Source organism: Dyella kyungheensis, assembly GCF_016905005.1.
In the GTDB taxonomy this organism is placed as follows: Bacteria; Pseudomonadota; Gammaproteobacteria; order Xanthomonadales; family Rhodanobacteraceae; genus Dyella; species Dyella kyungheensis.
In genome coordinates, this window is the sequence record NZ_JADIKC010000003.1 from 972,580 (window position 1) to 1,029,912 (window position 57,333).

Below are 57,333 nucleotides of genomic sequence, written 5' to 3' on the forward strand. Positions count from 1 at the left end.
ATTGCGCGAAACCTGGCTGGCGTTCGCCGTGGTGTTCGTGTGGGGCGGACTGTTCGTCGGCATCTACACCGTGATGCTGGCGATGGTGGGCAGTCGTTTCCAGGGCAACGATCTGGTCGGCGTCTACGCAGTGATGGGGTTGGCCTGGGGCCTGGGCGCGCTGGTGGGGCCGACACTCGCGGGCGTGGCGATGGGCGTGAATGCGCTGTTCGGCTTGCCGGGGATCATTGCGCTGGGCTGCGCTGTATTCGCGGTGTTCCTTGCCAGGTCGCGCAGCGAAACTTGAGCGGCGCTGCGTCCGCAGGTGGTTCGAACGATGGAGTCGTCACATGGTGCAGTTGGGTTTGCTTCTGTTGGGCAGCGATTTCATCCGGCGGCGCTGGCTGATTCTGGCCATTGGTGGCATTGCCTGGGCGGCGTTGGGCGTGGCGATCTTCATCGACGCGCTGGACAACGTGCTGTATTTCCCGGTGCATGTGTTCGGCTATCTGCTGGTGGTGGAGGCGGTGGTGACGCTGGCGGTGTCGTCGCCCAGGCCTGGCACCTCGGCGGCGTTGCGCAAGGCGCGTGGCGTGGTGTTCCTGATTCTCGGCCTGTTGATCGTCGACCCGCATCATGCGGCGAGCGTGATCCTGGCGATGGCGTTTGGCCTCGCGTTTCTGGTCGACGGCATCTTTCGCATCGCGGCGGCGCTGGTGGTGCGCTTTCGCGGTTGGCGACTGTCGTTACTCACCGGTCTGCTCGAGGTGGGCTTTGCCGTTTTCATGGTCGAGCCCTATCCCACCTTCTACGCGGGCACGGTGCCGTATTGCATCGGCATGGGCCTGTTCCTCTCCGGTTGTGGCATGTTCCGGCAGGCCTGGCGACTGAAGAAACTGCCCGATCACGCCGTGCTTTCCTGGCTATTGATGCGCGACGTATCGGTCGCCGACGCAGGCTTCACGCCCGAACCGTTGGACGATGTCGCGGGCGATCTGGTGGTTTACGTATGGACGCCCACTGGCTCCGTCGAAGACGCCGTGCCGCAGCCGCTGGTAGATCGCTATATCGCGGCAGTGGATGCGAAGGGCGTGATCTCTACGGGGCACGCGGCGTTGGGATGTCCGCCCGGGGTGTATGTCAGTCATTATCCGGCGGTCGAAATCGATCGCTCCAGCGGCGACTTCACCCGCATGCTGCGCGCCACGGCCATCAACGACGTGCCCGGAAAATTCCAGCCCAGTTACGCGGAGGAATCGGCAGGTTGGTGCGAATCGAACGCCGAAGTGCGTTTCGACCGCTACGACCGCCAGCGCCTGCTGGCGTTTTGGAAGCGCTACCGCGAAGACACCACCTACAACCTCACCAATCGCAATTGCAGCAGCACCGTGGCGCATTGCCTGGAGGCTGCATTGGAAGGGGCGTCGGCAAAACGCGGCTTCCTGCGCACCATGATCAATCCGGAACTATGGGTGGCGGCGCAATTGCGCAAACGCGCCGAGGCGATGGCGTGGACGCCCGGATTTGTGCTCGATTACGCGCGCGCCCTCAAGGCTGCCATCCATCCCACGCCGCTGGGCTGGTACACGCTGGTCGCCTCGATCAAGCGCTTCTGGCGCTACGCGCGGATGATCCGTCGCGGCGAGCCGATGAGTGACTCGTCGTTGGGAGACAAGGCGAACACCCGCGCTGCGCGCAAGCGTTCGATTGAGTGAAACGAGGGGCCGTGCATCGGAAGAGCGCGCCACGGATTGCTCCGATGGTATGACTCATGCTCTTATGCCGCGAGCCTTCACACCACAGGATGTGATTCCATGTCGCTTGCCCGCTTGTTCTTGCCCGCAATTTTTTGCGTGAGCGCAGCTGGTTTGTCTGTTTCCGAGTCCGCGCATGCAGGCGAAGTAGTTGCACCGCAGGCCTGCGCCAAGACGAGTGCGGTGCGCGATATCAAGGATGCGGCGAAACGCATCGAATGTTTGGGTGCCTCGCGACGACTTTGGATCGTTGGCGAGATACACGGCACGCGCGAGACTCCACAGCTGGTGGAGGCGCTGGTCGATCAACAATCCGCAAAAGGGAACGTAACGCTGGCGTTGGAAATTCCAACGTTCGAACAGCCTGCACTCGATGCCTACCTGGTCTCCGCCGGTTCCGCGGCAGACAGAAACAAATGGCTCGAGACGACCTTTTGGAGCCGCATGCATGATGGTCGGAGCAGCCAGGCCATGCTGCAGCTCGTCGATCGCGTCAAAAGCTGGCGCGACCAGGGGCGTCATATCGAGATCGTTGCAGCAGGAGAGCCGGATTACGATGAGGCGGCGATCCAGAGGGCAGGTGGCGTGGCGCCGTACAAAGACAGCGGCATGGCATCGGAGATCAGGCAAGCCCTCGACCGGGGCGCGCCCGTCATTGCGCTGATGGGGAATTTCCACGCCGACTATAAGGACTTGAGCCCACTACCTCGTCCAACGGATACAGGACCGTCCGTGGTCGAGCGGCTGTCCGCTGCGTCACCGCTGCTCATCTGGGTCACTGCGGCGCAAGGGCAAGCCTGGGATTGCCAAGGAAATAACGACTGCGGCGCGAAGGGCTTCCGTGATGGCGGCGCCGCTATCGCACACCCTGAGGTAGATGCTGCGCCGCAGTCATCGGCGCAAGTGGCGGTCGTCAAGCTGAGACTTCCCGCATTTACTCCATCCGAGCCTGCGGTGAAGGCTCCAGAGTCGAACTGACGGACTCAAGCCGTGAACTGCAACCTCGCCAGCTCCGCATAGAGACCGCCTTCGGCCAGCAGGCTTTGATGCGTGCCCTGGGCCACGATGCGGCCGCCGTCCATCACCACGATGCGATCCGCGCGCTGCACGGTGGCCAGGCGGTGGGCGATGACAATGGTGGTGCGTCCTTTTTCGAGACGCTCCAGCGCCTGCTGGATGGCGGCTTCGGATTGGGCATCGAGCGCGGACGTCGCTTCGTCCAACAGCAGTAGCGGCGCATCGCGCAGAATGGCGCGGGCGATGGCGATGCGCTGGCGTTGGCCGCCGGACAGACGCACGCCGCGCTCGCCGAGTTCCTCGCCGTAGCCTTTGCTCATCGCCATGATGAAGTCGTTCGCTTCGGCGGCGCGGGCGGCATCGCGCACTTCCTCCTCGTCGGCATCCTGGCGGCCGAAGCGGATGTTGTCGGCCGCGCTGCCGCCGAAGATCACCGTTTCCTGCGGTACCAGCGCGATGGCGCCGCGCAACTCGGGCAGGGCGAGTGCGCGCAGGTCGATGCCGTCGAGCGTGATACGTCCCGTCTGCGGATCGTAGAAGCGCAGCAGCAAGGCGAACACGGTGCTCTTGCCCGCGCCCGAGGGCCCGACCAGCGCCACGGTTTCGCCGGGGCGAATGCTCAGGTCGAAGTCGTGCAGCGCGGGCGCGTAAGGTCGGGACGGGTAATGGAACTGGATGTGTTCGAAGCGCAACGCGCCTTCCATCGGGCGGGGCAGGTGCGTGGGCTGCGCCGGGCTGGTGATCTCGGCGCGCTCCTCGAACAGTTCGCCGATGCGCTCCATGGCACCGGCCGCACGCAGCACGTCGCCCCATACTTCGGAAAGGCCGGCGAGCGAGCCGGCCGCCAGGAAAGCGTAGATCACGAACTGGGTGAGCACGCCGACGTCGAGCGTGCCGGCCAGCACATCGCGTGCGCCCGCCCACAGCACCAGCGCAATGGCGCCGAAGAACAGCACGATCACGGTGGCGGTGAGGATCGAGCGCATGCCGATGCGGCTGCGTGCGGTGGCCAGCGCGCGTGCGATGGCGCCGCCGTAACGCGCGCTTTCGATGTCTTCGCGCGCATAGGCTTTCACTGCCGGCGCGGCGTTGAGCGTTTCGTTGGCGATGGCGGCGGCATCGGCAAGACGATCCTGGCTGGCGCGCGAAAGCTTCTGCACGCGGCGGCCGAACACCAGGATCGGCAGCATCACCGCGGGAATCACCAAGGCGGTCAGGCCGGCCAGGCGCGGACTGGTGAACACCATCATGGCGGTGGCGCCCAGCAGCATCACGGCACTGCGCAGTGCCACCGAAATGCCCGAACCGATCAAGGCCTGGATCACTTCGGTATCGGTACCCAGGCGTGAAATGAGTTCGCCCACGCGGCTGCGTTCGAAGAAGCCCACGTCGAGCCGGATCACATGCGCATAAAGATCCGAGCGCAGCGAAGCCAGCGAGCGCTCGCCCAGCAGCGCGATGCAGTAGTAGCGGGCGGCAGTGGCGAAGGCCAGCACCAGGGCCACGCCGAACAGGCCCAGGAAGGTGGCGTTGATGGTGGCCAGGCTGGAATTGCCAAAGCCCTGGTCGATCATGTGGCGTACGGCGATGGGCAGCACCAGGGTGGCGCTCGAGGAGATCGCCAGGAAGACCAGCCAGCCCACGGCGAGTTTGCGATGCGGTCGCACGAAAGGCCACAGCCGCAGCAGGCTGCCAAGGCGGCGCGAGGGGCGCTGGGTGTCGGCGGTATCGCTCATGGGTTCTCGTCGTCGGCATCCGCGCCGGTTGGCGCATGGGGTCTAAGGTGGGGCGGTTCGTGCCCGATTCAATCGAGGCGGCGTGCGCTGTAGCGACCGCGGCTGATATCGGTGATGCGAGCCTGCGCCTCTTCCACGCGCAGGGCGGGCAATTGGATGTCCAGCTCGACGCCATCGGCGCCAAACGTCTCCTGCATCAGCTCGGCGTCGAATTCGCGCAGCCTCGCCTTGAGCAGCGCCAGTTCCGCGAAATCGCAGTGCACTCCCAGGCGGGCCATGGCCACGATGGGAAGCCGCTCGGCACGGCGCAGGCATTCCGCCGCGGTGCCGCCGTAGGCGCGCACCAATCCGCCCGCGCCCAGCTTGATGCCGCCGTACCAGCGTGTCACCACCACCACGGCGCGATCGATGGCCTGGCCTTCGATGGCCTGCAGGATGGGACGCCCCGCGGTGCCGCCGGGCTCGCCGTCGTCGTTGAAGCGGTAGTCCTGGCCGATGCGATAGGCCCAGCAATTGTGCGTGGCCGCCGGGTCGCCTACCTGGCGCACGAAGGCCAGCGCTTGCCCGGCGGTCTGTACCGGTGCGGCCTGGGCGAGGAAGCGGCTTTTCTTGATGTCCTCGCTGTGCTGGCAGGCGCCGGCGAGGGTGTGCAGCGTTTCACTCATGATCGGGCAGCTGCGCTCGCAGGTCGTCGGGCAACGGCACGTCCGGGTGCGCCTGCTGGAATGCGCGCAGTCGCTGCCGTGCTTCGTCGTGCCGTTGCAGCGCGAAGAGCAGGCGGATTTTCGCGAGTTCTTGCGCGGGCGTGTCCGAGGGACGGGCGGCGGTGTCGCCCAGCGCAGGCATGGGCGCGGGCACCGCCATGGTTTTCATGGCCGCCATCGGGCGCTGCTCCACGTTGCCGGCGATGGTCGCAGGCGGCGCGGCGGGTGCGCGAGCGTAAGCCGCTTCGGTGCTTTCTGCGATGGGAGCGGGCGGCGCAGGCGGCGCCGGGGCCGCCGCTGACATGTCTGCCGCGCGGTTCTCCTGCAGGGCGACCATCGGCGCGGGTTCCGTCGCGGCAGCTGGCGGCTGTTCGGTTGCCACGGTAGGGGCCACCAGTTTCGGCTTCATGGCGGAGCGAATGCTTTCCTGCTTCGGTCGAACCGTCGCCGTCATGCGCGCCGCGGGTGCAGCGGTAACGGGGGCGGCGACCGGGCTGTCGGCTACGACGGTGCTTGGTGCCGACGCCGGCGCGGCCGGTTCGTTCGACGGGGCGCGGCTCATCACCACGGCCCCCGGTGAGGGTATCTGCGGCACGCTCGAAGGCTGCTGCATCATCCGCCAGCCCAGTCCGGCCGCGACCACGATCACGGCGCAGCTCGCCACGGCCACCGGCCAGCGCATGATCTTCCGCTGGCGTTGCGCACGCACGGCATCGGCCGCCGTGCGCTTGATGGCGGCGTCCAGTGCGGGCGACGGCTCCTTGCGCGGCAGGCTGCGATAGAGCGCCTTGAGCTCGTCGTCGCCGGGCAGGTCGTCGTGGTCGGGGTCGTGCGTATTCATTCGGCCAACTGTTCGCGCAAGCGGTTCATGGCATAGCGCAGTCGCGATTTTGCGGTTTCGCGTCCTACGCCGGTGACTTCGGCGATTTCCTCCACGCTCAGGTCGTTCTCCAGCCGCAGCAGCACGGCGGTGCGTTGCTCGTCCGGCAATTGCTCGATGGCCAACTGCAGGCGGCGCCGGCGTTCGAACTCGGACAACACGTGCTCGGGCTGTTCGTGCTCCGGCGAGGCCGTCAGTTCGAACGCACGCTCCGCTTCCTCGCCGGTAGCCATCGGACGTTTGCGCCGGTAGCTGTCGATCAGCAGGTTATGCGCGATCTGCAGTAGCCAGGTGGTGAATTTGGCCTGCGGCGCATAACGGGCACGGGAGGCAATGACGCGGCTCCAGGTTTCCTGGAACAGTTCCTCGGCCACTTGCGGGTCGCGCGCGGCGCGCAGCAGGAAGCGATACAGCACGCCGCGGTGGCGCGCATAGAGGGCGTCGAACGCCGCCGCCTCGCCTCGTGCATAGGCAAGCATCAGCGTCGCATCATCGTCCACAAGGGCGTCCATGGGCGGCGAGGTTAAGGCAAACCGGCGTTGCGGGTAAGCGTGTGCGTCAGGGTGGCACGTCCATGGCGGCGTCCGGTTCAGGCTGAGAGGCGGCATACCGGTGTAACGCGTGGCGCCGGCATTCGGGGTTGCCGGTGGGCGGCATGCTTCAGGGAATCACATCGCCGGGCACGGGATGCCCGAAGTCCTCCGGCGCGAGCTTCTGCGTGAGGCGGAACACGCCCTCGTGCACATGGCGCGGCAGCACCACGTCGAGCACGGTGGTCTGGTGCGGGGCGACGATCAGGAACAGATCGTCCCTGGCCGCCGTGGTGGCGATGGCGTGATGCACCAGTCCCGCCAGGTCGTTGGGTTCGATGCTGGCGCTGTAGGGACGATGGCTGTCCATGGCGGCGCGCAGCGTGCGGCGACTGTTGTCCGGGTCGGCCACGCGGGGCGTGCCGGCCAGCAGCGCATGGTTGAGGAAGAACGTGATCACGTTGCCCTGATGGCTGTTCGCCTGCCGGTCGAGCATGAAGCCCTGTGGCATCCAGTCGGGATTCGGCGGCGTGCCCGCCTTGAGCAGCATGCGCGCACCGAGCAGCGGTTCGCCGCCTTCGTCGGTGAGGCGAACCACCAGCATGCTGCGCGGATCGTGGATATGCACACGGACGGGAAAGGGGCCGACCGATTCCATTTCCACGCGGTTGGCATCGCGTTGCGCATTCTCCGCGTCGAACGCATCGCACAGTTGGTGATAGCTGGCGACATCGCGCACATGCAGGCAGCGCAGCAGGGCATCGACGGTGGCGGGCGGCGCCGAGGCCATCACGCCCTGCTCGTCGCCGGAATGCGAGGCACCTGGAATCAGCTTGAATGCCGTGCGCGGCGCGGTGACGACATTGAGCGACAGGATGTCGCCGGTGCTGCTGCTTTCACCGGCGAGCACGGCATGGCGTGCGTTGAGATTGGCTGCGGCGATACGTACCACGCCATCGGAGCCATCCTCGCCGGTGTAGCTGTTGATGTGGTCGTAGAGCGATCGATCGGGACGGTCGCCGGTCAGCACGAACAGGAACTGGCCTTGCCCGGCGGGGTCGCCGCCATGGATATGGTCGAGATTGAGCGACAGCGATTCGCTGCTGCCCAGTTCCAGCCAGTCGAGAATGCGCTGTCCCGGTTCCACGCCGCCGGCCCACGCTTTCAGCCGCCCCAGCACGCTCTTGCCGAGCTGGGCCAGCGCGGAGCCGAAATTCGCCGGCGCCAGCATCATCAGGTGGGTCAGGCGGATGGTGCTGAACGCACGTGGCCGTTCGCGCTGGGCGCGCAGCCATTCGCGTACCACCGGACCACCGGTGGAGTGGGTGATGCAGGCGAAGCTCGCATCCTGCAGATGCAGGTCGCGCAGCGCATGATCGAACGCGCGCACCACGTCGGGCATGGTCACCACGTCGTCGAAGCTCACGTACTCGGACAACCAGATATCGGCCACCGCGAGCGCGATGCCTGCCGTCGCTGCCTGCGCCTGCAGGCGCTGCGGCAGGAGGCCATAGGTGGAGGTGTTGGTCACGCTCCAGCCGTGCACGAAAACGAGTGTGGTCATGGTCCGCTCCCCGCGGTGCGCCTTTGTTCGCTCGCTAACCGTTTAAATGTCCATCAGATGACAGAGCGGCGGGTTGTGCGCTATCGCCGCAAAGCATCGTAAGGCCCTAAGATGCCATGCCTTTCCATGGAGCGGGGAAACCGCATGCTGGCCGTCCTGTTCGTGCTGCTGTTGTTGATTGTGTGGTTCTATCGCCGGCGCTGGCGCAAGACGGCACATACGCTGTTGATCGTGGGCCTGCTGGTGTTTTTCGGCATCGGTTGCGGTGCACTGCCACGCCTGCTGTCGGACAACCTGCAATCGGGTTACGAGGTGGATCCGGCCATCAGCTGGGCGCCGCGCAATGCCATCGTGGTGCTGGGCGCGGGTACCGCGGTGGAGGAAGGGCATGCCCTGCAACCATCGTACTTCGTCAATGGACGCATCCTGCGCGCTGCCCAGCTTTACCACGCATGCAAGTCGGCCGGGAAGGAATGCCGTCTGGTGGTCAGCGGTGGCGATTCGCAGAGTCATGGCGAAGCGGAGGCCACGGTCTATGGCCGTGCGTTCACCGCGCTGGGCATTCCCGCCGCGGACCTGTCGATCGAATCACGCAGCATGAGCACCTGGCAGAACGCCCAGTTCAGCCGTCCGATCCTTGCCGAGTACGCGCCGCAGCACATCGTGCTGGTGACCTCGGGCATTCATCTGCGCCGCTCGCTGCAGTATTTCGCGCACTTCGGCATCGTGCCGCAGCCGGTGGCCGGCGACTGGGTCAATGCACGCAGGGAAGTGGCGCCCGATACCTGGAACTTCATGCTGATGGATGCCTCGCTGCACGAGTACCTCGGCATCCTGCGTTACCGGGTCTACAACCTGCTGGGCTGGAACGCGCCAAAGGCTGCGCCGCTAGCAGCCTGAGGCGCCGATTCGCCGTTCATTTTCCAGCCAGCTACGGAGCGCATATCCGCGTAACCTTGTGCGGCTAACCCTACACCGGTCGCTCCGATGCCCTCCGAATTATCTACCGATCCGCACTCGCGTGCGGCGCTTCCGCTTGCCCCATCGTTGGACCCCACGCTAGCCGCGGCGCATATGCCGCGTCATTTCCGGCCGCTGGAGCGGCGGGTGCTGTGGATCTGTCTGCTGGCCATGCTGCTCGGTTCGGCGGTAGCGCTGGTCGCGCGATTGCTGACGGCGCTGATTGGCCTAGTTACCAACCTCGCGTTTTACGGCCGCATCAGCACCGAATTCAGCAGTCCGGCGGGCAACCATCTCGGCCTGTGGGTGATCGCGGTGCCGGTGATCGGCGGCCTGATCGTCGGTGCCATGGCACGTTGGGGTTCGCGCGCGATCCGCGGTCACGGCATTCCCGAGGCGATGGAACAGGTGCTGCTCAACGAGAGCCGCATCCCGCCGCGCATCACCTGGTTGAAGCCGGTGTCGTCGGCGATCGCCATCGGCACCGGCGGTCCGTTTGGCGCGGAAGGTCCGATCATTGCGACGGGTGGTGCGCTGGGTTCGTTGATCGGCCAGCTGTTGCGCGTCACTGCGGACGAGCGCAAGACGCTGCTCGCTGCCGGCGCCGCCGCAGGCATGGCGGCGGTGTTTTCCGCACCGATCTCCTCGGTGTTGCTGGCGATCGAACTGCTGTTGTTCGAACGCCGCGCGCGTTCGCTGATTCCGGTGGCGCTGGCCGCGGTGATGGGCACGGCGGTCCGCTATCTGCTGGAAGGCAACGAGCCGATGTTCGCGATGCCGGCCATTGCCACCCCGGCACTCAGCGCGGTGGTGGCCTATATCGTGATGGGCATCGCCACCGGCGTGGTCAGCGTGGGCATCACCAAGCTCACCTATGCGATCGAGGACGGTTTCGAGAAGCTGCCGATTCACTGGATGTGGTGGCCGGCCATCGGCGGCGTGGTGGTGGGTGTGGTGGGTTACTTCATGCCGGCCACGCTTGGCGTGGGCTACACCAATATCGCCTCGCTGCTGGCCGGGCAGATCGGTTTCGCCGGCATGCTCGCGCTGTGCCTGATGAAGCTGCTGTCCTGGTCGGTGGCGCTGGGCAGCGGTACTTCCGGTGGCACGCTGGCGCCGCTGTTCACCATCGGCAGCGCGATGGGCGGTGTGTTCGGATTGCTGTGCGTGAGCTGGTTGCCGTGGCTGCAGGTGGACTCGCGCGTCGCCGCGCTGGTGTGCATGGCGGCGATCTTTGCCGGCGCGTCGCGCGCGTTCCTCACGTCGGTGGTCTTCGCCTTCGAAACCACTCAGCAACCGCATGGCCTGTTGCCGCTGCTGGGCGCGTGTGCCGCGGCTTATCTGGTCTCAGGCCTGATGATGCGCAACACCATCATGACCGAGAAGATCGTCCGCCGCGGTGTGCGTGTGCCGGCCGAGTACACCGCCGATTACCTGGAGCGCATTGCCGTGGGCGAGGCATGCAGCCGCGATGTGGTGAGCCTGCGCGCGAACGAGACGCTGGCCGATGTGCAGGCATGGCTGTCGACCGAACATGCGCCGGCCAAGCACCAGGGCTTTCCAGTGGTGGATGAGCAAGGCCAGCTGCTCGGCGTGGTGACGCGCCGCGATCTGCTGCGCGCCGGCTCGGCGCCGGATGCGGAAGTGCGTTCGCTGCTGCACCGCCCGCCCATCGTGGTGCGTGAAGATCACACGCTGCGCGAAGCGGCCGATCACATGGTGGAAGCCGACGTGGGCCGCCTGGTGGTGATGGCGCGCAACGGGCGCCAGATGGTGGGCATCGTCACCCGCGGCGACCTGCTCAAGGCACATGCGCAGCGTTTGCGTGAGGCGCGCGAATCGAGCCGCCATCTCGGCGGCAAAACAAAACCGGCCGTGTAAGGGCCGGTTTTGTGGAGCACCGGAGCCGCTTGTGCGGCCCGGGTCAGTTCATCAAGCCGACTTCAGCGAAGCCATGTCGATCACGAAGCGATAGCGCACGTCGCTGGTGATCACACGCTCGTAGGCGGCATTGATGTTCTTCATGTCGATCACTTCGATGTCGCTGACGATGTTGTGCTCGGCGCAGAAGTCCAGCATTTCCTGCGTTTCGGCGATGCCGCCGATGGCCGAGCCCGAGATCGAGCGGCGACCCAGCAGCACCTGCGCAGCGTTCACCGGCGGATCGAGCGGCTGCAGCTGGCCGACCAGGCAGATCACGCCATTGACGGCGAGCGTGGCCAGGTACGGGTTGAGGTCGTGCGGGTTGGGCACCGTGTCGAGGATGAACTCGAACTGGCGCGACACCGCCGCCATCTGCTTCTCGTCGGTGGACAGCACCACATGATCGGCACCCAGGCGGCGCGCTTCCTGTTCCTTGCCCGGCGAGCGGGTGAACAGGGTGACGTCGGCGCCCATCGCCTTGGCGAACTTCAGGCCCATGTGGCCCAGGCCGCCCAGGCCGATCACGGCGATCTTGCTGCCCTTGCCGATATTCCAGTGGCGCAGCGGCGACCAGGTGGTGATGCCGGCGCACAGCAGCGGCGCGGCAGCCTTCAGGTCGAGCTTGTCGGAGATCGACACCACGAACTTGTCGGACACCACGATGCGCTCGGAGTAGCCGCCGAAGGTCGGCATCTTGTCATGGCGGTCGATGCCGTTATAGGTCCAGGTGGCGCCTTCCACGCAGTACTGCTCCAGACCGGCGCTGCACGAAGCGCAGTGCTGGCAGGAGTCGACCATGCAGCCTACGCCCACGGTGTCGCCCACCTTGAACTTGCTGACCTCGGGACCGACCGCGCTGACGCGGCCCACGATCTCGTGGCCCGGCACCATCGGATAGAGGCTGCCGCCCCATTCGTCGCGCGCCTGGTGGATGTCCGAGTGGCAGACGCCGCAATAGAGAATGTCGATCACCACGTCGTTCGCGCGCGCATCGCGTCGTTCGAACTGGTGCGCGGCCAGCGGTGTGGTGGGGGACTGAGCGGCATAACCGCGGATGGACATCGTCATGGCATGACTCCTGTGGGGAGGGAACAGCGAGGTGGCGAAGTATGGGCGCCCGGCGCCGGTGCCGGGTAGCCGATTCCTGCGAGATGATTGCCTGATCCTGCAATGTGGCCGGTGAAGGGCTCGCCACGGGACAGAGGAACAGGCAAGCTCTCGCTCTAGAAATCGGCCCTAAGTCCATGAATGAAAAACTTTCCCCGTCCCAGGGTTCGGCGCGACTTTCGCAAGATCGCGAGGAATTGACAGCGCGCGTTGAACGATTGGCGTCGTCGCAGGGTTTGCATGCCACGGCGTGGTCGTCGCTCACCTTGTTCCGTGCCGACTCCGTGGGCGCCCCGACCTGCGCCATGTACGGCCCGGGCCTGGGGCTGGCCCTGCAGGGCGCCAAGCAGATTCTGCTCGGCCAGCAGTCGTTCCTGCATGAGCCGGCCTCCTACATGGTCAATGCGGTGGACGTGCCGGTGTCCTCGCAGGTGGTGCGGGCCTCGGCCGAAGCGCCTTGTCTGTGCCTGACCTTCCGCCTGGACCTGCAATGCATCCGTGAACTGTTGCCTGGGGTGCAGTTGCGGCGCAGCGCTGCCGTGTCGGCGTCGGGTCTGTCGATCAGCCCGCTCGATGGCAGCCTGCTCGATCCGTTGCTGCGACTGGTGCGCCTGCTCGATGCGCCGCGCGATCTGGAGGTGCTGGGCCCGCTGCTCGAACGGGAACTGCTGTACCGGTTGTTGACGGGCGAGCAGGGCGCCTTGCTGGCGCAGATCGCCACGTCCGGCAGCCAGGGCCATCAGGTATCGCGCGCGATCGACTGGTTGCGCCAGCACTACGATGAGCCGCTGCGCATCGACGAGCTGGCGGCACGCGTCAACATGAGTGCGTCGTCGCTGCATCATCATTTTCGCGCGATTACGGCGATGAGTCCGTTGCAGTACCAGAAGCAGTTGCGTCTGTACGAGGCGCGGCGCTTGCTGTTGGCCGATCAGTGCGATGTGGCGACGGCGGCGCATCGCGTGGGGTACGAGAGTCCTTCGCAATTCAGTCGCGAGTACAGCCGGGCGTTTGGGGCGCCGCCATTGCGGGATGTGGCGAGGTTGCGGTTGGCGGATGCTGGCTCTGCGGCTTAGAGGTGATGTGCATCGTGGATCGAGCGGGCATTGACGCGCATCCGCCACGGTGCCGCGCCGTTCGCTGCGCAACGGGTCCAATCGCCGAGGACTTAAAGCGTGGCCTCGCTTCGCATTGGCTTTGGCGCACCACTGCGTCCGGTGCGGCGATTGTCTGTAGGAGCGCACCCTGTGCGCGACTGCAGCGCTGGGATGTATCGCTTCGTAGGTTTGTCGCGCACAAGGTGCGCTCCCACAGTAGAGCTTCACTCCACTTCGCCCTCTTCCCTCCGGGGTGAGGGGCGGGTGCTTGCGGGAACGTGTGTGCTTTTCTGTGGGAGCGCACTTGTGCGCGACAGCCACGCCGGGATGTATCGCTCCGTCGGCTTGTCGCGCACAAGTGCGCTCCCACAGATTCACGGCCAAGCATAGTGTCAAGCGGCGATTTGAGATTTGCGCGGCTGGTCTTGTCAGAACGACTCCCAACGCTTTCTTTCTCTCTTGACGTGCATTGTGGATATGCAGAGCATGCGCGGCGCGCAGTGACATCTGCGGGAAACGTTTCGGCCAGGGAATGCTATGAATCTTGCTTTATTCGATTTCGACGGCACCATCACCACGCGGGAGATGTTTCGTCCCTTTATCGAGTTTGCCGTGTCGGCGCGTCGTCGCAGGTTGGGTGGGGCCGTGCTCGCGCCCATGGTGGCCGGTTACAAGCTGGGCTGGGTGTCGCCCAACCTGATGCGCGGAAGCGCGGTCCATGTTGGTTTTCGTGGCGTGCCTGAGGCGGAGGCGTTTGCGCGGGGCGCGGACTTTGCGCGCGAGGTGCTGCCCGGAGTGCTGCGCGATGAGGCGCTCGAGCGCATTGCCTGGCACAAGGCCCAGGGCGACCGGGTCGCGGTGGTCTCCGGCGGGTTGGACGTCTATCTGTCCCACTGGTGCCGCACGCACGAGCTGGAGTTGCTCTGTTCGCGGCTGGAATCGCGCGATGGCCGCCTCACCGGTCGTTATCGCGGCGAGCAATGCGTGAATGCCGAAAAGGCGCGCCGCGTGCGTGCAGCCTATGAGCTGGCGGATTATCCGGTGGTCTATGCGTACGGCGACACGCCGGAGGATCGCGAGCTGCTCGGCGTGGCTCATCGCCGCTACTTTCAATGGCAGGAAGTGAGCTGATCGACGGCTGACTCGAGTCCTTCACGTGGCGTGAATGGGACGGGTCATGAAATGCCCGGAGAGGTCCGAACACGGTGTGGGAGGCGCTCATGAAAAGGCAATGGACCGGCATCATGGCTGTCGTTGTTGTTCCGCTTCCAGTCGGTGCGGCCCACGCCGCAACCATGGAGGACAAGGCCTCGCAGGAGGTGCTGGCCGCCATGGAACGAACGTCCACCTGGGGACACCCTGACCAGTACGGCGAATTCGTGGGGATGCAGGCTTATGCGGGCAAGGACTACGCCAGGGCGATGAAGTATTTCGAGATGGGCGCCCGCTATGCGGACAAGCTGTCCCAGCTCAGCATCGGACTGATGTACCTGCAGGGCGAGGGTGTCGCCAGGGATCCTGTCACCGCGTACGCGTGGCTGGCGCTGGCCGCGGAACGGAAATTCCCGCGCTACCTGGCCACGCGCGACGATGTGTGGAAACAACTGGACGACAGCCAGCGTCAACGGGCAAGCGTGCTGCTCGATCGACTGTTGGGCGAGTACGGCGATGCGGTGGCAAAGCCGCGCATGGAGCGAGCGCTGCGCGAGGCCAGGACCGGGATGACCGGATCGCTGGTCGGTTACGGCGCGCCCGAGGTCAGCTCGCTGACGATGGCTCAGTTTGCCGCGGCGAACGCTTCTCTTGGGCGATTGGGCGGCGCGCTGCCGACGTGCGGCGCTCGATCCATCGACGGCGCGCCCATAACGGGATGCGGGAATATCTACGTGGCCTGGCGCTGGGACCCCAGGCAGTACTTTCGCATTCGCGATGCGGTCTGGTACGGCACGGTTACCGTGGGCGCGCTGGAACAGGATCGGGACGCGACCCACTGATGCCGCAGGCACAAAGGCTTGTGCATCCCTCCTGATATGGGGTCTTCGACGACAAGCTGGGCGCGGGCCCGGCGATGCCGTGCCCCAAAGGTCATTCTTGCGGCGAACATGGCCGGCGGGCGACAGTAGGGCGTTCGTCCGGGCACGTGTTTGTCGCAGAGCCAAGGGGAGGCACATGCAGACAAGTCGAGGGGTAGTGCTGGCCAAGGCAGTGGCGGTAGTCGCGGTGTTGTTTGCCGCGCTCTCGGTACGCGACCTGGCCGCGATGGCAGGCGTGAAGATTCCGGGCCTGCCGATGTCGTCGTATGGCGGATCGAGCATGGACAATCTGCTCGCCGTGCTGCTGGTGCTGATCGCTTTGTTGCTCTTGAGGCCACGCCATGCAGGCCTTTCGGTCGCGCGCCTGTTCGGCTTGGACGCCACGGGATGGAAAGCGCCTTTGTGGATGTTGCTGGCCACCTTGCCGTTCTGGGTGGGATGCGCGGTGACCGGCAAGCTGCAATCGAGCATCGATTGGCGAGGCATGCTGTTCACGGCGTTGCTGTTCCCGCTGGCCGAAGAACTGGTGTTCCGCGGTTTCGGTTTCATCTTTACCCGTCGCGCGCTGCGCTGGCCCTTGCTGCCGGCCGTGCTGGTGCAGGCGCTGGTGTTCGGCTGGGTGCACTGGGCGGGCATGGAGGACAGCGAGCTGGCGATGCAGGTGTTCGCCATCACTTTCCTGGGTGGCATCGTGTTCGCGGTCGTCGATGCGATGGATGGTTACACCTTGTGGTGCGGCCTGATCCTGCATGTCTCGCTCAATGCGGCGTGGGATGTGTTCGACGTGGCGCCTTCGGCGGCCACGGGTTGGCTGGGCAATGGGTTGCGCGTGCTGAGTGCGGCGCTGGCGATCGGTGGCGTGTGGCTGTTGCGTCGGCGGTCGCGTCGTGCGTCCATGCAGGGATTGAATGGCAAAGTGGCGCCGGTGCGTCCGTTGAGCTGAGCGCCGGGGATTTCAACGCAGTCCGGGGAGATGCCGTTCATGACCACGCTCAAGCGTGACGCCCGTATCGTCGGGTTGATCTACCTGGCACTGATCGTGTCGGCACCGTTCCGCCTGATCTACATTCCAGGCGCATTGTTCGTGCATGGCGATTCGGCAACGACCGCCCACAACATCGCCAGTCACGAACTGATGTTCCGGTTGGGCATCTTCGGCGATCTGGTCACCGGCGTAGTCAGCCTGTTGCTCACCTTCTCGCTGTACCACCTGTTCAAGGACGTCGACAAAAAGCTCGCCGCGCTGATGTTCGTGTTCGGCTTCATGGATACGCCGCTGTACTTCTTCAACACGATCAACGACGTGGGCGCTCTGCTCGCGGTCAATGGCGCCGACTTCCTGGCCTCCTTCAGCCAGGCGCAGCGCGAAGGGCTGATGACGCTGTTCCTGCGCATGCATGGGGAGGCGATCTCGTGCGCGGAAATGTTCTGGGGCCTGTGGTTGTTTCCGCTGGCGTGGCTGGTGATCAAATCGCGCTTCGTGCCGCGCCTGCTGGGGTATTGGTTGATCCCCAACGGCCTGGCCTATCTGGCGCTGTGCGTGTCCGGCGTGGTGTTTCCGGCCGTCGAGGACACCGTCAGCCAGTTCGCCTTCCCGCTGCAGCTGGCCGAAGTGGCGTTCGCGCTGTGGCTGGTGATCATGGGTGCCAAGCCCCGTGCCGACGGCTTGGCCATGCCAGCGCGAAGCTAGGTCGGCCGTCTCGTCGTAGCGATCGCAAAGTTTTGCCCCTGCCTTACGGCACTGGTCACGCACCGGTCGATTGCCGCATCAATGGGGTTTCGCCCGTGCGTTGCGGCGGGCGGTCCCCGTGGATCTTTGCGTGAGAATATCGATGAATCCTGATCTGCCTGTTCGAGGTCGTTTCGCCCGCATGGGGCGTGGAGCTGTGTGGTGCGCGGCCGTTTTCGCGCTGGGCGTCGCCTTGTCGCCGTGGGCGGCGATCGCGGCCGAAGGCAAGGATGCCAAGCCGGCCGCCGAAGCGGCCGACAAGAAGTCCGACGGCGACCTGCCGCCGCTGCCCGCCGACAAGACCATCAAGCAGAGCGTGCGCGTGAGTGGCCGCACGGTGTCCTACGAGGCCACCGTCGGCACCATCGAAGTGCGCAACGCCAAGGGCAAGAAGATCGCCGACGTGGTCTACACTTCGTACGTGGTGCCGGGCAGCGATCCGCATCGCCCGGTCACCTTCGCCTTCAATGGCGGTCCGGGCGCTTCGTCGGTGTACCTCAACATGGGCGCGATCGGTCCCAAGCGCATCCAGTTCGGCGTGGACGGCGATGCGCCGTCCGATGCGGCGATCACCAAGGACAACCCCAACACCTGGCTCGACATGAGCGACCTGGTGTTCATCGATCCGGTCGGCACCGGCTTCTCGCGTTCGCTGGAAGACGACGAGCAGACCAAGAAGGACTTTTACTCCACCGAAGCTGACATCAAGTATCTGTCGCGCGTGGTGTACGACTGGCTGGTCAAGCACGGTCGTCTGCGTGCGCCCAAGTACGTGATGGGCGAAAGCTACGGCGGCTACCGCGCGCCGCGCATCGCCTATGAATTGCAGTCGCGCATGGGCGTGGGCGTGAACGGCCTGGTGATGGTGTCGCCGTATCTCGATCCGGCTGCCATCGGCGATGGCGATTCGCTGTCGCCGCTGCCGTGGATGATCAACCTGCCGTCGATGACCGCCGCGCGCCTGGAAAGCCAGGGCAAGCTCACGCCGGCCGCGATGGCCGACGTCGAAACCTACGTGCGCACGCAGTTCGTCACCGATTTCCTGGCGGGCCGTTCGGACCCCGGCGCGATCGGTCGCATGGTGCAGAAGGTCTCGGCCTATACGGGCCTGGATCCGGCCGTGGTCTCGCGCCTGGACGGCCGTGTCGACATCGCCACGTATCTGCGCGAGATCCATCGCAACGAGAAGAAGATCGGCAGCGTCTACGACTCCAACGTCACCGCGTTCGATCCGTTCCCGGGCTCGGCCGATCGCCAGTCGGGCGACCCGATCCTCGAAGCGTTGCTCGCTCCCGCCACCAGCGCCATGGTGGATTTCGTGACGCGCGAAGTGGGCTGGAAGACGGATGCGCACTACGAAGCGCTGTCGTATGCGGTCAACAGGGCGTGGGATCGCGGTAACGCCGACGACAAGCCGGTGGCTGACCTGCGCAAGGCGATCGGCAACGATCCGAACATGAAGGTGCTGATCGCGCACGGCTACAACGATCTGTCGTGCCCGTTCTTCACTTCGCGCCTGATCATCGACCAGATGCCGACGTTCGGCCAGGCGCAGCGCGTGAAGCTGTCGGTCTATCCGGGTGGCCACATGTTCTACAGCCGTCCGGGCAGCGCCGAGTCGTTCAAGGCGGATGCGGCTGCGCTGTACGGCAGCACCAAGTAAGCGGATCACCGTTAAAGAAAAGGCCGCGCTCCGGGTGGAGCGCGGCCTTTTTGTTTGTTTGCCTGGAAGGAACCCGGTCGCTCAAAATCTCGTTGATGCCTTCATCTTCCTCAGCGCCATTCCGGCGCAGGCCGGAGGCGTTCAACAACAGCGAAGCTGGTCATCCAGTAGCCGTGGTACCCGGTGGTCGCGACGGCCCGGAGCAAAAGTTCGGTGAAACTCACGGCGACAGCCGACTCACGACGCCACTGGATGACCAGCTTCGCTGTTATAGAGCGCCTCCGGCCTGCGCCGGAATGACGGTGAGGGAAACGGGTAGCGCTAGACAAGATTGTGGACAACCGCTCAGAGATCCACATCCTGCGGCGAGCGCACGATAAAACCCCGCGCCTTGAGCTTGGCCAGATAGCCGTCGTCCGAAAGCAGCTGATCCAGCGACAGCACGGCCACCGTGCTGCGATTGCGTACGAGAGCCGCCTCGGCGGCATCCATCCAGGCCGTCTCGATGCGCTGCGGCAGGTCCGGGATATTGAGCTGCTTCTCGAAATCGCCGTTGATCGCCGCGACGATGCACGGCTCGTAACTGCGGTGCGGCATCAGGCTCTCCAGGGTCTTCATGTCGCCTGTGGCCCATGCATTGGCGCGCTGGGTCAGCTTGGGCATGTCCTGTTCGACCAGACGCATGGTTTCGTCGAGACAGGCGATGCCTTTCTGCTGGTCCTGGTCGATGCTGGTGCTCGGTGGCGCATGGGTGACCAGCAGCTCGTAGCGCACGGCGATGACGCGATTGCCGTGCCGGCGCGCCAGCTTCTGCACCATGTCGGCAACGTCGATGTCGTTGGTCAGGTCGTCCGCCGCCAGCGCCTTCTCGTAAAGCTGCTGGGCAACGATCATCGGACGCATGAATTCGAGCGCGTCGTCGTCGCGCAGGTATTGGTGGCGCAGGGCCAACCAGCGCGTGTACATCTCCGGCGACAGCAGTCCCTGCAAGGTGGCGCCGCCCGGATTGAGCTTGGCCGACGGCTGCAGGGCGAGTCGCGAGAACAGGCTGGGCGGCATGCGCAGGCGTGCCGACGGTGCTTCGAGCAACTCGGTGGAACGGCTCAGGGCCGTTTCGAGTTTTGTCCATTGCCATTCGGCATGCTTGGGCAGCGGCGACAAGGTGCCGACGATCCACAGCACATGCGTGCCGCGCCGCACTTCCCACAGCGCCGGTCCGGGCTGCTCGCCGCGAACGGTCACTGTCTGCAATTCGACGGCGCTGGCAGGCAACGGTGGCGTAACGGCGGTGGCGGCTGGCGCGGGCGCGTTCTGAGTCCACGCACTGGTGGCCAACAGCAGCATGCCGAGGCATAAAACGGTCTTCGCGTGCATCCGGCAAGCTCCTTGAAAGGACGCGACGGCTAAAGCCCGCCGAGGCGGGCTCCCTGGTTCAATGATAGCCGTGGTTGTGGCGTCGGAGCTGTTAACGCTCAGAAGACCTGGCGGAAGACAACGTACAGCCCGCCGGCCAGCAGGATCGAGGCGGGCAGGGTGAGCACCCAGGCCATCAGCAGGTTGCGTACGGTCGCCCATTGCAGGCCCGAACCGTTGGCCGCCATGGTGCCGGCGACGCCCGAGGTGAGCACATGGGTGGTGCTGAGCGGCAGGTGGTAGATGTCGCCCACCTGGATCAGCGTCATCGCCACCAGTTCCGCCGAGGCACCCTGGGCGTAGGTGAGGTGTTCCTTGCCGATCTTCTCGCCCACCGTCACCACGATGCGCTTCCAGCCCACCATGGTGCCCAGGCCCAGCGCGAGCGCCACTGCCACCTTCACCCACGGCGGGATGAACTGGATCGCCTGCGCGCCCAGTCCGCGCCAGCTGGTCAGCGTGGCGGTCTGTTCCTTGTTGAGCCCCGGCTGGGACAGCAGCAGCGGAATGGCGGCATTGGCGAGATAGATGTCGTTGCGCACGTTGCCCATCTGCTCCGGCGGCACCGATTTCAGCGACGAGCGATTGCCCACCTGGTGGTCGATCTGCCCGATCAGCTGGGCCAGCGCCGGTGCCGTGTTCGGCTGCGCGGCATGTTGCTGCACGGCGGTGGTCACCACGGCGCGCGGATCGCCGTCGAACGTCACCTTGCCGGCGATGCCGCTCAGCACCTGCTGCGTGTCCACCGACACCTGGTGGAAGGTCTTGACCTCGCCACCCGAGACGGCGCCGTTCAACGCATACGCCGTGGGCACCGTGCCGATCAGGATCAGCATGATCAGGCCCATGCCCTTCTGGCCGTCGTTGGAGCCATGACTGAAGCTCACGCCAGTGCAGGTAAACACCAGCAAGGCGCGGATCGGCCACGGCGGCGGCTTCTTGCCTTCCGGTGCGCGATACAGCGCGGGAATCTTCACCAGCGACTTGAGCAACAGCATCAGCAGGCCGGCCAGCAGGAAACCGGCGACCGGCGAGAACACCAGGCCGCGGAACACGCCCATGGCGGCATCCCAGTTCACGCCGCTGGTGCCGCTATGCGTGGAGATCAGCTGATTGGCCAGACCCACGCCGATGATCGAGCCGATCAGCGTGTGCGAAGAGGAATTGGGCAGGCCGAAATACCAGGTGCCGAGGTTCCACAGGATCGCCGCGATCAGCAGCGCGAACACCATCGCGAAACCGGCCTGACCACCCACCTGCAGGATCAATTCCACCGGCAGCAACGACACCACGGTGAAGGCCACCGCGCCGGAGGAAAACAAGACGCCGAGGAAGTTGAACGTGCCCGACCAGATCACCGCCATATTGGCCGGCATCGAATTGGTGTAGATCACCGTGGCCACCGCATTGGCGGTGTCGTGGAAACCGTTGACGAATTCGAAGCCCAGCGCGATCAGCAGCGCCACGCCCAGCAGCAGGAAGGGCGCAATCGAACGGACATGGACGACCGCCAGATCCTGTACCAGGCTCAGCCCGGCATACCCCGCGCCGATCAGCAGGATCACACCGAAGATCAGCGCAAATAGCCGTCCGGAACCCTGGCGTGGTGGAGCGGCGGAGACGACGGCGGCTTCGGTCTGCATGACATGCCCTTGTGGTCGGTCTCGCGCAAGCTAAGCACTCGCGCAAGACAGATACGTGACAGTCGAAAAGGGGAAGCCGCCCGCTGCGCGGCCTGTAAATGGTAAAGGGTAAAGTGAGAAAAGGGCCTGCAGCTCACCTGCTGACCGTTCTTCCCATTTACCCTTTACAGCCCGCGTAGCGGGCGATTACCTATTCACCGCCGCTCAGCGCTCGCGCATCACCATCAGGCGCACTTCGGTCATGTCCTCGATGGCCCAGCGGATGCCTTCGCGGCCGATGCCGGACAGCTTCACGCCGCCATACGGCATGTTGTCGACGCGGAAGCTCGGCACGTCGTTGACCACCACGCCACCCTGGTCGAGTTCGTTCCAGGCACGCATGGCGTTGGCGAGGCTGTCGGTGAAGATGCCGGCCTGCAGGCCGTACTCGGAGTCGTTCACGAGTTCCACCACCTCATCGAACGTACGGAACGGTGCGAGCAGGGCGAACGGACCGAACGCTTCGTTGCGATAGGCCTTCGCGCTGGTCGGCACGTTTTCCATCAAGGTCGCTTCGAGCATGGCACCGGCACGCTTGCCGCCGCACAACACTTTGCCGCCGGCCTTGCGTGCTTCTTCGATCCAGCCTTGCAGGCGCTCCGCGGCGGGCTCGTCGATCATCGGTCCGAGGAAGGTGTCTTTCTTCTTCGGGTCGCCGGCCTTGAGTTTCTTTACCGCGGCGACCAGTCGCTTCTTTACCTCGTCATACAGCGCCTCGTGCACATAGATGCGTTGCACGCTGATGCAGCTCTGGCCCGACTGGTAGAACGCGCCGAATACCATCCGGTCGATCACGTAATCGAGGTTGGGTCCCTGGTCCGCATCGACGATGCAGGCGGCGTTGCCGCCCAGTTCCAGGGTGACCTTCTTGTGGCCCGCGCGCGTCTTCAGATCCCAGCCGATCTGGCTGCCGGTGAACGACAGCAGCTTGAAGCGCGGATCTTCCACCAGCGGATTGGCGTGTTTGCCATCCAGCGTCAGCACGGAGAACGCACCCTTGGGCAGATCCGTCTCCGCCAGCACCTCGCCGATGATCAGCGCACCGATGGGTGTGCGTTCGGCAGGCTTGAGCACGAACGGACAACCGGCCGCGATCGCTGGCGCCACTTTGTGCGCCACCAGGTTCAAGGGGAAGTTGAACGGCGTGATGAACGACACCGGCCCCAGCGGCACGCGCTTGGTATAGCCGTGATAGCCGTTGAGCCGCTTGGCGATCTCCAGGTTGATCGTTTCGCCATTCGTGCGCACGGCTTCTTCCGCCGCGATGGTGAAGGTTTCGATCAGGCGGGTGACTTCGCCGTCGGAATCCTTGATCGGCTTGCCGGCTTCCACGCACAGCGCATACGCCAGTTCCTCGCGTCGTTCGGTGAAGCGCTGCGCGCAATGCTGCAGCACCTGCTGCCGCGCCCAGGGCTTGAAGTCGCGCATCGGGATGGTGGCTTTCACCGCTGCGGCAATGGCCTTTTCGGTGGCCTTGGCGTCAGGCACCGCGACACGCGTGGCGACCTTGCCGCTGTACTTGTCCAGCACGTCCATCATCTCTTTCGAGGTCTGCGGCTGGTTGGCGAGGTAGTAGGGGTAACTCTTGGCAAGCATGGATGGCTCCGACGCGTAGAGGCTCAGACGGCTGCGCTGAGCCGCGGGATGTCTTCGTTGAGAATGCGGTGATTGTCCGAATAGTCGATGGTCAGGTCGATCAGGTGCACGCCGCCCGCATTGAACGCTCGCTCCAGCGTGGGCAGGAATTCGTCGGCGCTGCCGGGACGATGGCCGCGCGCGCCGTGCGCCTCGGCAAACGCCACGAAGTCGGGGTTGCCGAACACCATGCCGTAATCGTCGTAGCCCATCTCGGCCTGTTTCCAGCGGATCATGCCGTAGGCGTCGTCGCGCAGCAGCAGGATCACCAGGTCCAGCTTGAGGCGCACGCAGGTTTCCAGCTCCTGCGCATTCATCATGAAGCCGCCGTCGCCGCAGATGGCCAGCACCTTGCGCTCGGGATAGACCATCTTCGCCGCCATCGCCGAGGGCAGGCCGGCGCCCATGGTGGCGAGTGCGTTGTCCAGCAGCACGGTGTTCGGTTCGCGGGCCCGGTAGTAGCGCGCGTACCAGATCTTGTACATGCCGTTGTCCAGGCACAGCACGCCGTCGTCGGGCATGAAGCGGCGCGTGTCGTCGACGATGCGCACCGGATGCATCGGAAAGCGCTGGTCGCGCGCGTGCTCCTCGAGCTGCTTGTGGAACGCGTTGCGCACGCGGTCGAAGAAGCTGAAATTCCAATGCTCCTGCGGCTGCAGGGCATCGGTGAGGCGTTCCACCGTATGCGCGATGTCGCCGACCACCTCGATCTGCGGGAAATAGACCGCGTCCACTTCCGCGCTGGAAAAGTTGATGTGGATGACCGTACGCCGCCCCTTGCGCATGAAGAATGGCGGCTTCTCGACTACGTCGTGGCCGACGTTGACGATCACGTCGGCCGCATCGATGGCGCGATGCACGAAGTCGCCATCCGACAGCGCGGCGTTGCCGAGCCACAGCGGATGGTCTTCGTCGATCACCCCTTTGCCCATCTGCGTGGTGAAGAACGGAATGCCCAGCTTGTCGATGAAAGCGCGCAGGGCCACCGTGGTGCGCTGGCGGTTGGCGGCGGCGCCGATCATCAGGATGGGATGCCTGGCGCCGGTGATCGCCTCGGCGGCCTGCACCAGGGCGGCTTCGTCGGGAGCGGGCCGGCGCGCGTATTCGGTGGGCAGCAGGATGGCCTCTTCGACGCTGTCGCGGGCGATGTCTTCGGGCAGTTCCAGATGCACGGCGCCGGGACGTTCTTCTTCCGCACGACGGAACGCTTCGCGCACGCGTGCCGGAATGGTGGGCGCCGAGACGATCTGCCGCGTGTACTTGGTCAGTGGCTGCATCATGTCGACCACGTCGACCAACTGGAACAAACCCTGCTTGTGTTCGCGGATGGGTTTCTGGCCGGTGATCATCATCATCGGCATGGCGCCGAGTTGCGCATAGGCGGCGGCGGTCACCAGGTTGGTGGCGCCCGGACCCAGCGTGGACAGCGCCACGCCGGCTTCGCCGGTCAGGCGTCCCCAGGTCGCGGCCATGAAGCCGGCGGCCTGTTCGTGGCGGGTCACGATAAGTCGGATGGAGGAGTCACGCAGGGCTTCGACAAAATCCAGATTCTCTTCGCCCGGTACGCCGAAGATACGTTCCACGCCTTCGGCTTCCAGCGCCTTGACGAACAATTGTGCGCCCTTCATGCCTCGACTCCTCATGCGTAAGCGCGAAGGATGCGACACGGATCGTTCATGCCGCGTGAGCTGGCGGCGCTAGTCGTTCGATTCTTCCTTGCGCACCGACAGTGGCAATTCGCCGTCGGCAAGTCGGGCGCGCAGCGGCGTGCCTTCACCGATACCTTGGGAGGATCGCACGACCTTGCCGTTGGCATCGAAAATGATCGAATAACCGCGCTCCAGCGTGGCCAGCGGGCTGATCGCATGCAGCGCACGACCGTTCTGGCGCAGGTTGGCGCGGTCGCGTTCCAGCTTGCGTTCGATGCTGCTGAGCAGCCGTTGCCGCAGCTCGCCGAGGCGGCGTTGCAGCAGCATCAGGCGCAGCCGTGGATGCTGGGCAAGCAGTCGTGCATGCACGCGTTCCAGTGCATTGTGTCGACGCTGCGATTGCTCGCGCTGCACGCCATGCAGGCGTCGCTGCAGATGCACCAGTCGCTCGCGATCGCGGGCCAGCCGTGCCTGCGGACGCTGGGCCTGCAGGCGTGCCAGCAGATGATCCACGCGCTGGATGCGTGCCTGCAGCCGTCGTTGTTCCAGCGTGGCCAGCCGCTGTTGCAGTTGTTGCAGATGGCGGCGCAGCGCAAAGGCGTCCGGCACCAGCAGCTCGGCCGCTGCCGATGGCGTGGGGGCACGAAGGTCGGCGACGAAGTCGGCGATGCTGAAATCGATCTCGTGACCGACCGCGGACACCACCGGCACCGCGCTGGCGTGGATGGCGCGCGCGACCCGCTCGTCGTTGAACGCCCAGAGATCTTCCAGCGAGCCGCCGCCGCGCGTCAGCAGCAACACGTCATAGCGACCGCTGGCCGAGGCCTTGCGCAGCATCTGCACGATGGCGGGCGGCGCTTCGCGTCCCTGCACGGGCACGGGCAGCACCTCCACATCGGCCAGCGGCCAGCGCCGCGACATCACGCTGAGCACGTCGCGAACGGCCGCGCCGGTGGCGGAGGTGATCACGCCGATGCGGCGCGCATAACGGGGCAGGGCGCGCTTGCGCGCCGGGTCGAACAGTCCCTCGGCATCCAGCCGCGCCTTCAGCTGTTCGAACTCGCGCTGCAAGGCGCCTTCGCCGGCCGGCTCCATGTGCTCGGCCACCAGCTGGAATTCGCCGCGTGGTTCGTACAGGCCCACCCGGGCGCGCACCAGCACATGCATGCCATCGGCGGGCTTGAACTTCAGCCAGCCGCTCTTGGGCCGGAACATGGCGCAACGCACCTGGGCGCTGGCGTCCTTCAGGGTGAAATAGATATGTCCCGATGCCGGCCGGGCGACGTTGGACAGCTCGCCTTCGATCCAGATCAACGGCAAGGCGTCTTCCAGCAGGTCCCGCACCAGCCGGTTGAGCGAGCTGGGCGTCAGGATCTGGCGCGGCGGCGGGCCGGCCTGGTCGTGGGTGTCATCGGGCGAGCGCATGAAGGAGCGAGCCTAACATGAGATTCGCCCGTCGATTGCTGCGTTTACATCTGCTTGGCCCACTTAACGCAGCCTGGGCCTAAGGCATGGCGTCTATCTGATTGGATTCGCTAGGGATTCGCCGGCTCAGATCGGGCCGTCCCGCTCGGCCGCGCGTTGCTTCTGGCGGCGCCGCAGACGCCACGCCCGGATGCCGAAATTGAGCGCGAACCAGGCGGCCAGCACGCCCAGCGGCCAACCGAGCACGGCCGGCCACAAGATGGCGATCACCGCCAGCACGACCAGCACCAGGGTGCCGATCACCAGGGGGCTGATGCTCGTATCGTCCAGCACCCGGCGGTCGGTCAGCGCCGCGCCCACGCTGTTGGCGATGCGCAGGGCGCCGGCAGCGGCCCGCCCCGAACTGCCGCCGGCACGGCGGGGACGCTGTGGCGGGCGGTCGTGGCTTTGCACATGGTCGGTCGCCCGGCGCCAGCGGCTGGGCGCCAGCACGATCTCGGTGGCATTTTCCAGGTCGCGTTCGTACTGCTCGGCCAGTTGTCGGGCGAAGCCGGTGTCTTCCACCGCCACATCGATCTCGCGATTGCTCAGCCAGCTGGCGATATTGAGATTGGACGAACCCACGCGCGCCCACTGGCCATCGGCCACCGCCGTCTTGGCGTGCAGCATCGAACCGTTCCACTCGAACACGCGGACGCCGGCCTTGAGCAAAGGCCGATAGCCCGAGCGCGACATGCCGGCTACCACCGGGATGTCGCTGCTGCCGGGTACCAGCAGGCGCACGTCCACGCCGTCGCGCGAGGCGGCCGCCAGGGCCTGCACGTACGGTGCGACGCCGATGAAATAGGCATCCGTCAGCCACAGCGTCTTGCGCGCCATGGCGGCGATCAACTGGTCGAGCCGGTACATGCCGGCGGTGGCGGGCTGGGTGGCGATCACGCGCAGCGCCACCGTGCCCACCTCCTCGTCGGCCGCCGGCTGCTCGAACGGATCAAGCGGCGTGCCGATGCTCGACCAGCTTTCGACGAACGCGTTCTCCAGCTCGGCCACGGCCGGACCGTGCAAGGCCACGCCGGTGTCGCGCCAGGGCGGCACTTGCCGTGCGGCGTCGCCCAGCCATTTCTCGCTGATGCACACGCCGGAAAGGAACCCGTGCACGCCATCGACCACCAGCAGCTTGCGGTGATCGCGGCTGACCCAGCCGAACGGTTGCCCGAACTGCGGCGGATTGAACGCGCGGACCTGGCCGCCGGCCGCGCGCAGCGGTGCCCAGAAGCGGTCGCGCGACTGTCCCTTGCAGCCCAGCCAGTCGTACACCACCGCCACGAATACGCCGCGTTGCGCGCACTCCACCAGCGCCTGGCGGAACGCCCGTCCGACCTCATCGTCGCGGATGATGTAGTTCTCCAGCAGCACGCGCTCGCGTGCGCCGCGGATGGCGGCCAGCCAGGCGTCGTAGTGCGCGGCCGCATCGATCAGCAGCTCGGCGCGGTTGCCGCCCAGCAGCGGTGCGCCCGCGGCGCGGCTCAATGCCTGTTCGGCCAGCAGGCGTGCATGGGGCGATGCGATCGGTCGGTTCATGGCTGGAGTGTAGGGCATGCGTTCGGGCGTTCTTCAAGCGGTATTCACTTGGGGCGTGCCACCAATACGCCCCGTCCTTCCGGTCATGTCGCGCCCATGAACTATCTGTCATGTTTGCTCCATGTCGCCTGAGCAATGTCATACCGACACCGACGCGTGCGCGCAGCAGCTCGCCGAACGCATCGGCCCGGACCTGCGCGTCGCTGCGCCGCTGGGCTTGGGCAAGCCGCATGAACTGTTGAATGCGCTGTACCGGCTGACCCGGGCCGACACGTCGCGCTCGCTGTCCCTTTACACCGCGTTGTCGCTGACCCGTCCACGACCCGCGCCGGGGCTGGAGGCGCGTTTCGTGGGACCGTTCGTGGAGCGGCATTTCGGCGCAGGCGCGGTGGATCCCGAATACGCCATCGACCAGGCGCGCGACCAGTTGCCTTCCAACGTCGCCGTGCACGAGTTCTACATGCAATCGGGCGCGCTGCTGCATTCGGGCGGGGCGCAGCGCAACTACATCAGCCAGAACTACACGCACGTGGCGCGCGACCTGGCCGTGCAGGACATCAACCTGCTGGTGCAACTGGTGGCGCGCCGCGAGACGCCCGAAGGCGTGCGCTACAGCCTTTCGTGCAACCCCGACCTGACCTTCGATTTCATCGACCGCGTGGTGCAGTCGGGCAAGCCGCGCCCCTTGTGCGTGGCGGTGGTGCATCCGGATCTGCCGTACATCAGCGGGCATGCGGAAGTGCAGCGCGACTACTTCGACGTGGAACTGCGTACCGACACGGCGCCGCCGCTGTTCGCCGTGCCGCGCCAGCCGATCGACACGGCGGAATATGCGCTGGGCATCCACGCCAGCGCGCTGGTGCGCGACGGCGGTTGCCTGCAGATCGGCATCGGCGCGTTGTCCGATGCACTGGTCTACGGATTGCGCTGGCGGCAGCAGGACAACACGCAGTGGCGGCGTGCGCTGGTAGCGCTCGATCCGCGAGGCGGCACGCATGCCCTGGCGGCACGCATGGGCGGCCTCGCGCCGCTGCGCGCAGGCCTGTACGGCGCCAGCGAAATGGTCATGGACGGCTTCATGCATCTGCAGCGCGCGGGCATCCTCAAGCGTCGCGCATGGGACAACATGGCGTTGGAACGCGCGGCGGCATGTGGACGGCTGTCGCCGGAGACACCGGGTGGCCACTACCTGCGTGGCGCCTTCTTCCTCGGCACGCGCGAGCTGTATCGCTGGCTGGCCGAGCTCGATGCGAACGACCCCGATGCGCTGGACATGTGCCGCGTATCCAACGTCAACCAGCTCTACGGCGATCACCAGATGCTGGCCGCGCTGCAGCGGCGCGGGGCACGTTTCTTCAACACCTGCATGATGGCGACCTTATTGGGCTCGGCGGTGTCCGACGGCCTCGAAGACGGCGAAGTGGTGAGCGGCGTCGGCGGTCAATACAACTTCGTGGCGATGGCGCATGAACTGGCCGACGGTCGTTCCATCCTCCTGCTGCGCTCCACGCGCCTGGGGCGTAGCGGCATCGAAACCAATATCCGCTGGAACTACGGGCACACCACCATTCCGCGCCACCTGCGCGATGTGTTCGTGACGGAATACGGCGTGGCCGACCTGCGCGGCAAGACCGACAGCGAATGCATCGAGGCGATGCTCTCCATCACCGATGCGCGCTTCATCGACGCGTTGTGCGCGGAGGCGAAATCGCATGGAAAGCTGGCGGCGGACTTCCAGGTCCCCGAGCGCTGGCGCAACAACCGGCCCGAGCTGCTGAAGGAAGCGCTGATGCCATGGCAGGAGAAAGGCCTGCTGCCGCCGTTTCCCTTCGGCAGCGATTTCACCGAGGTCGAGCAACGCCTGCTGCCGGCGCTCGGCTGGCTGAAGAGCAGGAGTTCCAGCTGGCGTGGCAAATGGGAAGTGTTGCGGGCTGCCGCCTCGCCGGGTGAGCCCGTGGGCGGCGAGGACGAGGCGCTGGAGCGCATGGGACTCGCGCAGCCCGGCAGCATGGGCGACCGCATCCAGCAACGCTTGCTCAAGGCCGCCCTGCGCAGAACGGGCGGCTGATCCCTTCGCTCAGTGCATCAGCAGCGACAGGCCCTGTTCGCGCAAGGCGGGCAGGTTGAGGATGTGCAGCCCGGTACGATCGGCACGAATCCATGCGCGCTCGCGCATGCGTCCGAGCAGGCGGCTCACGGTTTCCGTGGTCAGGCGCAGGTGGTTGCCGATATCGGCGCGCGACATGGGAAGCGGCAGGTAGTCTCCGGGCAATCCGAGCATCACGCGGCGGTCGCGCAGGTCCACCAGGAACGCAGCGAAGCGCTCTTCCGCCATGTGGTTGCCGCTGCTCAGCTGCAGGCGCGAAATGCGCTGGCTCGCCGACTGCACCAGATGCCAGGGGACGTCCGGCTGGCGGCCCGACAGCTGGCGGACGGCCGGGTAGGGGAAACGGCAGAACTGCGTCTTGCCCAGGGCCACCACGGCGTTGTCGTGCACTTCGCGCTCCATCGCGTCCAGGCCGATCATTTCGCCGGGCAGATGGAACGCAAGCACCTGCTCACGCCCGGCGACGTCCACCGCCACGGTCTTGGCCATGCCGGTCTGCACCGCATAGAGCGCACGGAATGGCGACATCGGACGGTACAGGTACTCGCCGGTGCGCAGCGGGCCGACGCGTTCGGCCATATGCCGCAGCCCCGACAGTTCGGGCCGGTCGTAACCGCTGGCCTGGCAGACGGCGGCGTAACCGCAACCCGCGCACGAAGGCGAAGGAGTCAGACGATGGACGTCGTCCTGGCGATGGTCCTGATGCATGGATGGCACTCCTGTGACATGCGTATTGCAGGACACCATGATCCTCGTACAAGCCTTAAGAGTGGTTCCAATGCGCGGTTTTGCCGCATCGCGCAGGGTGCTGCGACGGTTGCTAGGGGGCACCCGGCCGTTCGGGTATCCTTTGCCCGTTGCCGTCCCTGAATCACGATCCCAACCATGAGCGACTCGACTCTTTCTCCGCGTCCCGCCCAGCCCGCTTCGCGCCGCCCCAGTGTCGGCGTCAGGATCGGCAAGATCACGGTGGGTGGTGGTGCACCCGTGGTGGTGCAGTCGATGACCAACACCGACACGGAAGATCCGGCCAGCACCGCCAAACAGATCGCCGAGCTGGCGCGCGCCGGTTCGGAACTGGTGCGCATCACGGTCAATACGCCGGCCGCCGCCGCCGCCGTGCCACGCATTCGCGACAAGCTGGCGATGATGGGCGTGGACGTGCCGATCATCGGCGACTTCCACTACAACGGCCATCAGCTGCTGGAAGCGGAGCCGGCCTGCGCCGAGGCGTTGGCCAAGTACCGCATCAATCCCGGCAACGTCGGCTTCGGCAAGAAGAAAGACACCCAGTTCGCCTCCATCATCGAGATGGCGCTGCGCTACGAGAAACCCGTGCGCATCGGCGCCAACTGGGGCTCGCTCGATCAGAGCATGGTCGCCACGCTGATGGATGAAAACCACCTGCGCGCGCAGCCCTGGGATGCGGGACATGTGGCGCGCGAAGCGCTGATCCGTTCGGCGCTGGACTCGGCCAGGCGTGCGGAAGAGATCGGCCTGCCGCGCGATCGCATCATCCTGTCGTGCAAGGTGTCCGGCGTGCAGGAGCTGATCGCGGTGTATCGCGATATTGCCGGACGCTGCGATTACGCCTTGCACCTGGGCCTGACCGAAGCGGGCATGGGTTCCAAGGGCATCACCGCGTCGGCGGCGGCGCTCTCGGTGCTGCTGCAGGAAGGCATCGGCGACACCATCCGCATCTCGCTCACGCCCGAACCCGGCGCGTCACGCACGGGTGAAGTCATCGTGGCGCAGGAACTGCTGCAGACCATGGGCCTGCGTGCGTTCACGCCGCTGGTCACCGCGTGCCCGGGTTGCGGCCGCACCACCAGCGAGTTCTTCCAGGTGCTTGCGCGCACCGTGCAGGACCATGTGCGCGAGCAGATGCCGCTGTGGCGCGTGAAGTACGACGGCGTGGAGAACCTCACCCTGGCCGTGATGGGCTGCGTGGTGAACGGTCCGGGCGAATCCAAGCACGCCAATATCGGCATCTCGCTGCCGGGCAACGGCGAGGCACCGTCGGCGCCGGTCTTCATCGACGGCCAGAAGGCAATGACGCTGCGCGGCGACAACATCGCCAGCGAGTTCATCGGCATCCTCGACAACTACGTCGCCAGCAAATACGTCAGTCGCGCCGGTTGAAGCGGCGGTGGGCGACGGTGCCAGCGAAGCCCTGATCCTCGACGCCTGGCATGCCAATGCACAGGCGTGGGAAGCCGCCGTTCGCGAAGGGCGCATCGAGAGCCGCAAACTGGCGACCGACCAGGCCATCGTCGAGCTGGTGTTGTCGCGTGCTCCGCGCACGGTGATCGACGTCGGTTGCGGCGAAGGCTGGCTGGCGCGGGCGCTTGCTGCGCAGGGTATCGAGGTGCTCGGGGTCGACGCCGTTCCGGCGCTGGTGGAAGCAGCGAGCGCCAAAGGTGGCGGCGATTTCCGCGTCGTCAGCTACGAAGACATGGCTGCTGGCGCGCTGAAGCAGCGCGCGGACGTGGTGGTCTGCAATTTTTCGCTGCTGGGCGGGGCGTCGGTGGATGCCCTCTTGGCAGCCGTGCCCGCGCTGCTCGAGCCCGATGGCGTGCTGGCGATCCAGACGCTCCACCCGCTGGTGGCCGGCGTGGAACCCTATGCCGACGGCTGGCACGACGGTTCCTGGGCGGGTTGCGGCGACGGCTTCAGCCAGCCCGCACCCTGGTATTTCCGCACCCTGGGCAGCTGGGTGACGGCCATCCAGAAGGCCGGATTGACCGTGCTGGCCATCAAAGAGCCGATTCATCCTCACACGGGACGCCCCGCCTCCGTTATCTTCTTGGCCGGAGCATCCTACAGGGGGAACGGGGATGAACAGGCATCGCGCCGTAGCGTTTCGCGCCACCGTACAGAGTGATCAGCGGCCGTGGCTGGTGCCACTGCCGTTCGATCCGGTCAGCCAATGGTCGACACCTGCCAGGCCGCTATGGAAATGCGGCCACGGGCATCGCGTCCGCGGCAGCCTCAACGGAACGGATTTCCGCGGCGCCGTGGTCGAACGTTCCGGCACCTTCTGGCTGCAGCTGGAGGAATCGTCCGCCGCCGCCGCGGGTCTTGGCGCGGGCCAGTTCGTCGATGTGTTGATCGAGCCCGAGGACGCCTGAGGATGTGCGCCACGCGACAGCGTCCGCATCATCTTCGGGCTATGCTCGGGCCGGTCGCGCGCGGGTCGTGCGACGGGTAGCGAAGACGGCAGGGAGACGCAGTGACGGTCAAGCCTCAATTTCGCATCGTGGCCATCTATGTGTCGGTGGCCCTGCTGTGGGTGCTCTTCTCCGACCACCTGCTGTTTTCGCTCAACCTCGACGAGCCTACGTTGAGCACGCTGAACTCGATCAAGGGCAGCCTGTATGTGCTGGTGACGGGGGCGCTGCTGTACTGGCTGATCGGTCGCGACGTGCGTCGCATGGATCGCCTCAACCATCTGTTGCTGCGCGGCAACGAGCAATCGCTGCGCGCGCTGGTCTCGGCGATGGACGTGCGTCACAAGGAGACGCGCGATCACTCCGAACGCGTCATGCGCATGACCGTGGCACTCGCCCGGCGCGTGGGGCTGGAAGGCGATCCGTTGCGGCACGTGCGCTTCGGCGCCTTGCTGCACGACATCGGCAAGCTGGCGCTGCCCGATGCCATCCTGATCAAGCCCGGCCCGCTCACGCCGGACGAAATGACCCTGATGCGCACGCACACCGTGCTGGGCCGGGACTTGCTGATGCGCACCGCCTTTCTGCGCCCGGCCGTCGACATTCCCTATGCGCACCACGAGCGCTGGGATGGCACAGGGTATCCGCGCGGCTTGCGGGGTGAGGACATTCCGTTGGCGGCGCGCATTTTCAGCGTGGTGGACGTGTGGGACGCCTTGAGTTTCCCGCGCGTCTACAAGTCCGCATGGCCGGAACCGGAAGTCATCGACTACCTGCGCAACGCGGCCGGAGGGCAGCTCGATCCCGGCATCGTGGCGCTGTTCCTGGAGCACTACGACGAGCTCAAGGCGATCGGGTTGGGAACGGTGGCAGAGGACTGAGGCGTCGCGCGACGGCGCTCGCCGGTCGGCTACACTCCATCGACGCCCGGGATGGGCAGAACAGGGGATGACATGCTGTTGCCGGATCTTTCGACACTGCCCGCTTTCGCGGCGTACTTTGGCCTGGGCGTACTTTTTCTCGCCATCTTCTGCACGGTACACATCTGGCTCACGCCGCAGCGTGAGATCGCGCTCATTCGCCAGGGCAACCAGGCGGCAGCGATCAGCCTCGGCGGTGCGCTGATCGGTTTCGTCGCGCCATTGGCCAGCGCCATGGCGCACAGCGTGAACCTGCTGGATCTCGCCGTGTGGGGACTGGTGGCGCTGATCGTGCAATGGTTGGCGCATCTGGTCATTCGCCTGCTCATCCACGACCTGGCCACGCAGGTCGAGCAGGACAATCGCGCCGCGGCGATCTTCGCCGCTGCCGTGGCGATTGCCGTGGGCCTGGTGAATGCCGCGGCGATGACGTGGTAAGCCGCCATGAGCGATTCAAACAAGTATCCCCTCTCGCGCGAGCTTCGGCCCGGCGTCAAGCCGCCGCAACGGCCTGACGCCCGCTTCCATCCGCTGCCGCCGCGCAACCAGAAACGTTCGTTTGCCGTGCCGCTGATCGCGCTCGGCGGCGCGACCCTGGTGGGTCTTTCGATGCTGGGGCGCGGCCAGGACGTGCAGCGCAACCGCTACAACAGCTACGAAGACTGCGTGCACGACTATTCCACCGGGCAGTGCCAGATCGATACCTCGGTGAGCGGCAGCAGCGGGTTGCATTACTACGGCCCCTGGTACCGCAGCAGCAGCGGCGGCAACGTCGCCAACGATCCAGGGCCGGGGCGCGCGTTCGCCGCGGGTGGACGCGCTGCGGCCACCAGTGCCTTCGGTGGGCCGCAGGGCGTCGAACTCGGCAGTCGGGGCGGCTTTGGTTCGACCGGGCGCGTTTCGGCGCGGGCCAGCTGATCGATGCATCGACAGACGGGTACACCGCGGACGGATTGGCAACAACGGCTCGAATCGCTCGGCTTCGCCTTCCATACCATCGATGGCCAGCCGTATTGGCGCGAAGACGTGCACTACGTGTTCGAGGCCGATGAGATCGACCAGGTCGAAGCCGCCACCAACGAACTGCACGCGCTCTGCCTCGAGGCCGTCGATCGCATCGTGCGTTCCGGGCGCTATGCGGAGCTGGGCCTGGGCGATCGCGCGGCCGCGCTGGTCGAGCGCAGCTGGTGGGATCGCGAGCCGGCGTTGTACGGACGCATGGACCTGGCCTACGACGGCCATTCGCCGCCGCGCCTGCTGGAATACAACGCCGACACGCCCACCGCGTTGTTCGAGGCATCGGTGGCGCAGTGGTACTGGTTGCAGGACGTGGCCACGGACGCGGACCAGTTCAACTCCATCCACGAAGCGTTGGTGGAGCGTTGGCGCACCTTGCCCGCGGCGTCGCACGTGCATTTCGCGGCCTGTTACGAAAGCACGGAAGACGCGCTCACCTGCGACTACCTCATCGATACCTGCCTGCAGGCGGGTCATCGCACGACCGCCCTGGATGTCGAGCAGATCGGCTGGTCGGGCACGGATTTTATCGATCTCGACAACGCGCCCATTGAGCGGCTGTTCAAACTCTATCCCTGGGAATGGATGCTAGCCGAACCCTTCGCCGAACACCTCCCGCAGACGCGTCTGCGCTGGTTCGAGCCGGCCTGGAAAATGCTGCTGTCGAACAAGGCGATCCTGCCTTTGCTATGGGAATACTTTCCCCGGCATCCGAATCTGTTGCCGGCCAGCCGTCGCTGCACCGACATCGACGGCGCGGTGGTGCGCAAACCGTACTGGGGCAGGGAAGGTGCCGGCATCGTGGTGCTGGGCAAGGGCGAGACTGGCGGTGCCAGCGCCGAGCCATGCATTTTCCAGGCGTTCTCGCCGCTGCCGGTGTTCGACGGACGGCATGCGCTGGTCGGGTCGTGGGTGGTGGGCAATGCCGCCGTGGGCATCGGCATGCGCGAGGACGCCGATTGCATCACGCGCAACACCAGCTGCTTTGTACCGCACCTGTTTCGTTGAAGCGCTTCAGTCGCGCGGCGCGCTGAAGGTGCGCCGGTAGTTCGCCGGCGAGGTGCGATACGCGCGCTGGAAGTGCTGGCGCAGGGTCACCGGCGAGCCCAGGCCGATATCGGTGGCGATCCGTTCCAGCGGCCGCTGGGTGGTTTCCAGCAGGCGTTGCGCTTCGGCGAGCCGTTGCGCCAGCAGCCAGTCGCCGAAGCTGCCGCCGGTCAGCTGGCGGAAATGTCGCGTGAACGTGCGCCGGCTCATGGCCGCCTTTTCCGCGATCGTGTCGAGGTTGTGGTCTTCGTGCAGGTGCCGTTGCACGTGTTCGAGCAGGCGCGCCATGCGCTTGTCGGCAGGCGCCTCGGCCACGGGTTTTTCGATGAACTGCGCCTGGCCGCCGCGTCGCACCGGCGGCACCACCATGCGCCGCGCGATGTGATTAGCCATTTCACTGCCCAGCATCTGACGGACCAGATGCAGGCAACAATCGATGCCTGCCGCGGCGCCAGCGGACGTCACGATGTTGCCTTCATCCACGAACAGCACGTCGGCATCCACTTCGACCTCGGGGAACTGCGCCATGAACGGCTCGGCCCAGGCCCAGTGGGTCGTGGCGCGCCGGCCATCCAGCAAGCCGGCGTGTGCCAGCACATACGCACCCATGCACAAGCCGACCACGCGTTTGCCGCGCGCGGCCGCCTTGCGCAACTGCTGGAGCAGGGCAGCGGGAGGCACCTCGTCGGGATCGCGCCAGGACGGCACGATGATCACATCCGAGCGCGCCAGTTCGTCCAGGCCGTAAGGCGTTCCGATGGTGAAGCCCGCCGCGCTGGAAATCCGTTCCCCTTCGGCGGAACACACGCGCAGCCGGAACGGCGATTCGCCCTCCGGCGTCGGCGACTGGAACACAGCGCACGGCACCGACAGATGGAAGGGCAGGATACCCTCGAAGGCGACCACGGCGACCCGAATCGTGCGCATGACCCGATTTACCCTATTGGCCCGATAGCATCGATGGTTGTCCTTCAGGCCACTCGTTGGCAAGTGCCGCCGGGCGCACCATGCGCAGCATCTCAACGCAAGGAGCTTCGCCATGTCCTCCCAGCCGCGCCGTGCCGTGATCGTGGTCGATGTGCAGAACGAATACTTCACCGGTGAACTGCAGATCGAGTACCCGCCGTCCTCCCAGTCGCTGCCGCGCATCACCCGCATCATGGATGCCGCCACTGCGGCTGGAGTGCCGGTGATCGTGATCCAGCAGGATTCGCCGGCCGATGCACCCGCGTTCGCTTCGGGCAGCGATGGCTGGCAACTGCATCCGGAGATCGCGCGCCGCCATCGCGATGCGCTGTTCCTGAAGCCGCTGCCCAGCGCGTTCAGCGATACCGACCTGGGCGAATGGCTGGCGCAACACCGGATCGACACACTGACGGTGCTCGGGTACATGACCCACAACTGCGACGACACCACCATCAAGCACGCATTCGATCGCGGCATGGAGGTGGAATTCGTGCACGACGCATCAGGCGCCGTGTCGTACGCCAACCACGCCGGCTATGCGAGCGCCGAGGAGATCCATCGCGTCTTCAGCGTGGTGCAGCAATCGCGCTTTGCGGCGGTGTTGAGCACCGAGGAATGGCTGCAGGCGCTGGCTTCCGGCGAGCGGCCCGCGCGCGGCAACATCCTCGAGTCGTATCGTGCCGCGCAGGCGCGTCAGTCGGCGGCGGCCTGATCCGTCACCTGCGCCAGCGAGGTGAAAGGGGCCCAGCTGCCGCGTTGTCCCGGCAGCTGGGACAGCTGTGCCACGGTGCGCAGGAATTGGGCGCGGGGATACTCCACCGCGCCCAGCTGCACCAGGTGGGCGTTGGTCACCTGCGCATCGATCCACGGGAAGTCCCAGCCGCGCAGCAGTTTCGCCAGCGCCAGCAGCGCCACGCGCGAGCCGCCGCTTTCGCGGCTGAACATCGATTCGCCGCAGAACAATCGACCCACGGCGATGCCGTAGATGCCGCCGACCAGGCGATCCTGTTCCCATACCTCGACGCTGTGCGCATACCCCATCTCGTGCAGGTGCGCATAGGCGTCGACCATGGCGGGCACGATCCAGGTACCGCTCTGGCCCGGGCGTGGCGCGGCGCAGGCTTCCACCACTTCGCGGAAGGCGTGATCCACCGTCACGTGCCAGTCCACCTGCGCCAGCCGCCGCCGCACCGTGCGGTTGGGCCGCAGGCTGCTGGTGTGGAAGACGCAGCGAGGATCGGGCGACCACCACAGCAGCGGCTCGTCCTCGTTGAACCACGGGAAGATGCCCTGCGCGTAGGCGGCCAGCAGCCGACGGGGCGACAGGTCGCCGCCGAAGGCCAGCAGGCCGTTCGGATCGTTCAACGCCTTGCGCGGATCAGGAAAGTGTTCCGGCCTGGTCGCGTCGAGCAGGGGCAGTCGAATCATGGGGCTTGAGTGGCGGGGTGTGCGGTACATGCTACCGGCATGGCGATGTGGTTAGCATGCACTTTCCTTCATGACACCGGGATCGGGCATGCGTCGTCGTTTCTTGTGCTGGATGGTCGCTTCGTGTCTCGCGCCTGCGGCGATGGCCTCCACCACGGACATCGATCCTGCGCTGGCCAGGCGTATCGACAGCGACGTACAGACGGTCTTGCAACGCACCGGCACGCCGGGCGCCACGCTCGCGATCTACCGCGACGGCGTGGCCATGTACCGCCACGCCTATGGGCTGAGCGACCGCGAGCACAAGACGCCCGCCACGCTGTCGACGCATTACGAAATCGGTTCCATCACCAAGCAGTTCACGGCGGCGGCCATCCTGCAGCTTCAGGCAGCGGGCAAGCTGGATATCGACGCTCCGCTGGCGACCTATCTGCCGGATGCTCCGCACGCGAAGGAAGTGACGCTCAAGCAGTTGCTGTCACATACCAGCGGCATGCCGGAGTACCTGGACGGTCCGGACGTCGAAGCGTGGGCCGTGAAGCCAGCCACGTTCGATCAGATCATCGCGCGCATCAAGGACAAGCCGCTGGATTTTCCGCCCGGCAGCCGCTGGACCTATTCCAACAGCGGTTATGCGTTGCTGGGGCGGGTGATCGAGCTGGTCTCGCACGAATCGTACGAGCAGTACGTCAAGACGCACCTGCTGGCGGTGGCTGGCATGACCCACACCTACACGGTGGCCGAGGAGTCGTCGATTCCCGGCATGGCCAAGGGCTACCGGCACGCGGACGGCAAGCTGGAAGCGGCACCCACCATCCATGACACGGTGGGCTGGGCGGCCGGCAACCTGGTCTCCACGGTGGATGAGCTGGAGCGCTGGAACGTCGCGCTCAAGAGCGGAAAGATCGTGCGTCCCGCCGACTATGCGCGGATGATCACGCCCGCGCCCGGCAGCACCGATTACGGCCTGGGCCTGTTCATCGATACGCTCGACGAGCAACCGCGCATCGGCCATACCGGCGGTTCGTTCGGCTTCACCAGCTCCAATCAATATTTCCCGAAGCAGGGCATCCAGGTCATTGCGTTCACCAATTCGGGCGACAACCCGGAGCCGGGACAGATGCTGGTGACTGCGGCGTTCGAAGCGATGTATCCGGATCTCGCGCGGGCTGCGCGCAAGCCGGCGGCGGGCGAAGATGCCGCCGTCACCAGCACGGTACGCACGGCGTTCGATCAGCTGCAGAAGGGAAGTCGCGATCCGTCCATGTTCGGCGACAAGCTGAAGGCGAAGCTGGCCGCGGGTTTGTCCGGGCGCATGGCCAAGCAGTTGTCGGTGTTCGGCGCGCCGTCGTCCTTCATCTTCAAAGGGCAGCGCCACGACCACGAGCAGGTCTGGAACGACTACCGGATCGAGTTCGGCCCCGGCAACAGCCTGCCGTTTGGCGTGCGGCTGGATGAAGGCGGCAAGGTGGTCGGCATTTCCGTCGGCTAGGCCTCAAGATGCGCGTAGGGGCTGTGTTGCATCAGCTCCTGCGCATAGTCGTCCATCCCTTCGGCTTCGCGCTGCAGCGCTTCATGCACGGCGTCGCGGAAACTCGTGTTGACCAGATAGTGACGCGAGTGCGTGCGCGCCGGCAGGAAGCCGCGGGCGAGTTTGTGTTCGCCTTGCGCGCCGGGTTCGAAGCGCTGCAGTCCATGACGGATCGCGTGCTCGATGCCCTGGTAGTAGCACAGCTCGAAATGCATGCCCGGCACGTCGACTTCCGCGCCCCAGTAACGGCCGTACAGCGTGTCGCTGCTTTGCAGGAACAACGCCATCGCCACGATGCGCTCGCCGTGGCGCGCCAGCGCGAGTTGCACGCTGTCGCCCAGCGTGTCGCGCAGGCCCAGGAACATCGAGCGGGTCAGTGCGGCGTGGTTGCCCTTGGCGTCGAAAGTGGATTCGTAAAGCGCATGGATGTGCCGCCACTCCTCGACACTCAGCGAGCTGCCGCCGCGCATCTCGATGGCGAGGCCGCTGCGGGCCACGTGTGCGCGCTCCTGCCGGATGTTCTTCCGCTTCTTGTGATTGAGCGCGGCAAGGAACTGGGCGAAATTCGCATAGGCATGGTTGTGCCAATGGAACTGCACGTCGGAACGGACCAGCCATGGCGTGTCGAACGCAGCCAGTTCGTCGTCGCGCAGAAAATTGGCATGCACGGAGGAGAGGTTCATGCGCTCGGCGAAGCTGCGCATGGCCGCGGTCAAGGCGTGCTGGCGCTCGACGGTGCGTGCATCGTTGCCGGCCAGCAAGCGCGGTCCCGGCACGGGTGAGTAGGGCACGGCGTTGAGCAGCTTGGGGTAGTAGTCGCCGCCGGCCCGTTCCCAGGCGCTGGCCCAGCTCCAGTCGAATACGAACTCGCCGTGCGAGTTGCCTTTCAGGTACAGCGGTGCCGCGGCAACCAGATGGCTGTCTTCATACAGACCAAGGTGATGCGCCTGCCAGCCCCAGTCGGCGCGGATGCAGCCGGTGCGCTCCAGCAGGGCGAGGAAGGCATGCGAGACGAAGGGGTTGTCGTCGGGCCGAAGCGCATCCCAGGCCTCGGTCGGGATGCGTTCGATGCTGTCGTGGAAGCGTGCTTCGATCACGGCGCTCCAAAAAACACGGATACTTCAGTCTTAAATCTCGTCATTCCGGCGCAGGCCGGAATCCAGTAGCGGCTGTGTATGGTTATCGCGACAACCTGTCACGCGGAGACTGGATTCCGGCCTGCGCCGGAATGACGATCAAGAGCGTTTAGCTCGCCGGACCCTGCTGATCCAGCCAACGCTCCGCATCCAGCGCCGCCATGCAACCAAAGCCCGCCGACGTCACCGCCTGGCGATACACATGGTCCGCCACGTCGCCCGCAGCGAACACGCCCTGCACGGACGTCATGGTGGCCATGCCACCCAGACCGCTGCGGATCTTGATGTAGCCGTCGTGCATGTCGAGCTGGCCGTCGAAGATGCCGGTGTTCGGCTGGTGACCAATGGCCACGAAGAAGCCGCTTACCGGAATCTCGCGGGTCGTGCCGGTGTTGATGTCCTTCACGCGCACGCCGTTGACGCCGGAGTTGTCGCCCAGCACTTCGTCCACGGTGTGGTTCCAGATCAATTCGATCTTGCCGGCCGCGGCCTTCTCGAACAGTTTGTCCTGCATGATCTTCTCGGCGCGCAGCTTGTCGCGGCGGTGCACCAGATAGACCTTGCTGGCGATGTTGGACAGGTACAGCGCCTCTTCCACGGCGGTATTGCCGCCGCCGATCACCGCCACTTCCTGTTCGCGGAAGAAGAAGCCGTCACAGGTGGCGCAGGCGGACACGCCGCGGCCCTTGTAGTGCTCTTCGCTGGCGATGCCCAGGTACTTGGCCGTGGCGCCGGTGGTGATGATCAGCGCGTCGCAGGTGTACTCGCCCGAGTCGCCCTTGAGGCGGAACGGGCGCTGCTTCAGGTCCACGCTGTGGATGTGGTCGAACACCATCTGTGTCTCGAAACGCTCGGCATGCTGCGCCATGCGCTGCATCAGTTCCGGACCCTGCACGCCCTTGTCGTCGCCCGGCCAGTTGTCCACCTCGGTGGTGGTCATCAGCTGGCCGCCCTGCTGCAGGCCGGTGATCATCATCGGCTTGAGGTTGGCGCGGGCAGCGTAGACGGCGGCGGTGTAACCGGCGGGACCGCTGCCCAGGATCAGCAGGCGGCTGTGCTTGGTGGGTGCGTTCATGCGTTCCTTCTGTCCGCCTTGCTCGGCGGCGATGTTCATGGAGGGTGGAGGGAGCAACCATGCTTGGGCGCATGGTCATCCGGCGATCGGCCCTATATGGGGGCTGTCAGCTGGTTTTCAGGGGGATGGGCTGTATCCCCTTGACTTTGCTGCACATGCGCAAAGGTGGTCTGCTCGTGCGGCGTCGCGGGAATGTGAAAACGGCCTGCCCATCTTGGTTATAATCCTTCGGGTTTGCTGGCGACTTGCATCAGTCATTCGCTCCATCACCTGCGGCGGTTTCCTACCCACCGGCAAGGCATGAACGGAGACGAGGCGTCCGAACCCGGAAGGATGGGGAAGACGCCAGGACGATTCAAGCACTGCCGGCCTTGAGGTTTGCCGGGCCGGGTGCGGCCTGGCGTCGTTGCCACTTAGCTTTCCCACAGGATCCACTCCCCATGCGTATTGGTATTCCCTCCGAAACCAAGACCCTCGAAGGTCGTGTTGCCCTCATTCCCGCCGCTGCTGCCGATCTGGTCCGCCGTGGCCACGAGGTGTTCATCCAGGCCGGCGCGGGCGAGAAGAGCGGCTTCTCCGACGAGGCCTATGCCAAGGTCGGCGTGAAGATCGCCGCCGACGCCGCCGCCCTGTACGAGGCGGGCGAGCTGATCGTGAAGGTGAAGGAGCCGGTTGCCGGCGACCTCGCCCTGCTCAAGAAGCACCACCTGCTGTTCTGCTACCTGCACCTGGCCGCCGAGCCGTCGCTGACCAAGAGCCTGCTGGACATCGGCCTGACCGGCGTGGCGTTCGAGTCGGTGGAAGAGAACGGCGGCCTGCCGCTGCTGCTGCCGATGTCGGTCATTGCCGGCCGCATCGCCACCCAGATCGGCACCACGCTGCTGCATCGTCCGCAGGGCGGCAAGGGCAAGCTGCTGGGCGGCATGGCCTCCACCCCGCGTGGCAAGGTCGTGGTGCTGGGCGCCGGCGCTGCCGGTGGCAACGCTGCCGCGCTGGCCGCCGCTGCCGGCGCCAACGTGGTGGTGTTCGACAAGCGCCAGGATCGCCTGGCCGAAATGATGGCCATGGGCCCGAACGTCACCGCGTTGTACGCCTATGAGTCGTCGGTGGCCGAAGAAGTGGCCTCGGCCGACCTGGTGGTCGGCGCCGTGCTGATCCCCAGCGCCAAGGCGCCGCGCGTGGTCACCGAAGAGATGGTCAAGACCATGGAGAAGGGCAGCGTGCTGGTGGATATCTCCATCGACCAGGGCGGCTGCTTCGAGACCTCGCGTCCGACCACCTGGAAGGAACCGACCTACGACGTGCACGGCGTGACCCACTTCTGCGTCACGAATATGCCGGGTGCCGTGCCGCAGACCTCGTCGGTGGCGATTTCTGCCGCTATCCTGCCGTATGTGCAGCGTCTGGCCGCTGGCAACGAATGGCGCCAGTTCGAACCGCTGCGCGGGGGCATCAACGTCGACGGTGGCGAGCTGGTTCATCCGGCGCTCAAGGGCATGATCTAAGGTCTTGCCTGCCGCTTCGGCGGGTGTTGTACCGTCCGGCCGCCCGTAAAGGCGGCCGGACTGACGCTTGAAGACAGGATAAGGACCACGGTGCCGCGTACCGCGAACGTCAAAAAAGACAAGCAAGAGCGCGAAGGCCTCAGTGAAGAGCTGAAGCGCCGCCTGCGCGAGGCCGGTGCACTGCTGCTGCTGCCGCTGGCGCTGTATCTCCTGGTCTGCCTGTTCAGCTACAACGACCAGGACCCCAGCTGGGGTCATGCCGGCACGGTCGAGCACGCGCGCAACTTCGGTGGCGAAGTGGGCGCGAACATCGCCAACGTGCTGCGCTATATCTTCGGATTGGTCTCCTACTGTTTTCCGCTGCTGCTGCTGTTCCTGGGCGTGCAGGTGCTGCGCCATCGCGGCGAGCGCACCGTGCAGCCGTGGGAGCCGTCGCTGCGCCTGATCGGTTCGGTGTTCTTCTTCATCACCGCGCCGGCACTGCTGTATCTCAATTTCAACGATGAGCCGATCCTGCCGCAGGGCGTGGGCGGCATCATCGGCATGTGGGTGGGCCGTGGCCTGCTGCAGGCGCTGGGCGACAAGGGCGCGCCGCTGCTGCTGCTGGCGATGTTCCTGATCGCGGTGACATTGGCCACGGGCCTGTCATGGTTCAAGGTGGCCGATCTCACCGGCCAGGGCGTGCTGAAGCTCGCCGGCTGGTTCGGCGGCAAGCTGCGCGAGGCGCCCGAAGTGCTGGCAGCGCGCCAGGCGCGCGCCGAGCGCGAGGTGGTCAAGAAGACCGAGGCCGTGAAGCAGGCCAAGCGCGAACCCGTACGCATCGAAACCGCGCCCGCGCCGGTGGTGAAGAGCGAGCGCGCCAAGCTGGAAACGCAGATTCCGCTGTTCACGGGTGCCTCCGCGCCGGGCGAACTGCCGCCGCTGTCGCTGCTCGACGAAGCACCGGAGCAGGGCCCGGGTTATTCGGAAGAAACGCTGGAAGTACTGTCGCGCCAGCTCGAGCTGAAGCTCAAGGATTTCCGCATCGAGGCCAAGGTGGTGGGCGTCTATCCGGGCCCAGTCATCACGCGCTTCGAACTGGAGCCAGCGGCCGGAGTGCGCGGTTCGCAGGTGTCGAGCCTGGACAAAGACATCGCGCGCGGCCTCTCGGTAGTCAGCGTGCGCGTGGTCGACGTGATCCCGGGCAAGAACGTGATCGGCCTGGAAATCCCCAACGCCAAGAAGCAGATCGTCTATCTCTCCGAGATCCTGCGCTCTGACAAGTACGACGCCATGAAGTCGCCGCTGGCGCTGGCGCTGGGCAAGGACATCGGCGGCCGTCCGGTGGTGGCCGACCTGGCCAAGATGCCGCATCTGCTGGTGGCCGGCACCACCGGCTCGGGCAAATCGGTGGCCGTGAACGCCATGGTGTTGAGCCTGCTGTACAAGGCTAGCGCCAAGGACGTGCGCATGATCATGATCGACCCGAAGATGCTGGAGCTCTCGGTCTACGAAGGCATTCCGCACCTGCTGGCGCCGGTCGTGACGGACATGAAGGAAGCGGCCAACGCACTGCGCTGGTGCGTGGCCGAGATGGAGCGCCGCTACAAGCTGATGGCTGCCGTGGGCGTGCGCAATCTGGCCGGCTTCAACAAGAAGGTGAAGGACGCCGAGAACGCGGGGCAGCCCTTGCTCGATCCGCTGTTCCGTCCGAACCCGGAGATGCCGAACCTCGCCGCGGAGCCGCTGGAGCCGCTGCCGTACATCGTGATCATCATCGACGAGTTCGCCGACATGATGATGATCGTCGGCAAGAAGGTCGAAGAACTGATCGCCCGCCTGGCGCAGAAGGCGCGTGCGGCCGGCGTGCACCTGGTGCTGGCCACGCAGCGTCCGTCGGTGGATGTGATCACCGGCCTGATCAAGGCCAATATCCCCACCCGCATCGCGTTCCAGGTGTCGAGCAAGATCGACTCGCGCACGATTCTCGACCAGTCCGGCGCCGAGGCGCTGCTCGGCCACGGCGACATGCTGCACCTGCCGCCCGGCACCGCCACGCCCGAGCGCGTGCACGGCGCGTTCGTGGACGATCATGAAGTGCATGGCGTGGTGAACTGGCTGAAGTCGCAGGGCGCGCCGCAGTACATCGAGGGCGTGCTGGAAGAAGTGCAGTCGATGGGCGACGGCAAGTTCATCAGCGACTCGGGTCTGCCGCAGGACGGCGAAGAGGGCGGCGGCGATGCCGAGGCGCAGCTCTACGATCGCGCCGTGCGCATCGTCACCGAGACGCGCCGCGCATCGATCTCCGGCGTGCAGCGCCATCTGCGCATCGGCTACAACCGTGCCGCCCGTTTGATCGAACAGATGGAGCAGGACGGCGTGGTGAGCGCACCCCAGCACAACGGCAACCGCGAAGTGCTGGCGCCCCCGCCGCCGAAGAATTGAAACGCCCGTCATTCCTGCTCTTTTTGATCGTCATTCCGGCGCAGGCCGGAATCCAGTAGCGATCAGGTCAGGTTTTCGCGAAAGTCTTCATGAAGGTTCTGGCGAAAACCTGCCGCACCGCACCTGGATTCCGGCCTGCGCCGGAATGACGGGCAGAAAAGCATCGCCTCGCCGTTAAGCTTTCGAACGCCACAATTCGCCCTGACTGCTTCACCGTCATCGCCGCCTCATCTTCAAGGCACCTATGAAACGCTTGCTCATTCTTACCGCTGCCGCCCTCGCGCTCTCCATTAGCAGCCTCGCCATGGCCGCCGGCCCGGCCCGCACCAAGCTCGACGCCTTCGCCAACGGCCTGCACTCGCTCACCGGCACGTTCTCGCAGACGCTGAAAGATGCGAACGGCAACAACGGCAAGCCGAGCAACGGCACGCTGGCGCTGCAGGCGCCGCGCCAGTTTCGCTGGGAAACGCTGGCGCCGTCCAAGCAGACCATCGTCGCCGACGGCAGCCGCGTGTGGCTGTACGACCCGGACCTCGAACAGGTCACCGTGCGCGTGCAGAGTTCCGAGGAATCGCATAGCCCGCTGACCGTGCTCACCGACGTGAAGCAGATGGACAAGGACTTCAACGTGGCCGAGCAGGGCGAGCACGACGGCCTGAGCTGGCTGCGCCTCACCTCCAAGGCCAAGGACCCGCAGTTCGACTACGCCGACCTGGGCTTCGACGCGAATGGCCTGGCGCGCATGCTGTTCCGCGACCAGCTGGGCGCCGTCACGGACATCCGTTTTTCGGGCTGGCAGCGCAACGTGCCGATCCCGCCGGACACCTTCAACTTCGTGCCGCCGCAGGGCGCCGATGTGATTGGCGACCTGCCGGTGATCCAGACCCAGCCGATCAAGAATTGATCGCGCCATGCTGCGCCAGCTCCCGCGCTGGGCATGGGTGGGCGGCGGCCTGCTCGCGCTCGGTGCGGGCTGCATCAACGTGGTGGGCTATCTGTGTTTCCGCCACCAGCCGATCACCCATCTCACCGGCACCAGCACGGAGTTCGGTCTGGCGCTGGCGCGCGGCGATGCAGGCGAGATAGCGCATTGGGGATTGGTGATCGTGGCGTTCCTGCTGGGCGCCATGCTCAGCGGATTCATCGTGCAACAGGGCGCACTGCGGCTGGGACGGCGCTACGGCGTGGTGTTGATGCTGGAGTCCGCGCTGCTGTTCGCCGCCACACCCTTGATCCATGACGGTCGCGATCTCGGCTTGTATCTGGCCTCGGCGGCGTGCGGACTGCAGAACGCCATGGTGAGCACCTATAGCGGCGCCACGGTGCGCACCACGCACCTCTCGGGCATCTTCACCGATCTGGGCATCTATCTCGGCCATCGATTGCGCGGCCTCGAGGTCGACTCGCTGCGCATCAACATCTGCCTGCTGGTGGCGAGTCATTTCATTGCGGGCGCCACGCTTGGTGCGCTCGGCTTCCTGCTCTGGCAGGAGCGGGTGCTGCTCGTGCCGGCTACCCTCACTGGCGCGGTTGGCCTGGGCTATGCCATCTACAGGCATCGGCACTTCGACTGACGCGTTATTGGGCAGCGACGACTTTATTGCGCCCGCCATGCTTGGCTTCGTAAAGCGCGCCATCGGCCCGCGACAGCCATTGCGATAGCGTCTCACCCGCGTGATAGGCGGCCACGCCGACGCTCACGGTGACGGCGATCGGTTGGCCGTCGTAGACCAGCGGCTGTTCGGCGACGGCGCTGCGGATGCGTTCGGCCACCACCATGCCTTGCTCCAGCGTGTTGTGGGGCAGGCCGGCCACCAGTTCCTCGCCGCCGTAGCGGCCGACGCAATCGGATTCGCGGCATTGCTGCTGCATGATCTGGCTGACGTGGCGGATCACCGCGTCGCCGGCGAGATGGCCGTAGGTGTCGTTGATGCGCTTGAACCGGTCCAGGTCGAGCAGCGCGATACAGGCTTGGCCATCGCTGCTTTGCGCGCGCATCTCCTCCACCAGTTCCAACAGGCGGCGACGGTTGCACGCACCAGTGAGTACGTCGGTATTGGCGAGTTCATCCAACCGCTTGTTGGCCACCACCAGGTCGCGCGTGCGCAGCTCGATCTGGTGCTGCAGCTGTTTGGCCTGGCGCCGCAGGTACATCGTGCGCAGCTGGATCACGCCGAAGATCGCCGCCAGCAGCAACAGGCCGGCCACCACCATCGCCGCCACGGTTTCGTACCAGCGCGGCTCGGCGCTCACGTCGACGGTGGACTCGATCTGGCGTGGCTGCATGCCGTGCGTCTGCGCGCGCAGGCGCAGCTTGTAATCGCCATGCGGCAGATTGGTATAGATGGCCGTGGGCAGGCCGCCGCGCGGGATCTCGATCCAGCCCTCGTCGAAACCTTCCATGCGGTAGCTGTAGCTGGTCTCGTTGGGCGCTTCGTAGTCGAGCAGGGCGAAGTCCACGCGCAGGCTGCGGTTGCGCGAGTTGATCTTCATCGACTCGCCCGCGCGCGGCAGTTGGCCGTAGGGCAGCGGCGTGCCGTTGACGGCGGCGAAGGTGATCGCCAGCGATGCATCGTTCTGCTCGGGCGGCTGCCATTCCGGGCGCACCACGGTCAGGCCGCCCAGTCCGCCGAACAGCAATTCGCCGCCCGGTGCGCGTGCCGCCGCCGCATAGATGTAACTGGAGATGCGCAGGCCGTCGCGCACGCCCAGGTTGTGCACGGCATGCGTGTTGGCGTCGATCATCGACAGGCCGTTGGACAGGCTCACCCAGGGATTGCCCTCATCGTCCGGCTGGACCGCATTGATGTTCTCGCTGGGCAGGCCGTTGGCCGTGCCCAGGGTGGCGAAGCGATACGGCTCGCCGACGCTGCGCGGCTGCAGCATGGCCAGTCCGCCATAGGTGCCGATCCACAGCGTGCCCTGCGGGTCCATCGCGATGGAGCTGGCCAGGTTGTTCGGCAGGCTGGTGCTGTCGCCGGGGCGATTGAGCAGGTTCTCGAAGCCCTTGTTCTGCGTCGTGCTGGTGGCGATGCTGATGCCGCGCCCGGTGACGTACCAGAGGTCGGCGCCGATGTGCGCGATGCGTCGTACCGTGTCGCTGGCCAGGCTGCTGGGGTCGTTGGCGTCGTGGCTGAAGTGCGAGAGTGCATGCGTCTTCGTGTCGTACCGATAGACGCCGTCGTAGGTGGCGATCAGCAGTCGCTGGCCGTCAGGCAGCAGGTGCAGGACCGGCTTGTCCTCCAGTTCGGGAATCGCCGAACCGGCGATCGCGAAACTGTTCGGATCGATTCGCGCCACGCCCTGCGTGCCCACCCACAGGCTGCCGTCGGGCATCTCGGCAAAGGCCTGCACATCGCGCCGCGTCTGCACGCCACCCAGTTGCAGATGGCGAATGCTGCCGGCGGCCAGGTCGATCACGTCGATGCGGCCGGAACTCATGCCCAGCCAGATGCGTTGATGGCTGTCGACGAAGATGCCGCGCACATTGGTATTCGCCAGCGAGCGGTTGTCGCTGGTCGAGGGCAACAGGGCAAATGCCTTGCGCGCATTCGGGTCGTAGCGCGCCACGCCGAGGTCGGTGGCCACCCATACGTTGCCGGTGCTGTCCTGGAGCAGTCCACGCACGGAATCGCCGGGCAGCGAGGAAGGCATCGCCGTGTCGTGGGTGATCGCGTGCAGCTTGCCGCTGGCGACGTCGTAGGACAGCACGCCGCCGCCATCGGTGCCCATCCACAGCGTGTCGCCCGCCAGTTGCACGAACGAGCGCACGGTAGGACGGCGCGAGCGATCGGCCTGATAACCGCTGAAGCCGGGAATGGCGTGCCAATGGCCCGCTTCGTCGCGATAGACCGCGCCCGACTGCGTGCTGCCCGCCCACAGGCGTCCCTGGCGATCTTCCAGCAATGCCCAGATGCCGTCGTTGAGCACGACGTCGATGCCGCTGCCGTCGGCGGGATGGTCGGGGTGGGTGAACTTGCTTTCGCCGTTGCGTCGAACGAACAGGCCGTTGTTGTTGCCGATCCACAGGTTGCCTTCGCGATCCTGCATCAGGCTGAAACTGCGCGCCGACATGCCTTCGCCCAGGGGTACCGAGGTGATGCGGTTGCTGCGCAGATCCAGATAATCGACGCCGCGTTCGGTGGCGATCCAGACGCCGCGATTGCCATCGGGCGACAGCGCGTAGATTTTCCGGTCGCTGGTGCCGCCCTTGCCCACGGGGTAGGTGCGGAACGCGTTGTTGAGCGGATTGAAACGCGTGAGGCCGCCGGCATTGGTGCCCACCAGCAGGCTGCCGTCGGGCAGGGTGAGCAGGCAGCGGACATAGGCGTCCGGAATATCGGTCTTGCTGCCGCTGTTGCCGGTGAACACCTGCATGCGGTAGCCGTCGTAACGCACCAGCCCCGAGAGCGTGCCGATCCAGATCAGCCCGCGCTTGTCCTGCTCGACGGTGGTGGTGATCGAATGCGGCAGGCCGTCGCTGACTCCCAGGCGATCGAACCAGGGGATGTCGAACGGCGCCCAGGGATCGCTCTCGCGCGCCGTGCCGAGCGACGGCAGGATCAACAGGCAGAGCAGGGCGAATACGCACCAGACGGCGCTGCGTCGCGCAGCAGCGGCGACCGACCGTGACCCATTCCCCCAGACGTCCCGCCTGCTTGCTCGTCCCGGCCCTTGCGCCACGTGCCGACTCCGCCCCGTCGTATGCGCCCATCATAGCGATGCGTGAGGGGGATTTTCCGCACGACGTGGGCGCCGACTGTCATAGACCAGGCGGCCAGCGGATGAAATTGTCTAACAGGCAGCCTGCCCACTAGCATCCCGGGGATGTCATCGTCCGCCATGCCACTGCTCAAGCGCCTGCGCCGCCATCGCGGCCTGTGGGTGCTGGTGATGGCCGTGTTGCTGATCAAACTGGTCAGCGGTTCGGTCTGCGTGGCCGATGGCGGTGAGCGGGACGGCTTTTCCGGGCGCGCCTCCGTGGCCGCCGCGGCGACCATGCAGGCCACCCCGCAGGTCCCGTCGGACGATGGCGCCTGCCTCCTCGGCGAAGGCGGCTCCTGCCATTGCGCCTGCGCCCATGCCGCGACCTTGCCGGTGTCGCTGGTGCTGGCCGTGGGCAACCCCGGCATGCCCCTGGTTATTCCCTCTGCCGATGCGGGCCACGTCCCCGCCGTGACGGCGTCCCTGTTGCGCCCACCCATCGCCTGACCGCGACCGCACTGCTGCGCCCCTCCGGGGTGCATTCGTCGTGATCGTTGTCAGGAGATACATCCATGTCCGTTTTACGTGCAGCCCTTGTCGGGGCTGCCTGTGTGTTTTATGTCGCTCGAGCCTTGGCGTCGCCCGTCGAAGGCGAGGCGCCGGTCACCGCGCCCCTCCGAAACGCGATGCAGCGCGTATGGGAGGCGAGTCCCGAGGTACAGGCCGCCCGTGCCGATGTCGAAGCAGCGAATGCGCGGCTGCGTGCGGCTTCGCAACCCGTCTACAACCCCTCGCTGTCGCTCGAAGCCGAGAACGCGGACGTCGACCGTCGCACCGCCGGGCTGTCGCTGCCGCTCGATCTGTCCGGCAAGCGGCGCGCGCGGACCTCTCAGGCCGAGGCTGAGCAGCGCAGTCGCGAAGCGTCGTATGAACTGTTGCGCCGTGACATTGCCTCGCGCTGGCTGAAGGCTTGGTCGAGCGCGGCACTCGCGGCCCGCCAGCGCGAACTGGGCGAGCATCGGGTGAGCCTGATGCGCCGTTTCGATGCGTTGGCCGCCGAACGCCTCGCCGTAGGCGACATCAGCAGTCCGGAGCGCGACCTCGCGGGCCTGGCCCTGGGCGAGGCGCAGATCCAGCAGGCCTCGCTGGCGGGCAACGAAGCGATGGCGCGGGCCGCGCTCGAAGCGATCGCAGGCGACGCGGTGACGCCGCCACCATTGCCCGCGGGACTGCCGCCCGCCTCGGCCAGCATCGTGCCGGCCGCGCTCGACGAGCAGCCGGAGCTGGTCAAGCTGCGGGCCGACGAGGCGGGGGCGCAGGCAGGCATTGCGGTGGCGCGCGCGGCACGTCTGCCTGACCCAACAGTCAGCCTGACCGGTGGCCGGGTGAATACGGGCGCCCGGACCGATCAGGTCATCGGCGTCAGCGTGTCCATGCCGTTGCCGGTGCTCAACAGCGGTCGCGCGGAAATCGATGCCGCCATCGCCGAAGCCGGTGCGGCGGCCGCCACGTTGCGCGCCCGGCAACTGGTGACTCGCGCCTCGCTTCGCGAAACGCAGTCGCGCTACGACGCGTTGCTTGCTGCGGGGAATGCGTTCCGTGCCGGGCGTGCCGCCGCGTTCGAGGATCGCGCCGCCTTGCTCGAAAAACTCTGGCGAGCCGGCGAAATCAGCACCTCCGACTATCTCGTGCAGCTCAAGCAAAACCTCGACACGGCGCTGTCTGCCCTCGCGCTCGAAAGCCAGGCCTGGCAGGCCTGGCTCGACTATCTCGCCGCCGCCGGTCGCCTCACCGACTGGCTCGATGGCCGCACCCAGGAGGCTTCCCCATGACACGGATCTTTCAACGCGCTTCGTGCGCGCTCATGTTGTCGTTGGCCGCAAGTGCATCCTTCGCACAGCAGGCCCCGCTGACGCTGGACGCCCGCGCCATGCAGGACGCGGGCATCGTGGTTTCCAAACTCGCCACGCGCGAACTGGCCGAAGAGATCAAGGCGCCCGGCGAAGTCAAAGTGGACGCCTATTCGACCGTGCTGGTATCGCCGCGCATCGAATCGATGGTGTTGTCGCGCAAGGTGAAGCTGGGCGACGTGGTGAAGGCCGGGCAACCGCTGGTGATGTTGTCCAGCGTGCAGGTGGCCGAAACGCAGGGCGCGCTGATCGTGGCCGAGCAGGATTGGCGTCGCGTCTCCGCGCTGGGCTCGCAAGCCGTGTCCGGGCGCCGCTACACGGAAGTGCAGGTGCAGCGCGACCAGGCGCGTGCGCGGCTGCGTGCCTATGGCTTGTCGGACGGGCAGATCCAGGGCGTATTGCGTGCCGGTTCCGCAGGCGCGGACGGTAGCTATGCGCTGCTCGCGCCTACCGATGGACGCATCACCAGCGATGCGTTCCTGGTGGGCGAGCGCGTCGATGCGGGACGCACCTTGTTCACCCTGGTGAAGGAGGACTCGGTCTGGGTCGAAGCACAACTGCCGCCGTTCGATGCGGGGCGCGTCAAGCCGGATGCGGCGGCGCGCGTGCTTGTCCACGAGCAGAGCCTGCCCGCCAAAGTCGTGCAGCGTTCCCATCAGACCGATGAAAAGACCCGCACCGTGGCGGTGCGCATGGCGGTGGACAACCGTCGCGACCTGTTGCACCCAGGCGAACTGGTCGACGCGCGCATCGCGGTGGGCGGACGCAGCGCGCTCGCCGTGCCGGTCGAAGCGGTGGTGCTGTTGCAGAACCAGTCCACCGTGTTCGTCGCCACGGGCAGCGGTGCGTTCGAACCGGTGGCCGTGCAACTGGGCGATACCCGCGATGGCTGGGTGGAGATACGCGAGGGCCTCAAGCCCGGCGCCTCGTACGTCAGCAAGGGCGCGTTTGCGCTCAAGGCGCGCTTGCTGCGCTCGCAACTGGGAGAAGACTGATGCTCTCGCGTCTGGTCGAACTCTCCCTGCGCTACAAGCTGCTGGTGTTGATCGCCTTCGCGGTGATCGGCGTGCTGGGCTATCAAGCGCTGCGCAAGCTGCCCATCGACGCGTTTCCCGACGTCACGCCCGTGCAGGTCAACGTCTACACCGAAGCGCCGGGCCTTGCCGCCGAAGACGTGGAATCGCTGCTCACCACGCCCGTCGAATCCGCGCTGGCCGGCCTGCCAAACGTCGAAGAGGTGCGCTCGGTCAGCCTGTTCGGCTTGTCCTATGTCTCGGTGTATTTCAGCGACGACATGGACATCTACTTCGCACGCCAGCTGGTCAACGAACGCTTGCAGCAGGTGGGCGACCGTTTGCCCGCGGGCTACGGCAAGCCCGAAATGGGACCCAACACCTCCGGCCTTGGCCAGGTGTTCTGGTACACCGTGGAACGCGCGGACGAAACACTCAAAGGTGCCCCCAGCGACAGCGACCTGCGCACGCTGCAGGACTGGACCATCCGCCTGATGCTGCGCACGGCGCCCGGCGTCGACGACGTGACCTCGTGGGGCGGACAGCAGAAGCAGTATCAGGTGCGCATCGATCCGATGAAGCTGATCGCCCATGGCCTCGGCTTCAAGGACGTGATCGAGGCATTGCAGGCAAACAATGCGCAGGTCGGCGGCAACTTTGTCGATATCGGGCGCGAGCAGTATCTGGTGCGTGGGCTGGGTCTTGTGCAGAGCGCCCGCGACATCGGCCAGATCGTGCTCAGGACCGAGGACGGCACGCCGGTCTACGTGCGCGACGTGGCCACCGTGGAAGAAGCCGGCGCGCCGCGCACCGGCGCCGTGACGCGCGATGGCAAGGAAGTGGTGATGGGCCAGGCGCTGTCGCGCATCGGCGAAAACGCCAAGAGCGTGGTGGATGCGGTCAAGGGCAAGCTCGGCACCGTGCAGCAGGCCTTGCCCGATGGCGTGGTGATCAAACCCGTTTACGAGCGCACCGACCTGGTCAACAAGGCGGTGGGCACGGCGGTGCGCGCGCTGGTGGAAGGTTCGATCCTGGTGGCCATCGTGCTGTTCCTGTTCCTTGGCGAATGGCGCAGTGCGCTGGTGGTGGTCGTCACCTTGCCGCTGGCCATGCTGATCGCCTTCATCTGCATGGAGCAGGCCGGTTTGTCGGCCAACCTGATGTCGCTGGCGGGACTGGCCATCGGTATCGGCATGATGGTGGACGGCGCGGTGGTGATGGTGGAGAACGCCTTCCGCATCATGGCCGAACGCAAGGCGCAGGGTGAGCCGGTGGACCGCAGTGCCGCCGTGCTGGCGGCGGCGAGGGAAGTGGCAAGCCCCATCGCATTCGCTATCGTGATCATCATCGTGGTGTTCCTGCCGCTGTTCAGTCTGCAGGGCCTGGAAGGCAAGATGTTCAAGCCGATGGCCTTCAACATCAGCTTCGCCATGGCGGGTTCGCTGATCCTCGCCTTGACGCTGGTGCCCGTGCTCGCCGCGCTTGCGCTCAAGCCCAAGCACGAACGCGATACGCGCCTGGTGAGCTTCCTGAAGACGCGCTACGGCGTCGTGCTGGCGTGGGCATTGCGGCGGCGACGCTGGGTGCTTGGTGTGGCGGGCGCTGCATTGCTGGGCAGCCTTGCGTTGTTTCCTTTCCTCGGCAAGGAATTCATGCCGAACCTGAAGGAGGGCGCGATCATGTGGCGCATCACCTCCATTCCGTCGGCCTCGCTGGAGGAATCGATCGATCTCTCGCGACAGGTCGCCACGCGCATCAAGGCCTCGTTTCCCGAAGTGGAAACCACGCTGGCGATGATCGGCCGCGCCGAAAAGGGCGAGACCGCCGACGTGAACTACATGGAGGTGTACACGCCGCTCAAACCACGCGAGCAGTGGCGCAAGGGCCGGACGCTGGAGAGCATCGAGACGGACATGCAGCGCGAACTTTCCGCCGTGCTGCCCACGGCCGTGGTGAGTTACACGCAGCCGATCCAGATGCGCATCGAAGAGTTGATCTCCGGCGTGCGCGCCACCCTGGCATTGAAACTCTATGGCGACGATCTGGGTGAGTTGGATCGTCTAAGCGCACAGATCAAGAACACGCTAAGCCAGGTGCCCGGCGTGGCTGACCTTGCCCTGGAGCCGAACATGGGCAAGCCGCAGATACGCGTCCGGGTAGATCGCGAGGCACTCGCGCGCTACGGCCTCAACGCGGGCGACGTGCTCACGGTGGTACGCAACGGCATCGGCGGCGAACCGGTGAGTACGCTGATCGACGGCGTGAAGCGCTTCGACATCGCCGTGCGCCTGAACGACAGCGACAAGCGTTCCCTGCAGGCGATCCAGCGCATTCCGATCCAGGCGCCGGGCGGTGCGCTGGTGCAACTGTCGCAGGTGGCCGAGGTCACCGAGGCGGAGGGTTACTCCTTCATCCGGCGCGAACAGCTGCAACGCTATGCGGTGATCCAGATGGACGTACGCGGTCGCGATATCGACGGCTTCGTGCAGGAGGCGAACGCCAAGCTGGCGCAACAAGTGAAGCTGCCGACCGGCTATTACACGGAGTGGGGCGGTGCCTTCGAGAACCAGCAGCGTGCGTTGAAGCGTCTGGCCTTGATCGTGCCCGCCACGATCTTCTTCATCTTCGTGCTGCTCTACACCGCGTTCAATTCGATGAAATACGCCGCGTTGATCCTCGCCAACGTGCCGTTCGCCACCATCGGTGGCATCGTGGCGTTGGCGATCACCGGGCAGTATCTGTCGGTGCCCTCGGCGATCGGTTTCATCGCGGTGTTCGGCGTGGCGATGTTGAACGGCATCGTGCTGGTGAGTTTTCTCAACGAGCAGCGGGCCAGGGGCATGGGTGTGCGCGAGGCGGTGCTTCGCGGCACGGCGCTGCGTCTGCGTCCCGTGCTGATGACCGCCAGCGTGGCGATCCTGGGCCTGGTGCCGATGCTGCTTTCCAGCGGCGTCGGCGCTGAAACGCAGCGGCCGCTGGCGACCGTGGTGGTGGGCGGCTTGCTTACCTCGACGCTGCTGACCTTGCTGCTGTTGCCCGTGCTGTACGACTGGATGGAGCAGCGGGCGGAAGCACGCCGCCGCTAGGATTGCTCCGAACGCCAAGGGGTGACACGGCGGCTTGCGGGCCGTCCGTGTCACACTGGCGCCATGACACACCGGCGCAGCTGGAGAAGGATGGTCATGGTTTTTCTATGGATAGTGATTGGCGCCGTATTGGGCGCACTGGCGTCGTCCGGTGGCCTGGCCGGCACCTTGGGCGGTGCGGCCTTGGGCTTGCTGTGGAGCAGGCAGGTGGATCTGTCGCGTGAGCTGAAGGC

The 57,333-nt window shown here is 65.8% G+C and carries 48 protein-coding genes (2 of these 48 cut by a window edge); 30 read left to right on the forward strand and 18 right to left on the reverse strand.

What is annotated here, in order from left to right; translation table 11 throughout:
* The 3 genes from ISP20_RS09120 to ISP20_RS09130 form a co-directional block, all read left to right on the forward strand.
* Positions 1-286, forward strand: the 3' end of a protein-coding gene (locus tag ISP20_RS09120; protein ID WP_204635711.1) for an MFS transporter. It extends 893 nt beyond the left edge of the window; only the last 286 of its 1,179 coding nucleotides appear in the window; the start codon falls outside the window, past its left edge; it ends in the stop codon at positions 284-286.
* A gap of 43 nt (positions 287-329) precedes the next feature.
* Positions 330-1,694, forward strand: a complete 1,365-nt coding sequence (locus ISP20_RS09125) for an HdeD family acid-resistance protein (protein ID WP_204635712.1) — start codon at positions 330-332, stop codon at positions 1,692-1,694.
* 99 nt (positions 1,695-1,793) lie between these two features.
* A complete protein-coding gene (locus tag ISP20_RS09130; protein WP_204635713.1) occupies positions 1,794-2,711 on the forward strand; it encodes a TraB/GumN family protein in 918 nt (305 codons plus the stop codon).
* 5 nt (positions 2,712-2,716) lie between these two features.
* On the opposite strand, the gene ISP20_RS09135 is transcribed toward ISP20_RS09130, so the two are convergent.
* The 5 genes from ISP20_RS09135 to ISP20_RS09155 all read right to left on the reverse strand — a co-directional run bounded on the left by ISP20_RS09135 (position 2,717) and on the right by ISP20_RS09155 (position 8,164).
* Entirely contained in the window at positions 2,717-4,486 is a 1,770-nt protein-coding gene (locus tag ISP20_RS09135) for an ABC transporter transmembrane domain-containing protein (RefSeq protein WP_204635714.1), read from the reverse strand.
* 68 nt (positions 4,487-4,554) lie between these two features.
* On the reverse strand, positions 4,555-5,151 hold the full coding sequence (locus ISP20_RS09140; protein WP_204635715.1) for an IMPACT family protein: 597 nt from the start codon (positions 5,149-5,151) through the stop codon (positions 4,555-4,557).
* Positions 5,144-6,031 (reverse strand): hypothetical protein, encoded by an 888-nt coding sequence (locus ISP20_RS09145; protein ID WP_204635716.1) that lies wholly within the window; start codon positions 6,029-6,031, stop codon positions 5,144-5,146. The genes ISP20_RS09140 and ISP20_RS09145 overlap by 8 nt, the downstream gene beginning before the upstream one ends.
* Positions 6,028-6,582 carry an RNA polymerase sigma factor gene (locus tag ISP20_RS09150; protein WP_204635717.1) on the reverse strand — a complete coding sequence of 185 codons (555 nt, stop codon included), beginning with the start codon at positions 6,580-6,582 and terminating at the stop codon, positions 6,028-6,030. The genes ISP20_RS09145 and ISP20_RS09150 overlap by 4 nt, the downstream gene beginning before the upstream one ends.
* Before the next feature lie 148 nt (positions 6,583-6,730).
* Entirely contained in the window at positions 6,731-8,164 is a 1,434-nt protein-coding gene (locus ISP20_RS09155; RefSeq protein ID WP_204635718.1) for a lipase family protein, read from the reverse strand.
* Between the two features lie 144 nt (positions 8,165-8,308).
* Here ISP20_RS09155 and ISP20_RS09160 point away from each other — a divergent pair, with 144 nt between their 5' ends.
* Complete coding sequence (locus ISP20_RS09160) at positions 8,309-9,064, forward strand: YdcF family protein (RefSeq protein WP_204635719.1); 756 nt, start codon at positions 8,309-8,311, stop codon at positions 9,062-9,064.
* Positions 9,065-9,238: 174 nt separating this feature from the next.
* Positions 9,239-11,005, forward strand: a complete 1,767-nt coding sequence (locus ISP20_RS09165) for a chloride channel protein (protein ID WP_204635720.1) — start codon at positions 9,239-9,241, stop codon at positions 11,003-11,005.
* Between the two features lie 51 nt (positions 11,006-11,056).
* Here ISP20_RS09165 and ISP20_RS09170 read toward each other — a convergent pair whose 3' ends face one another.
* Positions 11,057-12,115, reverse strand: a complete 1,059-nt coding sequence (locus ISP20_RS09170; protein WP_239535451.1) for an NAD(P)-dependent alcohol dehydrogenase — start codon at positions 12,113-12,115, stop codon at positions 11,057-11,059.
* A gap of 236 nt (positions 12,116-12,351) precedes the next feature.
* On the opposite strand from ISP20_RS09170, the gene ISP20_RS09175 reads away from it, so the two are divergent.
* The 6 genes from ISP20_RS09175 (at position 12,352) to ISP20_RS09200 (ending at position 18,676) form a co-directional block, all read left to right on the forward strand.
* Entirely contained in the window at positions 12,352-13,230 is an 879-nt protein-coding gene (locus tag ISP20_RS09175) for an AraC family transcriptional regulator (protein ID WP_239535453.1), read from the forward strand.
* A 558-nt stretch (positions 13,231-13,788) separates the two neighbouring features.
* Positions 13,789-14,382 carry an HAD family hydrolase gene (locus ISP20_RS09180; RefSeq protein ID WP_204635722.1) on the forward strand — a complete coding sequence of 198 codons (594 nt, stop codon included), beginning with the start codon at positions 13,789-13,791 and terminating at the stop codon, positions 14,380-14,382.
* An 89-nt stretch (positions 14,383-14,471) separates the two neighbouring features.
* Positions 14,472-15,245, forward strand: coding sequence for a sel1 repeat family protein (locus ISP20_RS09185; protein ID WP_204635723.1), 774 nt, complete (start codon positions 14,472-14,474; stop codon positions 15,243-15,245).
* 175 nt (positions 15,246-15,420) lie between these two features.
* Positions 15,421-16,227, forward strand: coding sequence for a CPBP family intramembrane glutamic endopeptidase (locus tag ISP20_RS09190; protein ID WP_204635724.1), 807 nt, complete (start codon positions 15,421-15,423; stop codon positions 16,225-16,227).
* Between the two features lie 39 nt (positions 16,228-16,266).
* Positions 16,267-16,974 (forward strand): DUF4386 domain-containing protein, encoded by a 708-nt coding sequence (locus tag ISP20_RS09195; protein ID WP_204635725.1) that lies wholly within the window; start codon positions 16,267-16,269, stop codon positions 16,972-16,974.
* A 181-nt stretch (positions 16,975-17,155) separates the two neighbouring features.
* Positions 17,156-18,676, forward strand: coding sequence for a S10 family peptidase (locus ISP20_RS09200; RefSeq protein ID WP_425490806.1), 1,521 nt, complete (start codon positions 17,156-17,158; stop codon positions 18,674-18,676).
* Between the two features lie 345 nt (positions 18,677-19,021).
* Here ISP20_RS09200 and ISP20_RS09205 read toward each other — a convergent pair whose 3' ends face one another.
* The 6 genes from ISP20_RS09205 to ISP20_RS09230 all read right to left on the reverse strand — a co-directional run bounded on the left by ISP20_RS09205 (position 19,022) and on the right by ISP20_RS09230 (position 28,061).
* On the reverse strand, positions 19,022-20,050 hold the full coding sequence (locus ISP20_RS09205) for a TraB/GumN family protein (protein ID WP_204635726.1): 1,029 nt from the start codon (positions 20,048-20,050) through the stop codon (positions 19,022-19,024).
* Between the two features lie 98 nt (positions 20,051-20,148).
* Positions 20,149-21,732 carry an inorganic phosphate transporter gene (locus tag ISP20_RS09210; protein ID WP_204635727.1) on the reverse strand — a complete coding sequence of 528 codons (1,584 nt, stop codon included), beginning with the start codon at positions 21,730-21,732 and terminating at the stop codon, positions 20,149-20,151.
* Between the two features lie 204 nt (positions 21,733-21,936).
* Positions 21,937-23,367 carry an aldehyde dehydrogenase family protein gene (locus tag ISP20_RS09215; RefSeq protein ID WP_204635728.1) on the reverse strand — a complete coding sequence of 477 codons (1,431 nt, stop codon included), beginning with the start codon at positions 23,365-23,367 and terminating at the stop codon, positions 21,937-21,939.
* A gap of 23 nt (positions 23,368-23,390) precedes the next feature.
* Entirely contained in the window at positions 23,391-25,034 is a 1,644-nt protein-coding gene (locus ISP20_RS09220) for an acetolactate synthase large subunit (protein WP_204635729.1), read from the reverse strand.
* 69 nt (positions 25,035-25,103) lie between these two features.
* Entirely contained in the window at positions 25,104-26,480 is a 1,377-nt protein-coding gene (gene xseA / locus ISP20_RS09225) for an exodeoxyribonuclease VII large subunit (protein WP_204635730.1), read from the reverse strand.
* Positions 26,481-26,606: 126 nt separating this feature from the next.
* Positions 26,607-28,061, reverse strand: coding sequence for a phospholipase D-like domain-containing protein (locus ISP20_RS09230; RefSeq protein WP_204635731.1), 1,455 nt, complete (start codon positions 28,059-28,061; stop codon positions 26,607-26,609).
* 121 nt (positions 28,062-28,182) lie between these two features.
* Here ISP20_RS09230 and ISP20_RS09235 point away from each other — a divergent pair, with 121 nt between their 5' ends.
* Complete coding sequence (locus ISP20_RS09235) at positions 28,183-30,129, forward strand: acetyl-CoA hydrolase/transferase C-terminal domain-containing protein (protein ID WP_204635732.1); 1,947 nt, start codon at positions 28,183-28,185, stop codon at positions 30,127-30,129.
* A 9-nt stretch (positions 30,130-30,138) separates the two neighbouring features.
* Here ISP20_RS09235 and ISP20_RS09240 read toward each other — a convergent pair whose 3' ends face one another.
* The gene (locus ISP20_RS09240) at positions 30,139-30,876 is read right to left on the reverse strand and encodes a Crp/Fnr family transcriptional regulator (protein ID WP_204635733.1); all 738 of its coding nucleotides are present in this window, start codon (positions 30,874-30,876) and stop codon (positions 30,139-30,141) included.
* Positions 30,877-31,053: 177 nt separating this feature from the next.
* Between ISP20_RS09240 and ispG the strand changes: the two genes are divergently transcribed.
* The 7 genes from ispG (at position 31,054) to ISP20_RS09275 (ending at position 36,283) form a co-directional block, all read left to right on the forward strand.
* Positions 31,054-32,310 (forward strand): flavodoxin-dependent (E)-4-hydroxy-3-methylbut-2-enyl-diphosphate synthase, encoded by a 1,257-nt coding sequence (gene ispG, locus ISP20_RS09245; protein WP_204635734.1) that lies wholly within the window; start codon positions 31,054-31,056, stop codon positions 32,308-32,310.
* A gap of 7 nt (positions 32,311-32,317) precedes the next feature.
* Positions 32,318-33,052 (forward strand): methyltransferase domain-containing protein, encoded by a 735-nt coding sequence (locus tag ISP20_RS09250; protein WP_204635735.1) that lies wholly within the window; start codon positions 32,318-32,320, stop codon positions 33,050-33,052.
* The gene (locus ISP20_RS09255; RefSeq protein WP_204635736.1) at positions 33,006-33,299 is read left to right on the forward strand and encodes a DUF1905 domain-containing protein; all 294 of its coding nucleotides are present in this window, start codon (positions 33,006-33,008) and stop codon (positions 33,297-33,299) included. The genes ISP20_RS09250 and ISP20_RS09255 overlap by 47 nt, the downstream gene beginning before the upstream one ends.
* 101 nt (positions 33,300-33,400) lie before the next feature.
* Positions 33,401-34,219 carry an HD domain-containing phosphohydrolase gene (locus tag ISP20_RS09260; protein WP_204635737.1) on the forward strand — a complete coding sequence of 273 codons (819 nt, stop codon included), beginning with the start codon at positions 33,401-33,403 and terminating at the stop codon, positions 34,217-34,219.
* Positions 34,220-34,291: 72 nt separating this feature from the next.
* Positions 34,292-34,696 carry a DUF350 domain-containing protein gene (locus ISP20_RS09265; RefSeq protein ID WP_204635738.1) on the forward strand — a complete coding sequence of 135 codons (405 nt, stop codon included), beginning with the start codon at positions 34,292-34,294 and terminating at the stop codon, positions 34,694-34,696.
* Between the two features lie 6 nt (positions 34,697-34,702).
* Positions 34,703-35,176 carry a DUF1190 domain-containing protein gene (locus ISP20_RS09270; RefSeq protein WP_204635739.1) on the forward strand — a complete coding sequence of 158 codons (474 nt, stop codon included), beginning with the start codon at positions 34,703-34,705 and terminating at the stop codon, positions 35,174-35,176.
* A 3-nt stretch (positions 35,177-35,179) separates the two neighbouring features.
* Positions 35,180-36,283 (forward strand): glutathionylspermidine synthase family protein, encoded by a 1,104-nt coding sequence (locus tag ISP20_RS09275; protein ID WP_204635740.1) that lies wholly within the window; start codon positions 35,180-35,182, stop codon positions 36,281-36,283.
* Between the two features lie 6 nt (positions 36,284-36,289).
* On the opposite strand, the gene ISP20_RS09280 is transcribed toward ISP20_RS09275, so the two are convergent.
* The gene (locus tag ISP20_RS09280) at positions 36,290-37,249 is read right to left on the reverse strand and encodes a GlxA family transcriptional regulator (RefSeq protein WP_204635741.1); all 960 of its coding nucleotides are present in this window, start codon (positions 37,247-37,249) and stop codon (positions 36,290-36,292) included.
* 112 nt (positions 37,250-37,361) lie between these two features.
* Here ISP20_RS09280 and ISP20_RS09285 point away from each other — a divergent pair, with 112 nt between their 5' ends.
* Positions 37,362-38,000: a cysteine hydrolase family protein gene (locus ISP20_RS09285; RefSeq protein ID WP_204635742.1), complete on the forward strand. Its 639-nt coding sequence runs from the start codon at positions 37,362-37,364 to the stop codon at positions 37,998-38,000.
* Here the strand turns inward: ISP20_RS09285 and aat are convergent.
* Complete coding sequence (gene aat, locus ISP20_RS09290; protein ID WP_204635743.1) at positions 37,982-38,716, reverse strand: leucyl/phenylalanyl-tRNA--protein transferase; 735 nt, start codon at positions 38,714-38,716, stop codon at positions 37,982-37,984. The two genes, ISP20_RS09285 and aat, sit on opposite strands and share 19 nt — an antisense overlap.
* An 88-nt stretch (positions 38,717-38,804) precedes the next feature.
* Here aat and ISP20_RS09295 point away from each other — a divergent pair, with 88 nt between their 5' ends.
* Positions 38,805-40,208 (forward strand): serine hydrolase domain-containing protein, encoded by a 1,404-nt coding sequence (locus ISP20_RS09295; RefSeq protein ID WP_204635744.1) that lies wholly within the window; start codon positions 38,805-38,807, stop codon positions 40,206-40,208.
* On the opposite strand, the gene ISP20_RS09300 is transcribed toward ISP20_RS09295, so the two are convergent.
* Both ISP20_RS09300 and trxB read right to left on the reverse strand, forming a co-directional pair.
* The gene (locus tag ISP20_RS09300; protein WP_204635745.1) at positions 40,205-41,344 is read right to left on the reverse strand and encodes a GNAT family N-acetyltransferase; all 1,140 of its coding nucleotides are present in this window, start codon (positions 41,342-41,344) and stop codon (positions 40,205-40,207) included. The genes ISP20_RS09295 and ISP20_RS09300 overlap by 4 nt on opposite strands.
* Before the next feature lie 148 nt (positions 41,345-41,492).
* On the reverse strand, positions 41,493-42,458 hold the full coding sequence (gene trxB / locus ISP20_RS09305; RefSeq protein ID WP_204635746.1) for a thioredoxin-disulfide reductase: 966 nt from the start codon (positions 42,456-42,458) through the stop codon (positions 41,493-41,495).
* 440 nt (positions 42,459-42,898) lie between these two features.
* On the opposite strand from trxB, the gene ald reads away from it, so the two are divergent.
* The 4 genes from ald (at position 42,899) to ISP20_RS09325 (ending at position 47,961) form a co-directional block, all read left to right on the forward strand.
* The gene (ald, locus tag ISP20_RS09310; RefSeq protein WP_204635747.1) at positions 42,899-43,963 is read left to right on the forward strand and encodes an alanine dehydrogenase; all 1,065 of its coding nucleotides are present in this window, start codon (positions 42,899-42,901) and stop codon (positions 43,961-43,963) included.
* A gap of 90 nt (positions 43,964-44,053) precedes the next feature.
* Positions 44,054-46,387 carry a DNA translocase FtsK 4TM domain-containing protein gene (locus ISP20_RS09315; RefSeq protein WP_204635748.1) on the forward strand — a complete coding sequence of 778 codons (2,334 nt, stop codon included), beginning with the start codon at positions 44,054-44,056 and terminating at the stop codon, positions 46,385-46,387.
* A 244-nt stretch (positions 46,388-46,631) separates the two neighbouring features.
* Entirely contained in the window at positions 46,632-47,291 is a 660-nt protein-coding gene (lolA, locus tag ISP20_RS09320; RefSeq protein ID WP_204635749.1) for an outer membrane lipoprotein periplasmic chaperone LolA, read from the forward strand.
* A 7-nt stretch (positions 47,292-47,298) separates the two neighbouring features.
* Positions 47,299-47,961 carry a YoaK family protein gene (locus ISP20_RS09325; RefSeq protein WP_204635750.1) on the forward strand — a complete coding sequence of 221 codons (663 nt, stop codon included), beginning with the start codon at positions 47,299-47,301 and terminating at the stop codon, positions 47,959-47,961.
* Between the two features lie 4 nt (positions 47,962-47,965).
* Here the strand turns inward: ISP20_RS09325 and ISP20_RS09330 are convergent, their stop codons facing one another.
* Positions 47,966-50,953 (reverse strand): ligand-binding sensor domain-containing diguanylate cyclase, encoded by a 2,988-nt coding sequence (locus ISP20_RS09330; RefSeq protein ID WP_239535457.1) that lies wholly within the window; start codon positions 50,951-50,953, stop codon positions 47,966-47,968.
* 261 nt (positions 50,954-51,214) lie between these two features.
* Here ISP20_RS09330 and ISP20_RS09335 point away from each other — a divergent pair, with 261 nt between their 5' ends.
* From ISP20_RS09335 to ISP20_RS09355, 5 genes are all read left to right on the forward strand, one after another.
* Positions 51,215-51,598 (forward strand): hypothetical protein, encoded by a 384-nt coding sequence (locus ISP20_RS09335; protein WP_204635751.1) that lies wholly within the window; start codon positions 51,215-51,217, stop codon positions 51,596-51,598.
* Positions 51,599-51,777: 179 nt separating this feature from the next.
* The gene (locus ISP20_RS09340) at positions 51,778-52,923 is read left to right on the forward strand and encodes a TolC family protein (protein WP_239535459.1); all 1,146 of its coding nucleotides are present in this window, start codon (positions 51,778-51,780) and stop codon (positions 52,921-52,923) included.
* Positions 52,920-53,996, forward strand: a complete 1,077-nt coding sequence (locus tag ISP20_RS09345; protein WP_204635753.1) for an efflux RND transporter periplasmic adaptor subunit — start codon at positions 52,920-52,922, stop codon at positions 53,994-53,996. Before ISP20_RS09340 ends, ISP20_RS09345 begins: the two co-directional genes overlap by 4 nt.
* Positions 53,996-57,100: an efflux RND transporter permease subunit gene (locus ISP20_RS09350; RefSeq protein WP_204635754.1), complete on the forward strand. Its 3,105-nt coding sequence runs from the start codon at positions 53,996-53,998 to the stop codon at positions 57,098-57,100. Before ISP20_RS09345 ends, ISP20_RS09350 begins: the two co-directional genes overlap by 1 nt.
* A gap of 96 nt (positions 57,101-57,196) precedes the next feature.
* On the forward strand, positions 57,197-57,333 hold the 5' end (the start) of the coding sequence (locus ISP20_RS09355) for a DUF2339 domain-containing protein (protein ID WP_239535461.1). It continues 2,569 nt past the right edge of the window; only the first 137 of its 2,706 coding nucleotides appear in the window; the start codon lies at positions 57,197-57,199; its stop codon lies off the right edge, out of view.

Excerpts from the sequence above, each read along its gene's own strand:
- ald (WP_204635747.1), top strand. The coding sequence starts at position 42,899 with ATGCGTATTGGTATTCCCTCCGAAACCAAGACCCTCGAAGGTCGTGTT.
- ISP20_RS09190 (WP_204635724.1), top strand. The coding sequence starts at position 15,421 with ATGCAGACAAGTCGAGGGGTAGTGCTGGCCAAGGCAGTGGCGGTAGTC.
- ISP20_RS09150 (WP_204635717.1), bottom strand. The coding sequence starts at position 6,582 with ATGGACGCCCTTGTGGACGATGATGCGACGCTGATGCTTGCCTATGCA.
- ISP20_RS09335 (WP_204635751.1), top strand. The coding sequence starts at position 51,215 with ATGTCATCGTCCGCCATGCCACTGCTCAAGCGCCTGCGCCGCCATCGC.
- ISP20_RS09130 (WP_204635713.1), top strand. The coding sequence starts at position 1,794 with ATGTCGCTTGCCCGCTTGTTCTTGCCCGCAATTTTTTGCGTGAGCGCA.
- ISP20_RS09155 (WP_204635718.1), bottom strand. The coding sequence starts at position 8,164 with ATGACCACACTCGTTTTCGTGCACGGCTGGAGCGTGACCAACACCTCC.
- ISP20_RS09200 (WP_425490806.1), top strand. The coding sequence starts at position 17,156 with ATGGGGCGTGGAGCTGTGTGGTGCGCGGCCGTTTTCGCGCTGGGCGTC.
- ISP20_RS09185 (WP_204635723.1), top strand. The coding sequence starts at position 14,472 with ATGAAAAGGCAATGGACCGGCATCATGGCTGTCGTTGTTGTTCCGCTT.
- xseA (WP_204635730.1), bottom strand. The coding sequence starts at position 26,480 with ATGCGCTCGCCCGATGACACCCACGACCAGGCCGGCCCGCCGCCGCGC.
- ISP20_RS09240 (WP_204635733.1), bottom strand. The coding sequence starts at position 30,876 with ATGCATCAGGACCATCGCCAGGACGACGTCCATCGTCTGACTCCTTCG.
- ISP20_RS09140 (WP_204635715.1), bottom strand. The coding sequence starts at position 5,151 with ATGAGTGAAACGCTGCACACCCTCGCCGGCGCCTGCCAGCACAGCGAG.
- ispG (WP_204635734.1), top strand. The coding sequence starts at position 31,054 with ATGAGCGACTCGACTCTTTCTCCGCGTCCCGCCCAGCCCGCTTCGCGC.
- ISP20_RS09125 (WP_204635712.1), top strand. The coding sequence starts at position 330 with ATGGTGCAGTTGGGTTTGCTTCTGTTGGGCAGCGATTTCATCCGGCGG.
- ISP20_RS09255 (WP_204635736.1), top strand. The coding sequence starts at position 33,006 with ATGAACAGGCATCGCGCCGTAGCGTTTCGCGCCACCGTACAGAGTGAT.
- ISP20_RS09325 (WP_204635750.1), top strand. The coding sequence starts at position 47,299 with ATGCTGCGCCAGCTCCCGCGCTGGGCATGGGTGGGCGGCGGCCTGCTC.
- ISP20_RS09215 (WP_204635728.1), bottom strand. The coding sequence starts at position 23,367 with ATGCTTGCCAAGAGTTACCCCTACTACCTCGCCAACCAGCCGCAGACC.
- lolA (WP_204635749.1), top strand. The coding sequence starts at position 46,632 with ATGAAACGCTTGCTCATTCTTACCGCTGCCGCCCTCGCGCTCTCCATT.
- ISP20_RS09220 (WP_204635729.1), bottom strand. The coding sequence starts at position 25,034 with ATGAAGGGCGCACAATTGTTCGTCAAGGCGCTGGAAGCCGAAGGCGTG.
- ISP20_RS09295 (WP_204635744.1), top strand. The coding sequence starts at position 38,805 with ATGCGTCGTCGTTTCTTGTGCTGGATGGTCGCTTCGTGTCTCGCGCCT.
- ISP20_RS09145 (WP_204635716.1), bottom strand. The coding sequence starts at position 6,031 with ATGAATACGCACGACCCCGACCACGACGACCTGCCCGGCGACGACGAG.
- ISP20_RS09340 (WP_239535459.1), top strand. The coding sequence starts at position 51,778 with ATGCAGCGCGTATGGGAGGCGAGTCCCGAGGTACAGGCCGCCCGTGCC.
- ISP20_RS09350 (WP_204635754.1), top strand. The coding sequence starts at position 53,996 with ATGCTCTCGCGTCTGGTCGAACTCTCCCTGCGCTACAAGCTGCTGGTG.
- ISP20_RS09345 (WP_204635753.1), top strand. The coding sequence starts at position 52,920 with ATGACACGGATCTTTCAACGCGCTTCGTGCGCGCTCATGTTGTCGTTG.
- ISP20_RS09210 (WP_204635727.1), bottom strand. The coding sequence starts at position 21,732 with ATGCAGACCGAAGCCGCCGTCGTCTCCGCCGCTCCACCACGCCAGGGT.
- ISP20_RS09275 (WP_204635740.1), top strand. The coding sequence starts at position 35,180 with ATGCATCGACAGACGGGTACACCGCGGACGGATTGGCAACAACGGCTC.
- aat (WP_204635743.1), bottom strand. The coding sequence starts at position 38,716 with ATGATTCGACTGCCCCTGCTCGACGCGACCAGGCCGGAACACTTTCCT.
- ISP20_RS09280 (WP_204635741.1), bottom strand. The coding sequence starts at position 37,249 with ATGCGCACGATTCGGGTCGCCGTGGTCGCCTTCGAGGGTATCCTGCCC.
- ISP20_RS09135 (WP_204635714.1), bottom strand. The coding sequence starts at position 4,486 with ATGAGCGATACCGCCGACACCCAGCGCCCCTCGCGCCGCCTTGGCAGC.
- ISP20_RS09285 (WP_204635742.1), top strand. The coding sequence starts at position 37,362 with ATGTCCTCCCAGCCGCGCCGTGCCGTGATCGTGGTCGATGTGCAGAAC.
- ISP20_RS09205 (WP_204635726.1), bottom strand. The coding sequence starts at position 20,050 with ATGCACGCGAAGACCGTTTTATGCCTCGGCATGCTGCTGTTGGCCACC.
- ISP20_RS09160 (WP_204635719.1), top strand. The coding sequence starts at position 8,309 with ATGCTGGCCGTCCTGTTCGTGCTGCTGTTGTTGATTGTGTGGTTCTAT.
- ISP20_RS09270 (WP_204635739.1), top strand. The coding sequence starts at position 34,703 with ATGAGCGATTCAAACAAGTATCCCCTCTCGCGCGAGCTTCGGCCCGGC.
- ISP20_RS09265 (WP_204635738.1), top strand. The coding sequence starts at position 34,292 with ATGCTGTTGCCGGATCTTTCGACACTGCCCGCTTTCGCGGCGTACTTT.
- ISP20_RS09170 (WP_239535451.1), bottom strand. The coding sequence starts at position 12,115 with ATGACGATGTCCATCCGCGGTTATGCCGCTCAGTCCCCCACCACACCG.
- ISP20_RS09165 (WP_204635720.1), top strand. The coding sequence starts at position 9,239 with ATGCCGCGTCATTTCCGGCCGCTGGAGCGGCGGGTGCTGTGGATCTGT.
- ISP20_RS09180 (WP_204635722.1), top strand. The coding sequence starts at position 13,789 with ATGAATCTTGCTTTATTCGATTTCGACGGCACCATCACCACGCGGGAG.
- trxB (WP_204635746.1), bottom strand. The coding sequence starts at position 42,458 with ATGAACGCACCCACCAAGCACAGCCGCCTGCTGATCCTGGGCAGCGGT.
- ISP20_RS09235 (WP_204635732.1), top strand. The coding sequence starts at position 28,183 with ATGTCGCCTGAGCAATGTCATACCGACACCGACGCGTGCGCGCAGCAG.
- ISP20_RS09230 (WP_204635731.1), bottom strand. The coding sequence starts at position 28,061 with ATGAACCGACCGATCGCATCGCCCCATGCACGCCTGCTGGCCGAACAG.
- ISP20_RS09195 (WP_204635725.1), top strand. The coding sequence starts at position 16,267 with ATGACCACGCTCAAGCGTGACGCCCGTATCGTCGGGTTGATCTACCTG.